Source organism: Sphingomonas sp. TZW2008 (assembly GCF_002117915.1).
Classification (GTDB): Bacteria; Pseudomonadota; Alphaproteobacteria; order Sphingomonadales; family Sphingomonadaceae; genus Sphingomonas.
In genome coordinates, this window is record NZ_BDJB01000004.1 from 53,939 (window position 1) to 110,909 (window position 56,971).

Here is a 56,971-nt window from a genome sequence, read left to right on the forward strand (position 1 = left end):
GACCGATATAAGGAATACGCCGCTGGCAATGTCGAAGCCTGCGAGTAGCGCTTTGTCGATACCGATGAACGGCTTCAGCGCGAACACGGCGACCGGGAGCAGCACACAGAACATTATGAAGCGTGGCGGCCCAAACCTGCGACCGAAGCCAAGCTTTTGACCGATCAGATCGGTAACCTCATACGCACTTTGTTCCATATAGGACTGCTGACCTTACTAGCCACTTGGCGCATACCGCATACGCAAATGGCCCGAGATGGCAGGACGAAAGAGTAAAACTTCTCCGTCCCTCCCTACACGCGGCCATGATACGCAAGCCGCAAGCTGCCTATATTGAGCCGCTACGTTCCGATGAATTGCTGATCCGCTTGCAACAGACAGCTTCACCTGATCCTTTGGCGCAGCTACAAAACGGAAGCGCAACCATTTGGTTTCGTGACTGGAACGGCTTCCGAACGTTGACAACGCAAATCGACCGGGGAGTGGAAATTTGACACTAAGGCGTCGGCGCAACCGGCACCGAGTGGCCAAGATCTGGGCGTACGCCGCAAGCGGCCTTCTCGGCAGCATACTAACCGGGGCGCTAATTGCTGAATACGCTGTCGGCCAGATCAGCCCGATTGCGCGGCCGGGCGATCGCCTGGCATCATTTCGCGTAAGCGGTGACTCAGAAAATTTCGGCATCCCGCCGATGCCCGAGGTGGACGTGCCAAGGGCTACTTGGACTGGAACTTTCTATGGCGCGGGTGACGCAGCTGAGCAGCTTGCAACTGACGCCGGAAAAGGTGACTGGCTCGACGATGTGGAAAAACTCGAGGCTCGATGGACGAGAGAAGATCGAGCCCGTGATGCAGCACTGGCGCAATCATTGGCAGAGGCCAGTCGAAGAATTGAAGCTGATGCCATGCGGGGAGAAGAACGCGCGCTTCCAGTAGAAGGTCTGCCTGCTTCTGCGGCTCCGTTCGAAGCACCAGCTGAAGCGCTAACCTCGGAACCCATCCAGCTGCCTCTCACGTTAGTAATCACGTGATCTTACTACGCCACGCGCATGCCTGACGACCACGGCGATAGGAAGCATTTCTGCAACATCTGAAACATGGAAAACTGCTTCCCACCGAAGTGAGGACAAAGCAGCGCCTCAAAACGCATTCGCGCGGGCTTTAACTACCTAACTTTTCTCTGTAGTGGCAAGGAAACGTCTAAGGTTAGCCCATAGCTCGCTATCTTGTGAGATTCCTCAAAGCCACCTGTAATCACCGCTTTGCAGATAACAGATAAGCCAGCGGCTTCGGCCTCGTTGATAGTAGCACAGAATGCGGCGACGTGCTGCTTAGGGATTTGACCCACCGGCACACCATGGATCGCGACAACGACCGCACTCTTCGCAGACGCATTGTCATTAGTCGCTGCCAGTTGAGCGACTACTTGCCAATAGACTCCTTCACGCCACCTGTGCCCGATAATCTCCCGTAACACGGCCTGGTGCGAGCGTTCGCCCACAACACTCATTCCGCCGCCCGTAGCTAATGGAAACGAGTCTTCAAGCTTCCACCAATCGCGTTCAAGAAGGCGACGGCCTTTGCCGGCCTTTACGCTTTCCCCACAAAAGAGCCTCGACAATGACGACCAGATAGTCATGGCCAAATGCTGACGTGGTAAGTCCGTTGTGTCAATTCCGTGCGCTGTCCCAAGACGAGATCCATACACAAGCGGCTTGTCTGTGCCTCAGACCTATAATGCACAGATAGATAAGAACAACATCTATTTACGCCGCTTAGAGCCTGTCCGCAAAGTACAAAGCTATGAGAGAAAGAAAAGCGCCCCGCCTTGATTGAAGAGGCGGGGCGCTGCGCGAGTGTTTGAAGCCCCTCTCGCTGAGAACTACCTACCTCAGAAACGTTTGAAGAATGGTTAACGATCCGGCCGGCTGCTCGCCGCGCGGACAAAGCTTGAACCAGCGTCGATCCGTATGATGCATGTAAGTGATGAGCCGGGATCCTAACTAACTGTATATTATGCCAGCTGCTACTTGGCCCTGCTCAGTTCGTCCTACAATAAAGCCGTTCATCCAAGCAGTGCGAAGAGTGCTTCGCTCCTTAGCATCGAAGGGACAGGAGCGCTGCCAGTCGGCTGTGCGCCACCCTGCCTTCCTGCCGAGATCGAACGCACTTTCAGCAGCCGCAATACCGAGCGTTTGCATTGATATCTGCATACACCTCTCCCGGACTGAGGCCAACCAATGCTGCTCCTGCAAGTGGGTCTAAGCAAGGGAATGTTCGACCCACACGAGCGATAGGTCAGTTCGTGACGCTGCCGCCCTCACTAGCGCGTTTGCGACGACCGCCTGCTTCCTGGCCGTAACCGCTCTGCACCTCCTGGCCCTGCGCTTCTGCGGCTTTATGCAGCAAGCGGTCGGACGTTTCGAGCGCGGCTTCAGGCGTGACCGCGACCGCTACGCCGTCGGGCCCGTCAAGCAGCACCTTTCCATCTTTTGCACTGACGTAAGACGGATCGTCGTACACCTTGGACATTGCCATTTCTCCACGTTTCGCTGGTTTGAAACGCGAGGCGGGCGAGTTGGTCCAAATCTGACTACCTAATGTGAGTTAGGTCTAAGGCCATTTATTGGCATTTACTTCAAGGAGCAGAGTAGGCTTTCTGAAATCCTGCGGACGGCAGCGGCGGACCGTCACGCCCGTTTGTCCCACAAGAGAGGAGGAACAAGGGTTGAAGCAGAACGTCGGTGACGAACCTCGTCTTCTTAGAGCTTTGGTCAAGATGGCTGAAGCGAAATGAACGCTCACGAACATGCCCTACATCCGATTGCACAGAGGCTTGCAGCGCGTTCGCGCCTCAGCACCGAGGAGAGAGACGCGATCTTGATGGTCCCTAGCAGGCTTGAACGTGTGGCGAAGAGCCGGGACATTTGGCGGCCGCAACTTTCCGAGAGTAACGTCCTTGTACTTGTATCGGGTTTGATAGGAGCTTTCAGGCAGGCGCGAAATGGAGCGCGGCAGATCACATCCATTCACGTCAGCGGCGACATCATGGGGCTCGAGCGGATTATGACTTCGCACCTGCCGCTTGGCCTACAGGCGTTAGGGGATGCCTCGTTCCTGATTTTGTCGCTTACCGATCTGCGCCGGCTTGCTGATCGCTATCCCGCAATCTCCATGGCCTTCTGGCGGGAATGTGTCAGCACCAGCGAGATTATTGCTGAGCGATTGTTCGCCATCAGGTCTCTAGACGCATATTCGCGCACAGCCCATCTTTTCTGCGAACTGGCAATCCGCTCCGACGCCATCCCTTCCAAGGGATCAAACTCGTTCAGCTTTTCCTTTGGCGCCACTCAACAACACTTATCCGACGTACTAGCCCTCACGCCGATTCACGTAAATCGCATGTTAAGAGAACTTCGGGAGCGAAGTGTCATGACCCTCCAAAACCGACTGGTCACGATCCATAACTGGGATTTGATACAAAGGATTGCGAACTTCGACCCAGCCTATCTTCAGCCGAGCTACAACAATGCAGGAGCTGATTGAGGTCGGCGTGTGACCGGTCTCCTAGCCTCGAGTGTTCAACTCATTGGACCACAAGCGGCGCATCCGGCGCTTTGATCGGCAAAACGGCGGCGCCGGGGAGCGGCACGAGGTTTGCGCTCATGCCGCTGCCTCTACCATGTTGCCGCTATTTGCTCGGAGGAGCCACACTAGAGCCTCGCCAGCGACGAGGCGATAGGATGAAGGCCTGAAGTGCGTCGAGGCGCTGTGTGGCCTCTGTATCGTGTCCTGAGAGGTGCGAGACATACAGGCGGTCGCCCGTCAGCATCGCTATACCATACTGTGCGACTATGCCTTGAGCCACGTTGGGCCGTCGAAGGTCCGTTTGGCGGCGGCGCCCAGAAGAAGGCCAGACAGAAAGCGACCGATGCGATGGTCGCCGCTATAAACTGCGGCGTCGGAACGCGTTCGACCAGCGGTTGCGGCAAGATTGAATGCAGTACACTGACGCGGACACGGCGGCGATCAAACAGCTTTCGGCGATCGTTAACGGCGACCCGACGCCTGAGCAGATCACCAGAATGATGAAGGGCAATCCCTTCTACGAGGCGACGTATCGGGCGGTTGAAGAAGCGCTGTTGCAGAACGCAACCACGACTGGCGGACAACGCGGCGGAAACACGGCTACCGGTCCGGCCGACTTCGGGTCGGACACGCTCGCCCGCGTCTAGCGGTAAGGCGCCGCCTGCCGTGCTGTTCCGCTATGCGCCCGACCGCAAGGCCGAGCGCCCCACCGAGCACCTCGCACAGTTCCGAGGCGATCTCCATGCTGACGACTATGCTGGGTCTGACCGGCTCTGCGAAGAGCAGATTGCCGCCGCCGCGTGCTGGGCACACGTCAGACGCAAGCTCTTCGACGTCCATGCCGCAACCGGCTCGACCACAGCCCGGGAGGCGCTCGACTACATCGCCGGGCTCTTCGCGGTCGAGCAAAACGCGCGCGGCCGATCACCTGACGAGCGGCGATGCGAGCGCCAAGCCAGGCCGGAACGCTGCTGAATGCGTTCCGGCAGTGGCGCCGTGACAGGCCCCAGGCGGTCGCGGCCCGCTACCCGATCACCCGCTGGGGGGCGCTGACCCGCGCAGATCCGCACCGTCTCGGAATCGACGGGAATGCCCAGGCGGAAGTCCTCGACGTCAACGGTCGGCCCAACGCGCGGCTGCTCGCGCTCGGTCCGATGACGAGGCAAACGTTCCGGGAACTCGTCGCGGTGCCTGAACTTCGACGGCGAAATTGTATTATCGCGCGCCGTTTGTCGAACGCGCAGCGGGTAGAGGGGGGAGGAGCTCTGAGTATCGCAGCCGGCTCATCTCTGGAGAGACCAGAGACGCCGAACAGGCTGGTCAGCACGAGCAGGCAGCCGGCCAGCCGCAGCAGCGTACGGGGTGTCGCCCGCTTCACGATAATCGCGCCAAACGGCGCAGCCTGCACGCCGCTCAACAGTAACCTGATCGTGGCGGTCTGAAGGCCGCCCAGCCGAGCGCACCGACGAAGGTGGCCGAGATGCTGGCGGCGAACAAGAACTCGCGAGACGTCGTGAGCATCGAACGGGTTCTTCTCCATTTACTAAGTGGGCCGTCGTGCGGCTGGGTACGTTTCTTTCTTCTAACGTCTGTCTGCTGCCTCCTGTGTTTTGCTCTGACGGTGGTGACCACCCAATAATGTGAGGTTTGTGACCTTAGTGCAGGTCTCTTGCCACCGAACCAACGGTATCGCAGCGGTATCGCAGGATAAGCATGTTCCCGCTGCGTTCCGCTCGGTATCGCAGGCGAAAAGCTAGGAAAATCAATAATCCGGCTTGCTCTTCGGGCAATGGCATTGCGAAGGTCAGGGGTTCGATCCCCCTCGGCTCCACCATTCCGCCCGTCCTGCCTCGCCATATTCAGCATCTGCACGACGATCGCGCTGGACGTCTCTTGAACATGCGCGCCGTGCGGCTGCCGGGGCATAGCGCTTCCTAACCACCAAGCGGTCGCAAGTCCTTACCGACAGGTTCAGGCACCGTAGCGCGGCATTGCCGGCAGATTAGCGCTTAGCGCTGTATCCATTTCCGCCTCGCACGGTTCGCCCGACGGGCGTTGCCGTCCGGCGAGCCCGCCGCGCCCCCACGAAGCCGCGCCGTTGCCACGAGAATCTACCATGCGCGGGGTATTTCCGTGCCATTTCGTGGCACTCCGCGCTTCGATACCGCCCGTGCAGCAGCAAGGTTCGGTGATCCCATGGTGAAGCATAGCGTCGCGGATGATCGGGAATATTTTCTTAAGCGCAGTCTAGACCACTGTAAGTTGGTGGAATTGTCGGATGATCCCGCGCGGCGAGCATTGCACCAGCGCTTCGCCGTTCTCTATTTCGCGCGGGCCGAGATGCTGATCGTGGTAGAAGACGACTAGGTACACCGCGCAAAGATACTAGGAACGACAAGCCGCAGCGCCAGTTTAAGCGTCCGGATCGGGCACATTTCGTCGCCGATCGTGGAGGCGATAGCGTGATCAAGCCACTTCTCTGCACCCTGGCGACCCTGGCAATCGTGGGGTGCGCCGCACCCTCGACGCGGATCTCGACCGGGCTGCAGCGCTACGGGCTCGACGCGCAGCGATCGACCTGCGTCGGCGATCGGCTGCAGGCGAACCTGTCTCTCGGCCAGTTGCAGCAGCTCGGCAAGGCGGCCGCCGCGTATCGTCGCGACGATAATGATCCGGCGCGGCTGACGGCGAGCGATCTGGTGCGCGTCGCGGGGGAGATCAGCGATCCCAAGATCGCGCTCGAAGTGGGCAAGGCCGCTGCCGGATGCGGCGTGCTGCTCTGATCCGCGACGCAATTCAAAAGGACAATCATCATGAACAAGGATGAAGTGCACGGCGGCGTGCGCTACGTCGGCGGCAAGGCCGAAAAGTTCGTCGGTGACGTGATCGACGATCGCGGCTGGCAGGTCGACGGCGTCGTAGATCAGGTCGCCGGTGCCGTGCAGCACAGCTACGGCCGCGCCGTCAGCGTCGCCGAAGACGCGATCGAAACCGCGCCCGGCGCGTTGCGCGACGCGATCGATGACGTGCAAGAGCGCGCCGCGCCGGCGATGGCGGCGGCAAAGCAGGGCGCTCGTTCGCTTGCTGACGAGATCCGCGACAATCCGGGGCTGTGGGCCGCCGGCGCGGCGCTGGGCGGCTATGCGCTCGGCTGGCTGATCCACCGGCCGCGCGACTGATCGCCCACGTGTCGCCGACGCTGAAGACGCTCCGCGAGACGGCGGATCTGCGCCACCTGCGCCAGATCATCGCCGGGCTCGACGAAGGCGTGATCCTGATCGATCCCGACCAGAGCCTGCTCTGGGCGAACGAGGCTGCGCTGCGCATGCACGGCGTCGACAGCCTCGATGCGCTCGGCACGACGGTCGACGACTATCGCGCGCGCTTCCAACTGCGCTACCGCAACAATCACCGCCTCGAGGCGGACGACTATCCGATCGAGCGCGTCGTTGCGGGCGATTCCTTCTCCGAAGTTGTCGTTGAGGTGAGCGTGGCGGGCGAGGACAAGCCGCGCTGGGTTCACCAGGTGCGAAGCCTCGTGCTCAACGACGCCGACGAAGACGATCCGTCGTGCGTCGTACTGGTGATCCAGGACGTGACCGCGCAATACGAGGCGGAGGACCGTTTCGAACAGTCGTTCAACGCCAATCCGGCGCCGGCGGTGATCTGCCGCCTCGCCGACCTGCGCTACGTCAAGGTCAACCAGGGGTTCCTGGACATGACCGGCTTCGCCAAGGACGAGGTGTTGTGCAAGACGGTGTATGACATCGACGTGCTGCGCGAGGCGACGCAGCGCGATCTTGCCAAGCAGCGGCTTACAGAGGGGCGCACGATCCCGCAGATGGAAGCCTCGCTTGATCTGCCGGCGGGGTCCAAGCTGGTCATCGTCGCAGGCCAGCCGATCGATCTCAACGATCAGCCGTGCATGCTGTTCACCTTCGCCGATCTGGAGCCGCGGCGGAAGGCCGAGTCGGCGTTGCGCCACAGCGAGGAGCGCTTCACCCGCACCTTCCAGATGGCGCCCGTGCCGATGGCGATCGGCTCGCGTGACGGACATCGCCTGTGCGAGGTCAACCACAGTTTCGCGGCGCTGACAGGCTATGCCGCGACCGAGATCATCGGCCGCGCGCTCGGCGACGTCGCCCTGTGGGCGACCGATGCGGTGCGGCAGGAGATCGAGGCCGCGATCGAGCGCGGCGAGGACCTGCGCGGGCACGAGGCGGCGATCGGCGCCAAGGAGGGCGGGCGGATCGACTGCCTCGTCTCGACCGAGGCGATCACGATCGGCGACGATGCATGCGTGCTGTGGGCGTTCCAGGACATCACGCAGCGCAAGGCGACCGAGCTCGAACTGGTCGAGGCGATCGAGGCGGTGATGAAGGACACCAGCTGGCTCAGCCGATCGATCATGGACAAGCTCGCCCGGCTGCGCGCCCCGGCCCCGGATGAGACGGGCGTCGGGCTCAAGGACCTCACCGTGCGCGAGCGCGAGGTGCTGGCGCTGATCTGCCGCGGGCTCGACGACAAGAGCATCGCGCGAACGCTCGACGTATCGGGCAACACCGTGCGCAATCACGTCGCGCGGATCTACGCCAAGATCGGCGTCAACCGCCGCACCGCCGCCGCCGCCTGGGCGCGCGCCCGCGGCTTCGAGAGCGAGATGGTCGCCGCCGGTCTTATTCGGGAGCATTCGGCATGACAGGCGATCGCACGGGCGAGGGCCCCAAGCGTGCGGCCGCGCGCCGCAAGGGCAAGGGTGCCGCACACGAGATCATCGGCAAGCTGATCGGTGACGACGCCGCCGTCCGCGACGGCCGCGCCGCACAGGATGACGTGCGCCCGACGAGCAACAAGACATCCGATCAACAGGAGTGACTATGGCAACTAATCTGAACTATGCCGACCTACCGCGCGAGCAGACCGCGGTAGTCGGCACCATCCGGCGCATCTCGTGGGGCGCGATCTTCGCCGGCGTCGTCATTGCAGTCGCCGTCCAGCTGCTGCTCGGCATTCTGGGAACGGGCATCGGGCTTTCGATGGTCGATCCGTCGGACGGGACGACGCCGGGCGCGGCGGGCTTCGGTATCGGCGCCGGGATCTACTGGCTGATCACCACGATCGTCGCGCTTGGCGCGGGCGGCTATGCGGCCGCGCGCGTCTCGGGTGTTACCGAGCGGTTCGACGCGATGGTTCACGGGCTCGTCGTCTGGGGCGTCACGCTGATCCTCACGCTGTACCTGCTCACCTCGGCAGTCGGCGGGATCATCGGCGGCGCGTTCCGTACGGTCGGCAGCGTTGCCGGTGCGGCGGGGGCGACGGTCGGCGCGGCGGCGCCGCAGGTGGCGCAGGTCGCCGGCGTCAGCGCGGCTGACGTGCGCGAACAGGCCTCGGCCTATCTGTCCGATGCGCCGTCCGATCCGGCGCAGATGACGCCAGAACAGGCGCAGACCGAGGTTGCCAAGCGGCTCCCCGCGCTCGCCCGCGGCGGCGCCGACGGCGCGCGTGCCGAGAATGAGATCGTCGACATCGTCGCGGCGCAGCGCAAGATCCCGCGCGATCAGGCGCAGGCGCAGGTGACGCGCGCCAAGGCGCAGTTCGTCCAAGCGAAGAACGAGACCGTCAAGGATGCCAAGGTCGCGACCGACAAGGTGGCGGGCGCCGCGGCCGGCACGTCGTTCGTGATCGTTCTGGCGCTGCTCGTCGGTGCGGTCGCCGCTGCCTTCGGCGCTGGCGCCGCAGCCCGCCGCCGCTTCTGATCGGCATCACGGCACGGGGGGCGGCGCAACGCCGCCCCCCACCAGAAATAAGGAAGCCCAATCGATGACAAAGAAGATCGGTCTCGCGCTCGGCCTCACCGCCGCGTTCATCCTCTCGGCCTGCAACACCGTCGACGGCGCCGGCCGCGACCTCAAATCCGCCGGCGAGGCGGTGTCCGACGCGTCGGGCAAGGACGGCAAGTAACATGATCCGGGGCGGCGGCGATGCGCCGTTGCCCCGGCATGCTTCAGAGCAGGAGGATTGCTCCCGCCAGCGACAGCGCCAGTGCCACCAGCGACGCGGTGACGATCACCAAGATCGGCTTGACCCCGGTCTCGAGCAGCGAACTCATCGGCGCGCGGATCCCCGTCGCCGCCACTGCGCAGGCGAGACACGCAGTTGCGACGTCCTGTGCGCCGCGGCTCGCCACCGCCGGGATGACGCCGAGCGAGTTGATCCCGGCGAAGACGAAGAAGCCGACGACGAACCAGGGCAGCGTAATGCCCGTCTTCTTACCGTCTTCGGGCCGGAAGAATGCGGCGACTAGCGCCAGCACCGGTGCAAGCAGCGCGACGCGCGTCAGCTTGACGATCGCGGCGATCTGCCCCGCACCATCCGAATAGCTGTAGCCGGCGCCCAGCGCCTGCGCGACGTCGTGGATCGACGCACCCAGCATGAAGCCCGCCTGCCGGTCGCTGAGCCCAAGCTGATGGGCCAGGGTAGGGTAGAGAAACATCGCGCTCGCGCTCGCTGCCGAAATCACGACGAGCACCAGCGCGAGCTGCGCCTGATTGGCGCGCTTCTCGCCCAGCGTCGTCGCCAGCGCCATCGCCGCGGACGCGCCGCAGATCGCCACCGCGCCGCCCGCCAGCGTGCCGAACGCGCTACCCAGCCCTAGCGCGCGCGCAATAAGCACGCCGCTGCCCAGCGTCACCAGCAGAATCACCATCACCGCCAGCAGCGTCATAGGCCCGAGCCCGACGATCTGCCCCATCGTGATCCGCGCGCCGACCAGCACGATGCCCCACCGCAGCAGCGTCTTGGACGCGAAGCCGAGCCCCGGTCCCATGCGCGGATCGGCGCCGAGGAAGTTGAGCGCGAGCCCGATCAGCAGCGCCATCAGCGTCAGCGGCGCGCTATAGTGATCGGCGACGAACGCCGCCGCCATCGTCGCCAGCACCGCGACCATCAGCCCGGGCACCAGATCGCGCCAGCTCGCTTTCGGGGACGGCTCGAGATCGTTGTAGAGATCCGCGGCGAGGGGGAGGGTGGGGTATCCGGTCACGTCATATCCATTGAAGCATCTGGCGCCGCCGTACGACCGGCGAAAGTCGTCGGCCCCGCTCGGCAGCGCGCGTGATCGTCACGCCATCGCAATCGCCGCGAACAGCGCGGCGAAGTCGCTGTCGGTCCGCCAGAACACGGGCGGCTGCCCGATCGGCGCCGCGACCTCGACGCTTTGCCCGCCGGCGTAGGTCTCGTCCGACCACAGATGCCGCCACTCGGCGCCCGCGGGAAGGTACGCCGACCAGCGCGCGGCGCCCGCCGCGATCACCGGTGCGACGATCAGGTCGCGCCCGTAAGCGAATTGCGTCTCGACGTCCCAGCTGGCTTCGTCGTCCTCGTAATCGAGGAACATCGCGCGTTGCAGCGGCAGTCCGGTCGCTGCCGCTTCGGCACACAAATGCGCGACATAGGGCGCGAGCGCCGCGTGGACCCGCGTCATCGCGACGAAATGCGCCAGCACTTGCCGATCGCCATCAAGCTGCAGGTTGCTGTCGGGCCGGTTTCCCTCATGGCTGCGCATGACCGGCGAGAATGCCGACAGCTCGCTCCACCGCATCAACAGTTCGGGCGTGCGGACATTGTCGTACAGGCTGGTGTAGCCGCCCAGATCGCTGTGGTGATACGCGTTGCCGACGAGGCCCGACGACAGCGCGCCGCGGACCACGGTGCCGATCCCGTCGTGGCGCGAGAAATCGACGCACTGGTCGCCCGCCCACAGCAGTGGACAGTACGCACCGACGCCGGTGAAGCCGGCGCGCATGAAGAACACCGCGTCGCCCGTCCGGCCGCGGCTGGCGACCGCACGCGCGTTCACCTCCGCCCAAATCGTCGGCCAGGCATTGTGCGCGAGCATCCCGTCGCTACCGTCGTAGAGCCGCACGTCGGTCGGCAGATACTCGCCGAAATCAGCCATCCAGCCCGACAGGCCGATGTCGAGCATTTCCTGCCCGATCACCCGCTCGGCGAACCACGCCGCCGCGGCCGGATTGGTGAAGTCCACAACGCCGCAGTCGAATTCACCGAAATCAACCAGATACGGCTCGTCCGCATCGAGTTTTAGCGCGAGGTAACCCACATCGCGCGCCTCGCCATATTGCGTCCCGTCGACCGCAAGATAAGGATTGACGTAGCCGAGGAAGCGGATGCCGCGATCGTTCAGCTCAGCGATCTTCTGCTTGAGATGCGGGTAGCGCGCGTCGTTCGCCTTCCAGTCCCAGAACAGCCGCTTGCCGAAACTGGTGACGCGCAGGCCGACCCAGTCCTCGCACCACAGACCGGTGACGATTGCGCCCGCGGCAAGCATCGCCTCCATCCGCTCGAAGCTGCGCGTGCCGTCCTTCAATCCCAGGATCGCGCCCGAATAGGCCCATTCGGGGAGCAGCGGCTGGCGGCCGAAGCGCGTCGACAATTGCTCGACGATCGCAGCGAAGCGGTTCGCGGCGAAAAGCTCGATCCGCGCCGGGACTTCCCACACCGCGATCTCGGGCGCCGCCGCGTCGCGGAAGTCGAAGCAGCTGTACGCCGTCGTGTCGACGTGCAGGGCGTAGCGGCGCGACGACAGATAGGTCGGCTGCGGATAATTGGTGTTCCAGTAATCGCCGCCCGAGCGGTGGTCGCGATCGCACTGGAACGTCATTAGCGTCGACTTGTCGCGGCCGACGCCGGGCTCCGACGTCCACATCGGGAAGCGCCGTCCCGCCATGTCAACGTAGGACAATTGCTCGCCGCCGCCCCAGAAGCGCTCGCCGGCGTCGCCGACGCACGTCAGCCAGAAGCGATTGAGCACCGCGTCGTGCGCATCGAGGTGCAGCGCGCCGTCGCGCAGCGTTACCGTCAGCAGCGTTGCGCTACCTTCGGCCGACAGCAGGATCGTATCACCGTCGATCGTCGCCCCGCGTAGCGCGATCCGCTCCGCCAGCCGGTCCTCGAGGAAGTAATTGCCGCGGTACATGTCGACCAGCGGCGTTCCCGTGCCGACGAACAGCGCGGGCGAATCGGGGCGATGGCGGATGACCAGCGCGACACCGGCGTAGATGTCGAAGCCGCCATCGACCGCGTCGAGCCGCAGCGTCATGCCGCGACGCCCGCTGCCGGGCTTGCCGCTTGGCGCACGGCAACGTCGCGCAGCGCTGCCGCGGCGACCTGTCGGCCGACCAGTCGCAGCTGCTCGGCAACCGCTTGATCGCTGCATCCGCCCTCCGCGTCGAGCTTCGCCTGCGCGCTGTTCACCGTCGCGGCGAACGGCGTTGGCCAGCCACGTAGTGCGTGCGCGATCGAGCGCAGCGCCGCCACCGTCGATCCGGTCGCCTGCCAGCCGTACGCGGTGGCGATCAGCCCGACCGGCACGTCGGCGAGATAGGGGCGCGGATCACGTGCGGTTTCCTCAAGCAGGTCGATCGCGTTCTTGACGAGCCCCGATACGCTGCCGTGATATCCGGGCGAGGCGATGATGACGCCCGACGCGGCGCGCACCGCGGCGACCAGCGCGGTCTCGTCCGCCGTGCGCTCGGCCAGGCCCGGGGTGTAGAGCGGCAGCTGGACGAGCGCGGCGCCGCCGAACAGCTGCGTCTCGGCGCCTGCCTCCGCCGCCGCGGCGAGCGCGATCTCGAGCGCCCGCTCGGTCGATGATCCGGCGACGGTCGTCCCACCGATGCCGACGATCAATGGTTTGTGGTGGGTCATCGTCCTCTCCCCGGTCGTCGCTATCGTTCTTCGGTGACCCGGCTCGTCAATGCGAGCGTAGCGAAGCAAGCCAGTGTCGAGCGCGGGGCTCTGCTATGCTTCGCTGCGCTCACAGCGACGGCAACGGATCGATGCAACGCGGTCACGCCTTAAAGGATGAGCGGCCCGTGGCTGAGCTTGGGCAGCACGTGCCGCGCGAACAGATCCGCTTCGGCGGCGTGCGGATAGCCCGACAGGATAAACGCCTCGATCCCCATGTCTTGGTACATCCGAAGCTTGGCGAGCACCTGATCGGGATCGCCGACAATCGCCGCGCCGCAGCCCGACCGTGCCCGGCCGACGCCGGTCCATAGATGCTCCTCGGCATAGCCGTCGTCCTTCGATCCCTCGCGCAGCGCGGCTTGCGCCGCGACGCCGGTCGACGTCGTGTCGAGCGACTTGTTGCGGATCGCCTCGCCTTCCTTGGCGTCGAGCTTCGACAGCAGCCGATCGGCAGCGGCGCGCGCCTCTGCCTCGGTATCGCGCACGATCACATGCGCACGATAGCCGAACTTGAGCGTGCGGCCGTGCTTCGCGGCGCGCGCCGTCATGTCGTCGATGATAGCCTGCACGGCCTCGCGCTTGTCGGGCCACATCAGATAGACGTCCGCCCCCTGCGCCGCGACCTCGCGCGCGTCGGGCGACAGGCCGCCGAAATACAGCGGCGGCGCCTTGCCTGACACCGTCGTCACCGCCGGCGGATCGAGCTTGAGCTGCCAGAACTCGCCCTGGTGATCGAGCGCTTCGCCGTTGAGCATCGTCTTGAGGATCTGCATCGCCTCGAGCGTGCGGGCGTAGCGCGGTGCGCTCGCCAGCGTCTCGCCCGGCAGGTCTGACGAGATGATGTTCACCGTCAGGCGTCCGCCCAGAATGCGATCAATCGTCGCGATCTGGCGTGCCAGCTGCGGCGGCCAGCTCTCGCCGATCCGTACCGCCATCAGCAGGCGAATACGCTCGACCATCGTCGCGATCGCCGCGGCGAAAGCGGTGGTGTCGATCCCCAGTGCATAGCCCGACGGCAGCAGGATGTTGTCGAACCCGCCGCTCTCGGCCTGCAGCACGATGTCGCGGCAATGCTCCCAGCTCGACTTCAGCTTCGGATCGGGAACGCCGAGGAATTCATAGTCGTCGTCGCACAGCGCCGAGAACCAGCTGACTTCACACGATTTGGCTTGCGTCTCGCTCACGGCAGCTGTTCCCCCATGCTCGCCTGCAGCACCGCATACCACTCCTGGCGCGTCCACTGCGGCTTGTAGGCGTCGGAGATCGTGGCGATCCGCGACGCATTCTGTGTTCCGACAATCGGGATCGGCCGCGCGGGATGCGCCATGATCCAGCTGTACGCCGCCGCCGCGCGATCGACGCCGGTCTCCTGTGCCTTGGCGTCGAGCAGCGTAGCCACCGCCTGCGCCTTGGCGTCCTGCGGATCGGCGAGCCGCCCGCCACCGAGCGGCGACCAGGCGAGCACCGCCATGCCGCGCTGCATCGCCTGGTCGAACAGACCATCGAACAGCGGCGTCGTCACCAGCGCCGAGAATTCCGGCTGGTGGCTGACGATCGGGACGGGGAGAAACTCGGCAAGCGCGGCGGTCTGCGTCGGCGTATGATTCGACACGCCGATCGCGGTGATCTTGCCGGCGGTCCGCGCATCGTCGAGCGCACGCGCGACTTCCTGCGGATGCGTCAGGAGGTCGGGGCGGTGGATCTGGTAGAGGTCGATCTTGTCGCAGCCGAGCCGTGCCAGCGACGCGTCGATCGCGCTGGCGAGATAGTCTGCGCTCGAATCGTACGGCACGCCCATGCTGATGCCGCCCTTCGACGCGAGCACCATCCGGTCGCGCAGTTCGGGTGCTTCGGCGAACACCCGCCCGAGCAGCGCCTCGGCCGCGCCGAATTCTTCGTTATTGTCGGGCCCGTAGATATCCGCCGTGTCGAACAGCGTGATGCCGGCCTCGAACGCTGCATCGACCAGCGCGCGCGCCTTGGCGACATCGGTGCCGCAGAAGCGCCACATGCCCCAGGCAATCGTGCTGACGGTTAAACCAGTGTCGCCGAGAGCGACGGAGCGAGCGGGGGCGGGTAAATAAGACACCGTTGTCTTATACGAAGAAATGCGCGATGGGGAAAGCAGTCAATTGATCGCGCCGCTGGCCTGCGCGCTGCTTTGGCCCGCTGATGCCGGTAACGGCACGGCGGGCGGGCGGCGCGTCGGGGCAGCGGTGTTCAGTGGTTTGTGTTGTTCGAAGATTGGTTCAGGGTTCGGGGTTAGGAGAGGGAAATGACGGGTTTCAAATCGAAGGCGGTCTTGTTGACCGCCACGTGCGGTCTCGCGCTGTTCGCGCAGGTCGCCAGCGCTCAGGCCATGTCGCCCGAGGGGCAGACGGTCGAACCGGTCACCGAGAAGCAGCAGGATGCGCCCGCGCCGGGCGTTGCGGCTGAAGCACCAACGACCGAGGATGTCGGCAGCGGCGACATCGTCGTTACCGCGCAGAAGCGCAGCGAGCGTCTGCAGGACGTGCCGCTCGCCGTGTCGGTGATCGGCGGCGACGCGCTCACCGCCACCGGCGCGCCGGGGCTCGACGGCGCGGTCGCGCTCGTGCCCTCGCTCAACTTCCAGAAGTCGGGCACCACGCTCAACCAATCGCTGTTCCTGCGCGGTGTCGGCACCACCACCTTCTCGATCGCGGGCGAGCCGTCGGTGTCGTCGGTCGTCGACGGCGTCGTCTTCGCGCGCACCGGCGAGGCGTTCAGCGACCTCGTCGATATCGAGCGGATGGAAGTGCTGCGCGGCCCGCAGGGCACGCTGTTCGGCCGCAACGCCTCGGCCGGCGTCGTCAACATCGTCACCAAGCAGCCGACGCGCGATTTCGGCGGCTACGTCGAGGGCAGCTACTTCACCGGCGGTGACGAGGCACGCATCCGCGGCGCGCTCAACGTGCCGCTCGGCGAGAACCTCCTCTCGCGCTTCACCGGCTTCTACAGCCGCTATGACGGCAATATCCGCAACGACGCCTTCGGCGGGCGCCGCGTCAACGGCTACGAGCATTTCGGCGGCCGCGTGCAGCTCAAGTGGACGCCGAGCGACACGACGACGATCGCGCTGATCGGCGATTATCACAAGAACGACGACGATTGCTGCGCCGAGGTGATCGGCACCGGTCCGCTGACCGGCGCGGGCGTCGCCTTCACCAGCCCGATCTCGGGTGTGCTGCCGACGCCGCGCGGTGACGAAACGCGTCGCATCAACCAGAACCTCATCACCCGCACGAAGGAGGAGGGCTACGGCGCATCGCTGCAGATCGATACGGAGCTCGGCACGCAGACCGTCACCAGCATCACCGCCTATCGCGAATATAAGAACACCGAGATCCGCGACGGCGATTTCCTCGCCGCGCCGTATGCCGGCTTTACCCAGCTGCACGATCTCGGGCCGCAGACGGGCGATACCTTCAGCCAGGAGCTGCGCCTGACGTCGCCTTCGCGCCAGTTCGTGTCCTACGTCCTCGGCCTCTATTACTCGCGCGCCGAATCGGAGCGGACCTTCTCGCGCTCGGTGCTTAGCTGCAACGCGATCGTCGCCACGCCCAACGCGCTCGTGCCGTGCGGCAGCGCCAACGCCACGCCGACGACCAACCCGTTCGGCACTGCCACCTTCGGCTCGGTGTTCACCAACATGGCGGCGTTCGGCCAGTTCACGGTGAACTTCACCGATCGCTTCCGCTTCATCGGCGGCGCGCGCTACACCGCCGATCAGCTCGAGGTGTCGCACATCCGCCGCACCACGCTGGCCGGTCCGGGCGTCAACGCGAACTTCGACCAGGGCGTGTTCGATCGCTACAATCAGCTGCTCGCCGCCGGCGTCGCGCCTGGTGCGGCACAGACGCAGGCGGTGCTCGCCTCGAACGGCGTCGCGTGGCGCGGCAAGACGACCAACGACAATTGGTCGGGCAAGGCCTCGCTGCAGTTCGACATCAGCCGCGACATCGTCGCCTACGGCGGCTGGACGCGCGGCTACAAGGGCCCGGCGTTCAACGTCTTCTACAATCTGAATTCGAACGGCACCAACGTGATCGCGCCGGAAACCTCGGACAGCTACGAGGTCGGCCTCAAGAACACGCTGTTCGACGGTATGCTGACGCTCAACCTCGCGGCCTTCTACGCCAAGTACGACAATTTCCAGGCCAACAACCCGGATCTCGTCGCCGGCGTGGTGGTGACGCGCTTTACCAACGCGGGTGAAGTGTCGACGCGCGGCGTCGAGGCGGATCTGGTGCTGCGTCCGATCGACGATCTGTCGATCTCGGGCGGCATCGCGTACACCGATGCCAAGGTCGACCAGTTCTTCGTTGCGCCCGGCGCGGCGGCGACGGCGGTGATCCCGTCGGGCACCTCCTTGCCCTTCGCACCGAAGTGGAAGGGCTCGCTCGGCGTCGACTATCGCGTGCGCACCGGCGGCGCGTTCGACATCTATCTCGGCGCCAACGGCAACTATCAGTCGAAGCAGCTCGCGCTGTTTTCGCCCGATGCGGTGCAGCGCCGGCTCGGCACGATCGACGGCTACGGCCTCGTCAACCTGTCCGCCGGTGTGGGTGACCAGGACGATCGCTTCCGCCTGACCTTCCAGGTGCGCAACCTGTTCGACCAGAGCTACGCCGCGGCGATCCAGAACGGCGGCCCGGCCGGCTCGTACCGCTATCAGATCCCGCGCGACGCCGATCGCTACTACGGCGTCACCGGTCGCGTGAACTTCTGATCCATTCCCGCTCGGATCGGAAGCAGGAGGCCCCCGGAGCGATCCGGGGGCCTCTTTGTTGGCCCTGTCCAGTCGTCGGGGTGCAACCGGCTCGGGGGAAGGCGCGTGCAGCTAGGGCCTAACGGCGGCAGGCAGCCCTTCATCGAGCAACGCATGCTGGTCGCTGACGAATGGGGCCGTAGCGGCTTCGTCGCCACGGCCCCATTCAAGGTTCGCCGGTCAAGCGTTGGCGGCGCTCGTCCGGATCGTGCCGTTCACCCCGTTGGGGAAGAACCCGCCCGCCGCCACCGCGGCGCGGTTCTGGTACACGACGTTGAGCACCTGTGGCGCGGTGCGGCCAAGCACCAGCCCGCCGCTATCGGTCGGCACGAGGTTCGCCGTCGCCGCGTTGCCGATGTCCTGATCGGTATCGCTCGTCCCGTCCAGTGCATCGCGCGCATTGGAGATCTGCGTGATGCGACTGTAGATGCTCGGCACCGTCAGCCCGCGCCGCCACAGTTCGGACCGGATGACGCCGTCGTGGTAGCATTCGGTCGCGAGGATCCCCGCAGACGCTTCTAGGAACACCTTGTTGGTGATGAGCCGCGCGGAACCCCGATAAGCCGTGACGCCGACGTCGGTCAGGAGGTACGATCCGATCAGGAAGTTCTCGTCATTGGCATAAGGGTCGAAGATCTCGTTCGCCCCGATCACTCCCGCCGCACGCGCCGCGGCGGTGAAGGCACCCACGGCGGTGGCACTGCCTACCGTCACGCTCGCGCTGCCCGAGATGTTGAGCGCCGCCTGCGCCGACGCCGCACTACCCAGCGTGGTCCGCAGGAAGCCGATATGGCCAAGCTCGTCGACCGCGATCTCGCGCGCATATTCGCGCACCACGTTGTCGGTGAAGTTCACCGCACGCGCGGCGCCGTCGCCGCTGCCGGTGATCGCCGGGCCTTGCGTGCCCTGTCCGGACTGCAGATTGTCCGAGATACCGCGGCCCGAGACGGCGTAGGAATAATAATTGCCCTCCAGATACTCGAGCTGAAGTGCGAAGTTCAGCACGTCCACCTCGGTCACGGCGGGGGCGGGCCCCAGGGTCGGAGTGGGGGAGGGCACCGGGTCGGGGATCAGCGTGCTGTCCTCGTCGCACCCCGCGAGGAGGGCGAGGCCGCCCGTCATCGCCGCGGCTCCGCCGCACAGCCGGATGAAGCTTCGGCGTGCGCGACGCTGATGCTCGGCACGTTCCATCAGGTCGAGAAATTCGATCGTATCGGTCATGTCCCGCCTCCTCAGTTCGCGCCGGAGCGACGAAGCGCCGGATTGGGATTGTTGGTGCCGTTGGGGAAGAAGCCGCCCGACGTGGCCTGTGCGCGCGTCAGATAGGCGATGTTGTGCACCTGCTCCGCGGTTCGGCTGAAGACGATGCCATTGCCGTCGGTCGGCACGAAATTGGATGTCGTGCCGAACTGCGTCTGCACCGGCGAGATGCCCTGATCGTCGTCCGCCACGCGCTGCGGCGGGCCGGAGGCGGTGACCGTTCCGTCCAGCGTGTCGCGCGCGTCGGAAATCTTGTCCGCGTTGGTGCGCAGCGCGGGTATCGCGACGCCGCGCCGATACAGTGCGCCGCGGATGATCCCGGCGTGGAACGCTTCCGCCGCGAGCAGGCCGGCCGCCGCATCGACGATGTCGGGGTTGCTGAGCAGCGGCGATCCGCCCTTGTACGCGGTCACGCCGACATCCTCGAAGATATAGGCCGCGATGAGAAAGCTATCGTCGTTAGCATAGGGATCGAACACGCCGCCCGTTGCCGACAGGTCGATGCCCGCCGCGGTCGCCGCTGCGGTGAACACTGCCGGCGATAGGTCGATCGCCGGCTGCGACACCGCTGCGGTCGACAGCACGCGGCGCAGCGAGCCGACGTGCGCAACCTCGTCGCCCGCGATCTCGCGGGCATATTGGATCACCGCGGGATCGGTGAGGTTCGCCTTGCGCGCGCCGGAAACGGCGCCCTGCGTCTGCGTGCCCGTCAGTTGATCGGCGGGGAGGCCGGTGCCGTTGGCAGCGAAGCTGTAGAATTGCGCCTCGAGATATTCGAGGTTGAGCGCGAAGTTGAGGACGTCCGATTCGCTCGGCGCCGACTGCGCCAGCGCGGGGCTGGTCAGCGCGAGCCCGCCAACGCCCACAGCCGCCCCGGCAAGCGCCATGCGGAAGAAGTCTCGCCTCGGGGATCGCCGGTGGACGCTCGCGTCGAGCGCGTCCAACATCTTGTCGGTAGCGGGCATGGCAATGCTCTCCTCCCCGTGTAGACGGGGGACGGGCCCGCTGATCCATAAGCGGCCAGAGCAGCTACGCGCGGCACCGTGAAAAGCTGCACGCGACGACGGGCTAACTGGTTGATTCGTCTCAAAATTGTTAATCGGCGAGATGCTACGGGGTGCGGTGCCGGGCAATCATGTGCGCTTCTACCACCACCTCCCTACGACATAACCGACCGGCGCGTATTGGCGGTGCAGCTATTTCGAGCGAACGTGTTGGCAGCGGCGGACTCGCCGGCGCGACGTCGATGCCTGGGGAGACGCCTCGCGTGCCGCCGCCGCGCCCCGATCGGCCGGCCAGCTCAATGCCCGACAGGTGCCGCCTTCGCCACGCCCGGCTCCGCCACCACCAGGCGCGGTACCAGCAGGTGGATCAGCAGCAACGCGACGAGATACGATCCGCCACAGATTAGCAGCATCGGCGTGTAGCCGTGGCCATTGTCGAGCGACCAGCCGGCGAGCTCGATCATCCCCATGCCCGACAGGTTGCCCGCAAACGCGCCGATTCCGATCGCCGTGCCGATCATTCGCGACGGAAAGATGTCCGCGGTCATCGCGAACACGTTGGTCGAGAAGCCCTGGTGCGCGAACAGGCCGAGCCCGAGCAGCCCCGCCGCGACCCACGGATCGCCCGTCAGCAGCACCAGCGGCACCGGCAGGATCAGGCAGGCGTAGAGCAGCATCGATCCCTTACGCGCCCGGTTCACGTCCACCCCGCGCCGCAGCAGATACGTCGGCAGGATCCCGCCACTCAGGCTGCCGAGCGCGGCGAGAAAATAGATCATCGCGATCGGCACGCCCAAGCTGCCCTGGCTCATCCCGAACATGCGGTGGAACAGGTCGGGCATGAAGAACAGGAGGAACCACCACACCTGGTCGCTGAGCGCCTTGGCCGCGATCACTGCCCATTGCCGCCGGTCGCGCAGCAGCGCCGACCACGGCACCGATGCGCCACGATCGCCGTCCGCAGCGCTTGCCTCGCCCGGCGTCGCCGACGAGCGCGGCGTCACCAAGAGCCACGCGACGACCCACACCAGCCCGAGCCCGCCGGCGATCAGGAACGCCGCGCGCCAGCCGAGCGCCAGCGCGAGTGCCGGGATCGTCAGCGGCGCCACCACCGCGCCGAAGTTCGACGCCATGTTGCCGACGCCGAGCATCAGCGAGCGCTGCTCGGGCGGGAAATAGGTCGCGGCGGTCTTCACTTGCGCCGGCGTTCCGATCGATTCGGCCGCGCCCAGCGCGGCGCGCACCCCGACAAATCCGCCGACACTGCCGACGAACGCGTGCGCCATGCCCGCGAGGCTCCACGCGCCGACGCCGATCGCGAACCCGCGGCGCAGGCCAATGCGGTCGATGAACCAGCCGGTGCCGAGAAACGCGACCGCAGCGGAGAATTGGAAGGCGGAGGCCATGTGGCTGTAGTCGCGGTCGCTCCAGCCGAACTCGGTCTGCAGCATCGGTTTCAAAAGCGCGATGATCTGCCGATCGACGTAATTGAGCATGATCGCGGTGAAGGCCAGCGCCACGATCAACAACCGGCGCGTATTGCCGATGCCCTGAACCATCACCCTCTCCACCTACCCGTAAGACAACGGTGTCATCATTCGACCGCTTGCGCAACAGGCGGTGCGGCGGATGACGCGCGCGGCACCACCTCGTGCGCCAGCCTGCGTTGCGACGGCGTCCCGTCCGCAGGCGGCGCGAGCAGCAGATCGGTCGCCGCATCGGCGAGTGCGCGCACAGGCTGACGCACTGTGGTCAACGCCGGCCACACGATCGTCGCGGTCGGCCCGTCGTCGAACCCGGCAACGGAGAGCGCGTCGGGCACGCGCACGCCGCGGCGATGCGCGGCGGCGAGGACGCCCGCCGCCATGTCGTCGCTCGACGCGAAGATCGCGGTCGGCGGCTGCGGCAGCGAGAGCAGAACGTCCGCCGCCGCCTCGCCCGAGGCGACGTCGAACTGCCCCTGCCGGATGAGATCGAGATCGACCGCGACCGCCTCCTCGCCGAGCGCACGGATGTACCCCGCCAGCCGCTGCGCCGACGCGGCGAAGCTGCGATCACCGACGACGAAGCCGATCCGGCGATGTCCCAGATCGAGGAGATGCGTCGTCATGTCGAACGCCGCGCGCTCGTTGTCGATCAGCACCGCCGGCGCCTCGTCGATCCGTACGCCGGGCTGCAGCCGCACGAAGGGGATGCCGCGCCGCGCGAGCTCGCCCAGCACGCGCGCGTCGTCGCATGCCGGCGGCGCGAGCACGAGCCCATCGGGATGCGCCTGATCGAGCAGCGCGACGATATCCTCGAGCAGCGTTGGCGACGCACGATCATATGGCTGTGCGATCATGCGGATCTTGTCGCGCGTGCAGCGTTCGCGCACGCCGAGCTGGATCTCGTAGACGTACCACGGATTGGGATTGTCGCAGATCAGCGCGATCTGGTGTGATCGATGCCCGGCCAGCGCGCGCGCCGCCTGGCTCGGTTGGAACCCGATCTCGCGCATCACCTCTCGCACACGCTCGCGCTTGTCCGCGCTGACATATTGCTGATCGTTGATGACGCGCGAGACGGTCTTGATCGAAACGCCCGCGATCCGCGCGACGTCGCGGATCGTCGGGCGGATAGGGTCGGGCGCCGTGATGCTCATCGTCTGTCCCATAGGACAGACGCGCGCTTTGTCACGCCGCCAATCGGCTCATTTCGCCGGCGGCGCCGCGCCGCCCTGCAGCGCGGTGAAATAATCGACGATCGCCGGCACGTCGCCCGGCGCGATCGGCGCCTTGTACGTGTCGCGCATCTTCTCCACCGTGGCCTGCCATTGCGCGGCAGTCAGCTTCGGCTGCGCCAGCCCCATGCTCGCCGAATGGCACGACAGGCAGCGCTGGTTGACGAGATCTGCGTGCGGCCCGGGCGGATAGGTCGCGGCATCGTCGGGCAGCTCGATCGGGGTCGAGGTGAGCTCGAAGCCGTTGGCCGATACGGCTGGGGCGGGGGGGGCGGCCGATGATGCAGGCACAGGCGCGGTGTGGCTACCCCCACCGATCGCGACCAGCACGAACAGGCTGCCGGCGATCAGCAGCACGACGATGGCGGCAAGCGATGGCGCGCGCATCACGTCAGCCTCACGACAACGGGCTCGACGCAATTGCGCATATAGCCGCCCGGGTTCCAGTTCGCCTCCATCGGCTGTGTCTCTCCGCGTGTGTTGGTGCATCGCGCCATCACCTTGACGCGGCCCGGGCGCGGCACGCCTACCCGCGCGGTAAAGCGGCGGAAGCCGTAGCGGTCGTCCTCGCGGCCGAGCGTCGCCGGCTCCCACGTCCGCCCGCCCGTCGCTGATATGTCGACGCGCGCGACGCCCACGTCGCCGCCCATTGCGATCCCCTCGATCGGCAGGACGGGATCGTAGCCATAGGTCGCGCCGTCGGCGACGCTGGTGATCCACGATCGCGGGATCATGCGGTTGATCGGCGTGGTCGGAAAGTCCTTCGATCCCGGCGCCACGTTGGCGCGCGGCGCGGTGGGGATCTTGTATGCCTTCGCCATCCAATATCGTTCATCAGGCGCAGGAAGCACCTCGATCGTGTCGAGCGTCTTCATCCAGTATGTCGAGAACCAGCCGGGCACGACGAGGCGCACGGGGAAGCCGTTGAGCAGCGGCAGCTGCTCGCCGTTCATCGCGAACGCCAGCATCACCTCGCCGTCGCGCGCGTGATCGATGGCGAGCGCTTTCTCGAAATCGGGGGCGCCCGCGACCAGCGGCTTGTCCATCCCGCCGACGCGTACCGCGACGGCGCCAGGGCGCACGCCGGCGAGGTCGAGCACGTGACGCAGCGGCACACCCATCCATTTGGCGTTGCCCATCGCGCCGTGGCCCCATTGCGCGCCGGGCACGCGCGGCTCGAACAGCCCGCGTGAATTGCCCGAACACTGGTTCACCGCCGCCAGCTCGATCCGCGGCATGCGCAGCAGCTGCGCGAGCGGGATCGACAGCGGCCGCGAGACATGCCCGCCGACGCGGATGCGGTACGTCTCCACGTCGATGCTGGTCGGCAGATCACCCCAGTGCCAGCGCACGAAAAAACGGTCGTTCGGCGTGTAGAGCGACTGCTGAAACACCTCTATCGGCGTCTCGAGCAGCGCGGGCCGCGCGCGCTGCAGGATCATCGCGCCCTTCTGCGGAAAGTCGCTCGTCATCGTGCGCTTGGACGGTCCGCCGGGCAGCCGGAGGTCGACGTCGGCGCCAATCGCGCGTGCCGCGAGCATCGCCCCGCCGCCGGCCACGCCAGCGGCGAGCAGCCGGCGCCGCGTCAGCGTGCGCGCTACCTCAAAATCAAGCCGATCCATCACTCACCGCTCTCTCGTCCACCCGTCATTTGCGCTGCCCGCGTCTGCCGTCGCGACGTTACCGCCACCGCCCGGCTCACTCTCCCGCGACGTGTACCATCGTCACCTTCGCCGCGTCGCACGCGGCGCGCAGGTCGTCGTTCATATCGTCGCTGACGAGATAGTCGATGTCGCCCAGCCCGCCGATTCGCACAGGTGCCGGCCGGCCGAGCTTCGACGAATCGAGCGTCAGGATCACCTTGCGCGCCTGCGCGATGATCGTCTGAGACACCCGCACCTCGTCGACGTCGAAATCGAGGAAGGTGCCGTCGCTCTCGATCGCCGACGCGCCGATCAGCGCATAATCGACGCGGAAGCTGCGGATGAAGTCCATCGCCAGCGCACCGATCACCGCCCGGTCACCCGGCCGCACGCGCCCGCCCGCCGCGATCACCTCGATTCCGGGGCAGTCGGCCAGGATCTCGACGACGTTGAGGTTGTTGGTAATGACCATCAGCTCGCGATGCCCGGTCAGATGCCGCGCGATCGCCTCGGTGGTCGATCCGATGGTGAGGAACAGGCTCGATCCGTCGGGCACCAGCGCGGCCGCCGCGGCGCCAATCGCGTCCTTGGTCTCGGCGGCGACGAGCCGGCGCTCGGCGTAGCGCAGATTGCCGACGCCCGACGTAACCACCGCGCCGCCGTGGACACGCGACAGCATCGATCGCCTGGCGAGCACGTTCAGATCCTTACGGATCGTCTGCGGCGTCACCCCCAGCGTCTCGGCGAGCGTATCGACCGAGACGCTGCCGGTATGCCGCGCCGCCTCCAGGATCATCCGGTGGCGCGTCGCCACGACGTCGGCGGCCTGCTGCATCAGCCGGCGACGGCGACCGGCACCGGCGGCGATACCGCGAGATATTCGTCGAGCGCCTCAGCGGTGCCGGCAGGCGTATGCAGCCCCAGCTTGCTGCGTCGGTACAGAATATCCTCGGCCGATCGCGCCCACTCGTGAGCGACGAGGTAATCGACCTCCGCCTGATACAGGTCGCCGCCGAAGTTCTGGCCCAAATCACTCACCGTCTGCGCCGCACCGAGCAAACGATCGGTACGCGTGCCATAGGCGCGCGCCAGCCGGCGCAACAGCGCGGGGGGCAGGGCGGGGCGCTTGGTGACCAAATCCGCAAGGAAGCGATCGAAATCGGCGTCGGGCATGTCGCCGCCGGGCAGCACCGCGCCCGCCGTCCACGCCCCGCTCGCCTGCGGGAAGAAACGCGCGAGTTCCTTCATCGCATGCTCGGCGAGCTTGCGATACGTCGTGATCTTGCCGCCGAAGATGCTCAGCATGGGCGCGCGATTGTCGCCTGCGTCGAGATCGAGCACATAGTCGCGCGTGACCGCGGATGCGTTGGACGATTTGTCGTCGTACAGCGGGCGGATCCCGGCATAGGTCCAGCGGATGTCGCGCTCCGCGACCTTCGTGTCGAAATAGCGCCCGATCGTCTCGAGCAGATACGCCGTCTCGCCCGCGCTGATCGCCGCCTTGCCCGGCTTCTCGCTCCAAACCTCGTCGGTTGTGCCGACCAGCGTATACTCGCCCTCATAGGGGATCGCGAAGACGATGCGGCGGTCGGGGTTCTGCAGCATAAAGGCGTGTGCGCCCTCGTACAGCTTAGGCACGACGATGTGGCTGCCCTTGACCAGCTTCACGCCGCGATCGGTCCGCGCGTCGGGCACGCGGCCGAGCACGTCGGCGACCCATGGCCCGGCGGCGTTGACGAGCACCTTTGCGTGCACCTCGCGCCGCCCCTCGGGCCCCTTCAGAGTCCCCTTCCAGCCCCCATCGATGCGCTGCGCATCCACCAGTCGCGTCCGCGTTTCGATCGCCGCGCCACGCGCTGCGGCATCGATCGCGTTGAGCACAACCAGCCGGCTGTCCTCCACCCAGCAGTCCGAATAGATGAACGCCTTGCCCGCACGCGGGTCGAGCCCCGCGCCGACCGGCGACTGCGCGAGGTCCACCGTACGCGTGCCGGGCAGCTTTTCGCGCCCGCCGAGGTGATCGTACAGGAACAGCCCGAGCCGCACCATCCACGCCGGGCGCGGCGACTGGTTCTGCGGCAGCACGAATTCGAGCGGCCAAATGATGTGCGGCGCCATATTCAGCAGCCGCTCGCGCTCGATCAGCGCCTCGCGCACCAGCCGGAACTCGCCATACTCAAGGTAGCGCAGCCCGCCGTGGATCAGCTTGGTCGATGCTGACGAGGTATGGCTGGCCAGATCGTCCTGCTCGACCAACAGGACGCTGAGCCCGCGCCCCGCTGCGTCGCGCGCGATCCCCGCCCCGTTGATCCCACCGCCGACGATCAAAAGGTCGACCGCGTCCGCCGCCGTGCCCGTCACCATGCCGATATCTCCACCATCCCCGCTCCATACCCCCGAAGCAGGCCAAACGAAAGGGTGTTGACGTTCGAGCGAAACAGGACAAGGCTCATTCGAACGTTCGTTTGGAGAGAGACGTGGGCGCGCATATTCTGGTGATCGATCAGGGGACCACCTCGACGCGCAGCGTGCTGTTCGACGATCAGGCGCGCCGCGTCGCCATCGGCCAAGTCGAATTTCCACAGCATTATCCGGCGCATGGCTGGGTCGAGCACGACGTCGAGGACATCTGGCGTGACACGCTGGCGACCGCGCGCGAGGCGATCGCGAAGAGCGGCGTCGCGGTGGCGGACGTGGGCGCGATCGGCATCACCAACCAGCGCGAGACGGCGGTGGTATGGGACCGCGAGACCGGCGAGGCGATTCACCGCGCGATCGTGTGGCAGGATCGACGCGGCGCAGCGCATTGCGCGCGGTTGCGCGCCGATGGGGCCGAGGCGCTGATCCGCGCGCGCACCGGGCTGCTGATTGATCCGTATTTCTCCGCGACCAAAATCGCCTGGATCCTCGACAATGTCGCCGGCGCCCGTGCGCGCGCCGAGCGCGGCGAGCTCGCCTTCGGGACGATCGACAGCTTCCTCCTATGGCGCCTAACCGGCGGCAAGGTCCATGCGACCGACGTCACCAACGCCAGCCGGACGATGCTGTTCGACATCCATCGCGGCACGTGGGACGAGGAACTGTGCCGGCTGATCGGCGTCCCCTCCGCAATGCTGCCGGCGGTGCACGACAATGCCCACGTCTACGGCACTACCGACTCCGCGCTGTTCGGCGCGGCAATCCCGATTGCGGGGATTGCGGGCGATCAGCAGGCCGCACTGTTCGGCCAAGCCTGCTTCGAGCGGGGCAGTGCCAAGTCGACCTACGGAACCGGCTGCTTCATGCTGCTCAACACCGGCGCGCACGCGGTCGAATCGAAGCACCGCCTGCTCACCACCCCGGCGTACCGGCTCGGCGGTGAGACGACCTACGCGCTCGAGGGATCGATCTTCGTCGCGGGCGCGGCGGTGAAGTGGCTGCGCGACGGGATCGGCATCATCACTCATGCCAGCCAGACCAACGACATGGCGACCAAGGTCGAGAACAGCCACGGCGTCTACATGGTGCCCGCGTTCGTCGGGCTTGGCGCGCCGCATTGGGACCCGGACGCGCGCGGCTCGATCCACGGACTGACGCTCGATACCACGGCCGCGCATCTCGCGCGCGCCGCGCTCGAGGCGGTTGCCTATCAGACGCTCGATCTCGCCGAGGCGATGGCCGCGGACGGCGGCAGCCGGCCAAAGATCCTGCGCGTCGACGGCGGGATGGCGGCGAACGACTGGCTCTGCCAGTTTCTCGCCGATCTCACCGATACCGCAGTAGAGCGCCCGCTCGATCTCGAGACGACGGCGCGCGGCGCGGCGTTCCATGCGGGGCTGGCCACCGGCTTGTGGTCGGGGCTCGACGCGCTGGCTGGGCTATGGGCACGCGAGCAGTGTTTTGAGCCGGTGATGACCGCCGAGGCCCGCGCACCGCTCGTCGCCGGATGGCACGACGCGGTGCGACGGACGCTCAGCGATCGGGCGGCCGGCTAGCGTGCGTCAGGCGTGCCCGGCCGACGGGTAGAACATCGCGCGTACCAGCCCGTGGCGGTTGAACGGCTTCCAATCGTCCTCGGGCTGTGCGAGCCGATCGGCGACGGCGTAGAGCACCGCCGGGTTGACGCCGAGGCCGCAGTGGCTGCCGTGCACCTCGATATTGTCACTGTTGCTGGCGAACGGCTCGACGCAATTCTGCCACGCGACGATGCCGTCCTCGCGGCTCCAGATCGCGGTCGACGGAACGGGGGGCGGCGTCGCGCTTTCGCGCAGTTGCTCGCGCGTGTGATTGTCGTCGATCCGCTGACCGGTGAGCAGTTCATACGCGCGCCACACATTGGTCGCGCGCGGCGTGCCGGTGAACGGTGAGCCGAGCGAGATCACCTGCCGCACCGCTTCGGGTACGCGGCGGCTGATCATGCGCGCCATGACGCCGCCGAGGCTCCAGCCGACGAGGCTGACCTTCTTGCCGGTAAGTTCGTGCACGGCGTTGAGGCGATCGACCAGCTTCTCGCCCTGCAACCCAACCGCGCGGGGCCCGAGATTGCGGCCGAGGTCCCAGGTATGCGCGTCATAACCCATGCGCGTCAGGTAGCGGCGCAGGACAGCGGTCGAGCGGTCGGTGGTGGTAAAGCCAGGCAGGACAAGCACCGGATGGCCGTCGCCACGCGGCGCGGTGGCGAGAAGCGGTGCAGCCCACGGCAGCGAGCCGAACTCGGCCAGCGCGCGCGGCAATTCGGTGAGGGCGAGGACCGCCGACGGCGGTTTGACGTCGGTCGAGGTCGATGCGGCAGCAGATGCCAAATATATTCTCCCGGGATTTCCCACGTCGAACGCGCGGGCGCTTATTAAGTTCGATCATGCCGCCGATCAGGAATCGAAACCATAGGCACGATGCTGTGCGGCGCTGCGTGAAAGATCATAGGACAGGATCACGAGATCATGAGGCTGACCGGCACGATCGCGCACCTGATCCTTCAACAATGCTTCGCCGCGGAAGCCGAGGCTTTCGAAGAGTGCGATCGCGCCGGTCTGGTCGGGCGTCATCGCCGCCGTCAGTTTTGCGAGACCTCGCTCGGCGGCGATGCGTAATATCGCTTCGAGCAGATCACGCCCCAAACCCTGGCCGCGGCGCTGCGCGGAGACGAGCAGGCGAACCTCGCCGACGTGCGCGGACCAGCCGAGCGGATCGCGGACCAGCGCGGCGGAGCCGATGATCGCGCCGTCATCCTCCGCAACGAGGCTGTCGATCCACTCCTCCGCGATCGCGCCGAGCCACGCAGCGATGACGCGCGGGTGCTTCAGGTCACGCCCCAGGAAAAGGAGGTCGTGATCTGGTAGCGCGTCGGCGAAGCCGAGCATCGCCTCGCGATCGGCGATGCGGAAACGGCGAATACGATGCGTCATGTCGATCTTTCGGCAAGCCATGCGGCGAGCGCGGGCCACATGCGCTTGACCGCATTGGGGCCGGCGACGAGGCTGACGTGCCCGCCCTTGAGGACGATCTCGCTCTTGTCCGTGGCGCCGATCATGCCGAGTAGCGGCTGAGATGCGGCGCGCGGCACGATATGATCGTGCTCGGCGGCGAGGTGGAGGAACGGTACGTCAATCCGCGACAGATTGACGCGGCGCCCGCCGACGTCAAGCGTGCCGTGCATCAGCGCATTATCCCACATCAGCCGCTTGGTCGTCTGGCGGAAATACTCGCCGGCCAACGGCAACGTATCGGTGTTCCAGCGTTCGAACATGCGGAACGACTTGACGTATTCGTCGTCCCACAGATTGTCGAACAGCCGCACGTTGCCCGCCGCGCGCGCGCCGGGGCGCAGCATGTCGAACGACGAATAGAGCATCTCGCCCGGCACGTTGCCGAACGTATCGACCAGGCGATCGACATCGAAGAAGCGCCGATCGGACCACGCCTGGAACATCTCCATCTGCGTGAAGTCGACGGGCGTGGTGAACGTGGCGAGGTTGGCGAGCGGCCCATCTGCGTTGAGCGCGGCGTAGATCAGCGACAGGACGCCGCCGAAGCAATAGCCCACGACGCTGACGTCGGGTTCGCCCGTCTCCTCGGTGATCCGCTCGATCGCGCGGGGCAGGAAGCCGAGCGTATAGCTCTCCAGCGTCAGTGATTTCTCGTGCGGGCGCGGCGGCTCCCACTCGAGCATGAAGACGTCGAACCCGGCGCGCAGCAGGAATTCGACCATGCTCTGCCCGGGCACCATATCGAAGATGAAGCCGCGATTGGTCGTCGCCATCACCAGCAGCACGGGCACGCGATAGACGTCGTCGACGAGCGGGCGATAGTGGTTCAGCCGCATCGTGCCGTGCTCGATCAGCACGTCCTTCGGCGTGGCGCCGACGACGGGGGCGGGCGAGGTGAAGTATTCGAGCCCCTTGATGTTGCGCGCCATCAGCCGCTCGAATTCGCGGGCGGCGATGCCGATCGGATCCTCAGCGGTGTCGGGCAAGGGCGCGCGCGATCATTTCTGCGGCGCGACGGGCGGCTTGCGCCCGCGGGTCGGCCGTGGCTTGTCGGGATCGGACCGGGAAGTGCCGAGCTGGGCCTCGATCCGCGCGAGCGACGCCTCGATCGCCGCGATCCGCCCCGCCATTGCGTCGAAATCGCTGCGCGTCGGCAGATTGGCCGCGGCTAGCGCCTTCTCGGTCATTTGCTGCATGTTGGCCTGCATCGTCGCGGTGGCGGCGGTGGCAGCGCCCATCGAGCGGCTGAATTCCTCCGATCGCATCGCCTCGCCGCCGAGGCTGTTCACTGTCTTTTCCCACTGGCCCAGCATGTCGCGGAAAAAGGCTGCCGGATCGGGCGGGGTTCTCTCCATGACGGGCAAGCTTTCACGCCCGCCCGCGCCCGTCAAGTCATTGCTGCGGCGATTGCTGCGCGGAAAGCGCGGGCGCGCCGGCGGCGGTGTCTATCTGCGAATCGCCACCGAGGGTGCGGTACAGTGTGACGAGATTGGTCGCGCGGATCAGCCGCGTCTGCACCACCTGCTGCTGCGCGGCGTAGAGCGAGCGCTGCGCGTCGAGGCTGGATAGGAAGGTGTCGATCCCGCCACGATAGCGCGCCTCCGTCAGCCGGTAGGTATCGGCGGCGGCGGCGGCGAAGCGTTCGTTCGCGGCGAGTTCGTCCGTGATCGTGCCGCGCCGGGCGAGCGCGTCCGCCACCTCGCGGAACGCGGTCTGGATCGTGCCTTCATATTGCGCCAGCGCCGCGCGCTGCAGCGCATTGGCCTGCTCGACCCCCGCGCGGCCGGCGCCGGCACGGAAGATCGGGTAGTTGGCAGTCGCCGACGCGGATTTGGTCAGCGCATCGCCCGAGATCAGCGAGCCGAGCGCCTGGCTGGCGAAGCTGAACAACCCCGTGAGCGAGATCGTCGGGAAGAGCGCCGCGCGCGCGGCGCCGATCTCGGCGTTGGTCGCGCGCAGTTCGTATTCGGATTGCACCACGTCGGGGCGGCGCAGGAGGATGCGGCTGTCGAGCCCGGCGGGCAGTTCGGCAACTGTCCGCGATGCTTCCTCGATCGAGGCGGGGAGCAGCGCGGGATCGACCGGGGCGCCGACGAGCAGTTGCAGCGCGTTGACGTCCTGCGCCAGCGCGGTGCGCTGGCTGGCGATATTGCCCTCGGCGGTGGCGAGGATCTGTTCGGCCTGCCGCAGATCGGTGCGCGGCGCGACGCCGCCAGTCACGCGCGCGCGGGTGAGCGTGACCGAGCGACGTGCGATTGCGGCGGTATCCTCGGCAAGCTTCAACAGCGTACGGTCGGCGGCGTAGGTGAGCCACGCGCCCGCGACGTCGCCGGTCAGCGTCAGCCGCGTCGCGCGGGCGGCGGCCTCCTGCGAGAAATAGCGGTTGAGCGCGGCGTCGCTGAGCGAACGGACGCGGCCGAACAGGTCGAGCTCGAATGCGTTCACGCCGACGCTGGCGGAATAGGTCGTGCCGCCGACCGCGAAATTGCCGCCCGCCGCGCCGCGTCCGATGTCGCGCCGGTTGACCCCGCCGCTGGCGTCGATCTGCGGGAACAATTCGGCGCGCTGGATGCGATATTGCGCACGCGCGGCGGCGATGTTGGCGACGCTGGCGCGCAGATCGCGATTGTTGGCGAGCGCCTGGTCGATGATCCGTTGCAACCGCGTGTCGCGAAATACGTCGCGATAGCTGACGCTGGGCAGTGCGGCTTCACTCTGCCGTAGATAGGCATCGCCGACCGGCCAGGAGGGCGGGACGGGGAAGGCGGGCTGGACGTATTTCGGCGCCATGCTGCACGCGCCGAGCGCCAGCGTGCCGGCAAGCAGGATCGGGCGAAGCGCACGCATCACGATTGCTCCAGCGTCGGGGGTGCGTTGGGCGGCTCACGATTCTCGACCGGCGGGTGGTGACCCGGCTCGCGCCCGCGCAGCTTCGCCATGCCGTCGCGGAAGCCGCGGCGGACGAGGACGAAGAACAGCGGGATGTAGAAGACCGCCAGTACCGTCGCGGTCAGCATCCCGCCGATCACCGCGGTGCCGATCGCGATGCGGCTGTTCGCGCCCGCGCCGGTCGAGATCGCGAGTGGCAGCACGCCGAAGATGAAGGCGAGGCTGGTCATCAAAATCGGGCGGAGCCGGATGCGCGCGGCGGTAAGCGCGGCATCGATGACGCGCGCGCCCTTCTTCTCCTCCTGCTCGGCGAACTCGATCATTAGGATCGCGTTCTTCGCCGCGAGGCCCATCGTCGTCAGCAGACCGATCTGAAGATAGACGTCGTTGGTCAGCCCGCGCAGCGTGACGAACAGGATCGCCCCGATCAGCCCGGTCGGGATGACGAGCAGCACCGCGAGCGGGATCGACCAGCTCTCGTAAAGCGCGGCGAGGCACAGGAAGACGACGATGATCGACAGGCCGTAGAGCAGCGGCGCCTGCCCCGACGACAGCCGTTCCTGATAGGAGATGCCGGCCCAGGCGATGCTTGTGCCTGGGATCTGCCGGGCAAGCTCCTCGATCCGATCCATCGCATCGCCCGAGCTGCCGCCCGCGCTCTGCCCCTGGAATTCGAACGATTCGATGCCGTTGAAGCGCGACACGGTGGTCGGTGCCTGCGACCAGGCGGTCGTGGCGAAGCTCGAGAAGGGCGCCATCTGGCCATTCGAGCCCCGGACGAACCATTGGTAGAGATCGTCCGGCTCGGCACGATACGGCGCGTCGCCCTGGACGTAGACGCGCTTCACGCGGCCGCGATCGACGAAGTCGTTGACGTAGCGCCCGCCCCAGGCGGTCGAAAGCGTCGAGTTGACATCGGTCTGCGAGACGCCGAGCGCCGCGATCCGTTGCGGATCGGTCTTCACCTGCAGCGTTCCGATGTCGGGCAGTTCGGACAGGCGCACCCCGGTCAGCTGCGCATCGCCGTTGGCCAGCCCGAGCAGCTTGTCGCGTGCGGCGGCGAACTCCTGCTTGCTGAGGCCGCCGGTGTTCTGCAGCTCCATCGTGAAGCCTTCCGACTGGCCGAGCCCGCGGATCGCCGGCGGAACGAGTGCGAACACCTGCCCGTCGCGGAGCGCGCGAAAGGCGCCGGCGGCACGCGCGACGATCGCGTCGGCGGTATTTTCCTTGCCCTTGCGCTCCGCCCAGTCGGTCAGCGCGATGAAGCCCTGGCCGGTGTTCTGTCCCGACGCACCGCCGCCGCCGCCGCCCGCGACGGTGAACATCACCTTGACGTTCTTATTCTCGTACTTGCGGAAATATTCCTCGATCTGGCGCTGGACCTGCGTCGTGCGCCCTTGCGTCGCGCCGGCCGGCAGGCGGAACTGGACGATTGCGCCGCCCTGATCCTCGGTCGGCAGGAAGCCCGTCGGCAGGCGGAGGAACAGCACCGCGAGCAGGCCGACGACGCCGAGATAGATGACCAGGAACAGCCACTTGCGATCGATCACGCGCTTCACGGCGTTGACGTAGCGCTCGGTACCGCGTTCGAAGCTGGTGTTGAACCAGTCGCGCGTACCGTGCACCTTCTGCGCCACGCGCGGGAAGCGGCGCTCGGCCCAGCCGCCCTGCTGTTGCTCCTTGTCGTGCCGCTGCTTGAGCAGATGCGCGGTGAGCGCGGGCGAGAGGATGATGGCGACGGCGACCGAAAGGATCATTGCCGAGATGATCGTCAGCGAGAACTGGCGATAGATGACGCCCGTTGAGCCGCCGAAGAACGCCATTGGCAGGAACACCGCCGACAGGACCAGCGCGATCGCGACGAGCGCGACGGTGATCTCGTTCATCGATTCGATCGTCGCCTCGCGCGGCGTCATGTCCGGATTCTCTTCGAGCAGGCGCTCGACGTTCTCGACCACGACGATCGCATCGTCGACGAGCAGGCCGATCGCGAGCACCAGGCCGAACAGCGTCAGCGTGTTGATCGAGAAGCCGGCGACGTAGAACACGGCAAAGGTGCCGAGCAGTACGACCGGGACTGCGATCGTCGGGATCAGCGTCGCGCGCCAGCTCTGCAGGAAGACGAACATGACGATGACGACGAGGATCACCGCTTCGATCAGCGTCTTCACCACTTCTTCGATCGACAGCTTGATGAAGTCGGTCGAGTCGCTCGAATAGGCGACCTTCATGTTGGGCGGATAGGTCTTGGCGACCCGCGCGATCTCGGCCTTGACGAGTTCGGCTGTCTCAAGCGCGTCGGCGCCGGGAGCCAACAATACTGCGATGCCAGCGCCGGGGTGGCCATTGATCCGGCTCACCGCATTGTAATTTTCCGAGCCGAGCTCGACCCGCCCGACGTCACCGACCCGCACCGTCGCGCCCGACGGCAACGTCTTGAGGATGATCTCGCGGAACTGCTGCGGTGTCGCGAGGCGCGATTGCGCAGTGACCGTGGCGTTGAGCATCTGTTCAGACGGCATTGGCTGGCCGCCGAGCTCGCCCGCAGCGACTTCGGTATTCTGCGTCTGAATTGCGGTGATGACGTCGTTCGGGATCAGCTGAAAGCTCGCGAGCTTGGCCGGATCGAGCCAGATCCGCATGGCATATTGCGAACCGAAGACGTTGGTATCGCCGACGCCTTTGGTGCGGCCGAGCGGATCCTGCAGCGTCGAGACCATCAGGTCGGACACGTCGCGGTTCGTCATCTTGTCGGTCGTGTCGTACACGCCGGCGATCAGCAGGAAGTCCGGGTTTGACTTGCGGACGACGACGCCTTGCTGCTGCACCTGCGTCGGCAGGCGGGTGAGCGCCTGCTGAATCTGGTTCTGCACTTGGACCTGCGCGATGTCGGGATCGGTGCCCTTCTCGAACGTCGCGGTGATCGAGACCGATCCGCGCGAGGTGGATGAGGACGCGAAGTAGAGCAGCCCGTCGATCCCGGTCAGCTGCTGTTCCAAAATTTGGGTGACCGAATTCTCGATCGTCTCGGCGTTCGCGCCGGGATAGGTTGCGCGGATCGATACCTGCGGCGGGGCGACGTCGGGATATTGCGCGATCGGCAGCGCGAGGATCGCGCCGACGCCCGCCATCATCACGATGATCGCGAGCACCCAGGCGAAGATGGGCCGGTCGATGAAAATGCGTGACACGTCAGCCCTTGCCCTTGGCCTTCTGCTGCTGCTCGAGCTGTTCGGGCGACGGCGGTTTGGGTTGTTGCGGCGTGCCGGCGGGCACCGCCTTGATCTCGGCGCCCGGCCGCAGCGTGCCGATGCCCTGCGTAATCACCTTCTCGCCGGCGCGCAGCCCACCGGTGACGACCCAGTTCTGCCGTTCGGCGCGATCGGCCTTCACCGTGCGCTGCACGGCCTTGTTGCCGCTGACGATCCACACGGTGGCATTGCCCTGCGGATCGCGCGATACGGCGGCTTGGGGGACGAGGATGGCGTTGGCGGTGATCGCCTGCGCGAAGACCGCGCGCACGAACATGCCGGGTAGCAGCAGCCCCTGCGGATTGGGGAAGCGGGCGCGCAGCGTGACCGTGCCCGTCTGCTGATCAACGACGACTTCCGCGAATTCGACCGTGCCGGTCTGGCCATAATCGCTGCCGTCCTCCAGCTTCAGCCGCACCGTGGCGTTGGCGGGAAGGACGCCGCCCGTCGCCAGCGCGCGGCGCAGCTGCAGGATCGAGGCGGCGGACTGCTGGATGTCGACGTAGATCGGATCAAGCTGCTGGATCGTCGTCAGCGGATCGGTCTGGCTGGTGGTGACCAGCGCGCCGACGGTGAATAGCGATCGGCCGATCCGGCCGGTGATCGGCGCGGGCACGGTGGTGAAGCGCAGGTTGATCTGCGCGGTTTCAAGCTGCGCGCGGTTCTGCGCGATCGTCGCCTCGGCCTGCCGCTGCGTCGCGACGGCATCGGTATAGTCCTGCTTGCTCACTGCCTCGATCGCAGCGAGCGGGCGGAAGCGGTCCGCCCGAATGCGCGCGGCCTCCGCGGTGGCGCGCGCACTTGCGACGTTGGCGGACGCCTCGTTGGCGGCGGCGCGATAGAGGCTGGGATCGATCTGGTAGAGCGGCTGGCCCTGGCGGACGATCGTGCCTTCGGTGAAGAAGCGCCGCTGGATCACGCCCGTGACCTGCGGGCGGACCTCCGAGCTACGATAGGCAAAGGTACGACCGGCAAGTTCGGTGATGAGCGGCACCTGCGTGGGCCGCGTCACAACATAACCGACCTGCACCGGCCCGCCGCCGCGGCCCTTCTCCTGCGCCTTCTCCGACCCGCCGCTGCACGCCGCGAGCGCCAGCGCGCCGAGCGCGGCCAGCTTCCGTCCGTCGATCACCTGCATCAGTCTGCTATGCGTCCGCGAGCCGCTTTGCCGCAACCGATCTTCATCGAAGGAAAACCAAAGGGACGCATCGATGATCGGTCTCCGAACGGGAGGGTAAGCGCATCGGGGCCGCAAGACCGCGAAATACGTTGAAGCGTAACCACATTCGTGCGGCACGGCCACCCCGCATGCGGCAGGACGACTGCCCCAAGCAAACAAGCCCAAGCGAGCGAAACCCTTTCGACATCCATACGTTGCATAGTTTGCGCGTAGATCAGTAATTTGACGACGCGCGGGTCAAAAGGGGCATTTGGTGGGGTTTGATTCGGGGTGTCATCGCTGGTTGGCGGTCGCGTTGCTCGCGACGGCAGCGCCGGCGACTGCGCAAATGGCGAGACCGGGAACAGCGCCGGCGCGGGGGCCGGATGCGCCGAAGGCCGGCTCTACCACCGACGTGGAGGCGGATGAGGCCGCGCGAGGCGATGTGCCCGTCGATAATGCCCCCAGCGGCGCGATCGTTCCCGATGCCGAATTCAACGCCGCGCTGCCCCCGCTGTCGAACGATCTGAACGCGCCGCTCGAGCCGATGCCCTCCGCCGAGCCCGCGGCGCCGATCGCGGGAGCGCCTGCCGTCACGCCGGCGCCGATCGTGCCCGCCGGCACGCTGCCGCCGCCCGCACCCGCCGATACCGAACTCGCCCAGCCGCTCACGCCCTTGTCGGCGGCCGATACCGTGCCGCTGCAGACGGCGGCGGACGTCAAGGACGCCGACGCGCCCGAGATCCGCTACGAGACGGTGGTGCGCGGTCTCGAGCCGCTCGGGCTCGACGACGAGTTCAAGTCGCTCTCGGCACTGCGCGAAGGCGACGGCAAGGCGGGTAATGCGACGCAAGTGAACGCGCGCGCGAAGGAGGATGAGGGGCTCGCCGTGCGGCTGATGAAGTCGCTCGGCTATTATGACGGCGTCGCCGTCTCGACGCTGGAAACGGTGCCTGGCGAGCCGGCGAAGCTGCGCGCGATCGTCACCGCGACGCCGGGCCGGCTCTACAAGCTCGGCCAGATTACCGTGAACGCCGGCCCTACCGTGCCGCCCAACCTTGTGCGTGAGCAGCTGCCGCTGAAGACCGGCGATCCGATCGAAGCGGCGCGAATCCAGGGCGCGGAGGCGAATGTCAGCCTCATCCTGCCGCAGCGCGGCTACCCTTTCGTTAAGGTGGGGGAGCGCGACATCCTGCTCGACGACGAGACGGTGACGGGCGACTATACGCTGCCGGTCGACACCGGCCCGCGCTCGTCGTTCGGCGTGCTTCGGCCGGAGGGCGACTCGGTGTTCTACGTCGAGCACCTCAACGTTTTCCCGCGGTTCAAGCAAGGCGACCTGTTCGACAATCGCAAGCGCGACGATCTGCGTGAAGCGCTGGTCGCTACCGGGCTGTTCGACACACTCGCGGTCGAGCCGGTGCGCACTGGGCAGCCCGGGCCAGACGGCACCGAGCAGGTCGACCTCGTCGTCCGCCAGAGCAAGGGGCCGTGGCGCAGCCTCGCCGGCAGCGCGGGCTATGGGACAGGCGAGGGCGTCAAGGTCGAGGGCAGCTGGACGCACCGCAACCTCTTCCCGCCTGAGGGCGCGCTGATCCTGACCGCCATTGGCGGCACGCAGCAGCAGGGCGCCTCGGCCACCTTCCGCCGGCAGAACGCGGGCAAACGCGACCGGTCCTTCTCCGCAGGCGTCGCGGCCAACCATTCGAACTACGACGCGTTCGACGCCTTCACCGGTACCGCCTTCGTGCGCTGGGCGTATGACTCGACCCCGATTTGGCAGAAGCGCTTCACCTATGCCTTTGGCGCCGAGCTGACCGGCACCAACGAGAGCGTGTTCGATTTCGCGCGCAACGAGCGTGTGCGCCGGACCTACGGCATCGCCGCCATCCCGGCGCAGGCGGTGTGGGACACGTCGGACGACCTGCTCAACCCGACCAAGGGCTATCGCCTAAAGCTAAACCTCAGCCCTGAAACATCGGTGCAGGGTGCGGTTCGCCCTTATGCGCGCACGATGATCGAGGGCACGGTCTATTATCCTATCAGCGACAGCCTGGTGATCGCTGGCCGCGCGCGGGCGGGTTCGATCTTCGGCATCGACCGCGACGATATCGCTCCATCGCGCCGCTACTATGGCGGCGGCGGCGGATCGGTGCGCGGCTACGGCTTCCAGCGCCTCGGGCCGTTCGAGCCGGTATCGTCACTGGTGCCCGACGAGGACGGCGAGATCGACATTGGCGACCTGCGCCCCGTCGGTGGGCGAAGCATCAACGAATTCGCGATCGAGGCACGCTACCGTTTCGGCAATTTCGGCATCGTGCCGTTCATTGATGCCGGCAATGCCTATGAGAGCACCTTCCCCAAGGCATCTGACCTACGCTTTGGCGCGGGCGTCGGCGGTCGCTTCTACACCAACTTCGGGCCAATGCGCGTCGACCTGGCGACGCCACTGAACCCGCGCCCGGGAGACGGCAAGATCGCGCTCTACGTCTCAATCGGGCAGGCATTCTGATGGCCGAGGACAGCGTCGCGACCGAAACCGTCGCCGTGCACCGCCCGCTGTGGCTACGCATCCTGAAGTGGATCGGCGTGGCAATCGCCGCGCTGCTCGTGCTGCTGCTCGTGATCGTGTTCGGCATCAACACCGATCCCGGCCGGCGCTTGGTCGCCGACCAGCTCGGCGGATATACCACCGCGGGCGGGCTCAACATCAAGGTCGGTCGGATAGACGGGTCGCTCTACGGCCGCATGGTGCTAAGCGACGTGCGCGTCAGCGATCCCAAGGGTGTATTCATCTCCTCGCCGCGGCTCGACGTCGATTGGCGGCCGTTCGCCTTCGTCAACAATCACGTCAACGTGCGGAGCTTGGAAAGCCAGCTCGTCACGATGACGCGCAACCCCGAATTCATCCCGCAGCCGAGCGATCCTAACGCGCCGCTGCTGCCCGATCTCGACATCGATATCGACCGGCTGCGCGTCGCGCGCTTCGTGATGGAGGCGCCGGTCGCGGGCCAACGGCATATCGCGCGGCTCGACGGCGCGGCGCATATCGCCGACCGCCGCGCACAGCTGACGGTCGACGCCGCCGCCCTGCGCGCGCCCGGCGTCGCCGGCGGCGACACGCTCCGGCTGAAGCTCGACGCCGTACCCGACGACAACAAGCTCGATCTCGACGCGCGGCTGTTCGTGCCGGCGGGCGGCCTCGTCGCGTCGATCGCGGGCACCAAGGCGCCACTGACGGCGACGATCGGGGGGCAGGGGAGCTGGGCCGCATGGCGCGGCAAGGCGATGGCGACGCTCGGCGGCGGGCAATTCGCCGATCTCGACCTGTCGGCGCGCGACGGACATATCGAAATCCGTGGGACGACGCAGCCCGGCCTCTATCTCGAAGGGCCGGTCGAACGGCTTACCGCGCCGCGGCTCGACGTCGCGATCGACACGACGCTCGCCGAGCGCCGCGCCGACACGCGGATCAAGCTCGCCTCGAGCGCGCTGGCGGTCGACGCCGGCGGGATCATCGATCTGGCGAATAGCCGCTTCGGCAATTTCGCGGTCGACGCGAAGCTGCTGACGCCTGGCGCGATCGCGCCCAGCCTGCGCGGGCGCGACGTGCTCGCGCGGATGGTGCTGAACGGCGCCTTCGCGACGCCGACGGTGGATTACAAGGTGCGCGCGACGACGCTCGGCTTCGCCGAAACGACGGTCGAAAACCTCTACGCCGAGGGGCTCGCGCGGATCGACAGCGCGCGTATTCTCGTGCCGGTGCAAGCCCGCGCCCGGCGCATCAGCGGGCTCAATCCCGCACTCGGCGGTCTCACGACCAACGTACGGATCGACGGCGATCTGGCGATCGATATGCCGACGATCCTGTCGGACAATCTGCGCATCCGATCGGACACGATCGATGCAACCGCGATCATCGCCGCCAATATGGAGACGGGGCGCTACACCGGCGCGCTGAAGGGCCGCGTCAACAACTTCCGCGTCGAGAGCGTCGGCATCGTCAACCTGACGACCGACGCGAAGCTCGTCAGCACCCCCAACGGCGGCTTCGGTATCGTTGGCCGCGTCGCGGTGCAGACGCGCGAGATCTTCAACGACGGCGTGCGCAGCTTTCTCGGCGGCAATGCGGTGGCGGCGGCGAACCTTGGCTACGACACCAACGGCATCGTCACCTTCCGCGACGTGCGGCTCAACGCGCCGGCCTTCCGCGTGACGCGGGGCAGCGGGCGCTACGATCTAAACACCGGTGCCGTGCTGGTCGACGCCGATGCCTATTCGGCGCAATACGGTCCATTGTTCGCACGGGTGACGGGCAGCGCCGCCGCTCCGGTGGTGACGGTGCGCGCACCGCGGCCGGGCGTCGGCGTGGGGCTCGCCGATCTCAACGCACGGATCGTCGGGCGCGGCGGCGCTTATGCCGTGACGGCCACGGGGAACACGACCTACGGCCCGTTCAACGCCGACGTGCTCGTCCGGCCGGGCGCTCAGCTTGCGGTTGACCTCAACCGCGTGATCTTTGCCGGCGTCAACTTCACCGGGCGCGTCGTGCAGACCGCCGCAGGGCCGTTCGCCGGCCGGGTGCAATTCGCCGGATCGGGTCTATCGGGCGCGATGCGGCTCGCCGCGCAGGGCCGCTACCAACGCGCCGATGTCGATGCGCGTGCCTATGCCGCACAGATCCCGGGGCAGGTCGATTTCGTCATTGGCCGCGCGATCGTGAAGGCTAGCGTCGTGCTCTACGATACGCCGCAGGTGATCGCCGACGCGCAGGTCGCCGACCTACGCTACGGCCCGACGGTGATCCAGACAGGGCGGGTCAAGGTGAACTATGCCGGCGGCCGCGGCACCGCGCAGGCGCTGTTCACCGGATCGAACAGCGTGCCGTTCCGGCTGGCGGCGAACGCGCGCCTGTCGCCGAACGACTATCTCGTCGCGCTGCAGGGCCAGGCGAACGGAATTAATTTCCGCACCGGCAATCCGGCGCGGATCATCGCCACTGGCGGCACGTACCGCCTGTCGCCGACGCAAATCGTCTTCGATCAGGGCCGCGCGCGTGTCGCCGGCAGCTACGGCAACGGCATCAACGCGCAGCTGCGGCTCGACCGCCTCGATCTGTCGATCGCCAACGCGCTGGTGCCCAACCTCGGGCTTGGCGGCCGCGCGACGGGCAGCCTCGATTTCGTTCAGGCGAACGCAAACGCCTTCCCGCAGGCGGACGCGCGCGTCGCGATCAGCAACTTCACGCGATCAAGCCTAGCTGCCGTATCAGAGCCGGTCGACGTGGTGCTCGCCGGGCGGCTGGTGGCGAGCGGCGCGGAGGCGCGTGCGCTCGTCAAGCGCGGGCCGACGACGGTGGGCCGGATGCAGGCGTTCCTGCGCCCGCTCGGCAGCGGCGGATCATGGGCCTCACGGTTGATGGCGGCACCGCTGAGCGGCGGCATCCGCTACAACGGTCCGTCAGGCGTGCTGTTCAGCTTCGCCGGCCTTGCCGAGCAGCAATTGTCCGGGCCGATCGCGGTCGCGGCCGATTTCGGCGGACGGGTGACCGATCCACGGCTTAACGGCGTGATCCGCGCCGATGCGCTGACCTACGACAACGAGACCTACGGCACGCGCCTATCGCAGATGGCGATCCGCGCGCGCTTCACCAACGATCGCCTGCAGATCGACAGCGTGCGCGCCCGTGCCGGCCGCGGCACCGTGCAGGCGCAGGGTTATGTCAGCCTCGCCGCCGATCAGGGCTATCCGCTACAGATCGACGCGCGGCTCGACGACGCGCAGCTCGCCAAGTCCGACGCGCTCGGCGCGACGGCGAGCGGCACCGTGTCGATCACCAACGGCCGCAATGGCGGGCTGATCAAGGCCGACATCACCGTGCCCGAGGCGCGCTACGAGATCATCCGCCAGGGATCAGCCGAGGTGCCCGAACTGACCGGCGTTCGCCGCAAGCGCGACATCCGCCCGGCGCGGATTACCGACCGGCCCGTGCCTGCTTCGCCGCCGGGGCTGTTCCGCCTCGACATGCGCGTGCGTGCCGACAATCGCCTGTTCGTCTCCGGCATGGGGTTGGAGAGCGAATGGGAGATGGATCTGCGCGTCGGCGGCACGTCCGCGGCGCCGGTCATCACTGGCGGGCTCGATCTGGTGCGCGGTACCTATTCGTTCGCCGGCAAGCGCTTCGAGGTCGAGCGTGGCCGCGTGCGCTTCCGCGGCGGTGCGATGACCGATCCCGATATCGATATCCGCGCGACGACGACGAACGACAACGTCACCTTCGTCATCGCCATCACGGGGACGGGGCAGCGGCCGCAGATCGCCTTCACCTCCACCCCGGCACTGCCGCAGGACGAGGTGCTGAGCCGGCTGCTGTTCGGCACCAATCCAGAAAATCTGTCGGCGACCGAGGCGATCCAGCTGGCGGCGGCGCTCAACTCGCTGCGCGGTTCGGGGGGCGGGCTCAATCCGCTCGGCAAGCTGCGCTCGGCCACCGGCTTCGACCGGCTCAGGATCCTCGGTGCGGACGAGGCGAGCGGGCGCGGCAGCGCGTTGGCGGCAGGCAAGTATCTGACCGACGACATCTACGTCGAGATCGTCACCGATGCGCGCGGCTTCACCGCGACGCAGCTGACGATCGCGCTGACCAAGTCGCTCAGCCTGTTGACGCAGGCCGGCTCGTTCGGCGGCTCGAATGCGCAGCTGCGTTATTCGAAGGACTATTGATCGCGTGCCGCACCGCCCCCTGGCAGGGGCGGGCGGCACCGGACAGGCAATTTACATCGCGGTAAGTTAGGTCCTTTTCCGCAACGGGTCGTTGGGCTAGGGTTGCGACGAGGAAGAGGATCCCGCGCATGAACGAGCACGTCGACGTCATCATCGTAGGCGCCGGGCTGTCCGGCATCGGCGCTGCGCATCATCTGCAGCAGCGCTGCCCCGATCGCAGCTACCTGATCCTCGAGGCTCGGCAGGCGATGGGCGGGACGTGGGACCTGTTCCGCTATCCGGGGATCCGATCGGATAGCGACATGCACACGCTGGGCTACAATTTCCGCCCGTGGACCAAGGCGAAGTCGATCGCCGACGGCCCATCGATCCGCGAGTATATCGAGGATACCGCGCGCGACGGCGGGATCGATCGCCACATCCGCTTCGGCCACAAGGTGACGGCGATCGAATGGTCGACCCCCGATGCGCGCTGGACGGTGACGACGCAGGGATCCGACGGCACGGCAACTTTCACGTGCAACTTCCTGCACATGTGTTCGGGCTATTACGATTACGATCGCGGGCACACGCCGCATTTCGCGGGGCAGGAGAGCTTTGCCGGCCGCATCGTCCATCCGCAGCACTGGCCTCACGACCTCGACTATGCCGGCAAGCGCGTGGTGGTGATCGGCAGCGGCGCGACGGCGGTGACGCTGGTTCCCGAAATGGCGAAGCAGGCGGCGACCGTCACGATGCTGCAGCGCTCACCGACCTATGTCGTCTCACGCCCCGGTGAGGACGCTCTGGCGAACTGGCTGCGCCGCAAGCTGCCAGGCAAGACCGCCTATGGCATGACGCGGTGGAAGAACGTGCTGATGGGCATGGTTTTCTACCGCATGACGCGCAAGCAGCCGGAGAAGGTGAAGCAGAAGCTGCTTGACCAGGTGCGCGAGCACCTCGGCCCCGATTACGACGTCGCCACGCACTTCACGCCGCGCTACAATCCGTGGGATCAGCGGCTGTGCCTGGTGCCGGATGCCGACCTGTTCGACACGATCAAGGCGGGGCGTGCCGACGTCGTCACCGACACGATCGAGCGCTTCACCCCGACCGGCATCCTGCTCACGTCTGGGCGCGAGCTTCCAGCCGACTTCATCGTCACCGCGACGGGGCTTGAGGTGAAGCTGCTCAGCGGTATCACGCCGGTGGTCGACGGCGTTCCCAAGGAGCTCGGCAAGGCGCTGCAATATAAGGGGATGATGTTCTCCGACGTGCCCAACCTCGCCTTCACCTTCGGCTACACCAATGCGTCGTGGACGCTGAAGGCGGATCTGGTGGCGATGTACCTGTGCCGCATCCTCAACGTGATGAAGAAGCGCGGGCTGCGGCAGGCGACGCCGCGCATTGGCGCCGACGCAATCACGCCCGAGCCATTCGTTGATTTCAGCTCGGGCTATATCCAGCGCGTCGCGGATCAGCTGCCCAAGCAAGGCAACCGCAAGCCGTGGAAGCTCAACCAGAATTACGCGCTGGACGTGATGGCGCTGCGCTTCGGATCGGTCGAGGACAGTATGGAATTCTCGAACCCAGCGCCAAAGCCGGCGACGCAGCGCGTCGCCGCCTAGCTGGCGAGCGTCGGCGGCGGGAGCAGCGCAAGAGCGAGTGTGCAGAGCCCGAGGCCGGCGGAGAGAATCAGTCTGAGCCGCAGCCAGCCCGGGACACCGGGCGCGGCACCGCTGCGTATTAGTGTGCGATCGGCCGCCGGGCTAAGCAGCAAAGATACGCCCAGCAGGATGAGCGATGGGCCCGGCCAGGCGAGCCCCTGGAACCACGGCAGCAGCGCGCCCCAGGCAATGAGGCTGGGCGCGACGGCGAGCAGATAGGGCCACCATCGCCGATCGTCGGCACGCAGCGCGTCCGCCCACCAGATGCCGCCGAGGAACGACAGGATCGTCGCGGCGTAGAAGCATCCGGCTGCATTTGCCGCCCAGCGTGCCGAAGGATCAACGACACCCGACGCGACGCACGCCGCCTGCGGCAGGATGCCGGCAAGCCCGAGGATGACGACGGGGCGGGGCAGTGAGCGAAGCGACATGATCGATCCTGACGAATGCACGTCACCCCCGAACGCGGGCTGCGCCGGCGGGTTGCCGGGCGAGGGCATCGGATCGTACCGGTCAAACCGCCGCTTTCCGCTGCACTTTCGCGCGCGTGGCGCTATGGCGCGTCGCTCGCCAGCCGAAGGAGCGCGACACGTGAACCAGATCCTGATCCTCACCACCGGCGGGACGATCGACAAACTCTATTTCGATGCGCTGAGTACCTATCAGATCGGCGAGAGCGTGGTTGATCGGATGCTTGCGACGGCGCGGGTGACGCTGCCGTACCGTCGCGTCGAACTGATGCGCAAGGATAGCCTCGAGCTGACCGACGCAGATCGCGCGACGATCGCGGCTGCGATCGCCGATGCTCCCGAACAGCGCATCGTCGTCACGCATGGCACCGATACGATGGCGCATACGGCGCAGGCGCTGCGCGGCATCGCGGGCAAGACGGTGGTGCTGGTCGGCGCGCTTTCGCCGGCGCGGTTTGCCGAGAGCGACGCGACGTTCAACCTGGGGATGGCGTTCGCCGCAGCGCAGGTGGCACCGGCCGGCGTGTGGATCGCGATGAACGGCACGCTGTTCGACGGCCAGCATGTGCGCAAGGATCGCACGATCAACGCCTTCGTCGTAGATTGATCAGCCTCCGCAGGCGCCGGCGGCGAACCGCCGGCGGACCGTGTCAGCGCTGCGCGACGGTGACCGAAGCCACAGGTGGCGGGAAGTCGAGCGCGCCGCACTTCTTCACCTGCCACTCGCCCTTGCCCGACCAGCACGCCTTGTCGAGCCGCGGCACGCGCGCGCTGGCGTGGAACGAGCGCGGGAATTGCTGCTCGCCCCAAGGCGTCAGGCTGTTGCGCAGCTGGCGCATCCGCTCCTGCGCGATCACGCCGAAGCTGCCGCGTGGCGCATAGAGCGCGAGCCGGCCGATCTCGCCGGCGGACTGGCAGAAATTATACTGCGACGCGACGGCGTTGAAGCTCGAATAGGTCTTTGTGCCGAACTGGTCGAGCGCGCCCTGGCCGGCCTTGGGGGCCTTGTTGGTGCGCAGGAAATATTTGGTCAGCGTGTCGTAGCTGTCCTTCAGCTCGGCACGGTGATCGGTGAGGATCGCGTTGTAATTGTCGACCGTCAGCAGGGTCGGTTCGAACTGGCATTGCAGCGCCGCGACGTTGAGCGCGGCGCGCAGCGTCCACGTCAGCCCGGCACGCAGCTCGGCATCGGTGGCACCCGGCAGTGTCATCGCAATACCCGGTTCGTCGCCGCGCACGACCGTGCCGGTCAAATCCTTGGACTTCATGAAGAACTGCGCCGATGCGGGCATCGACGATACAAGCGCCACGGCGGCAACAGCCACCCCCGCGATCCGCAACCCACCCATTTTCTCTGAACTCCCCGACCCGAACGCGGGGGATTCATACGCATTTCCGGGCCGTTATCCAAGTCTCTTCATCATGTTCGTCGATCGGTCGGTCGCCTCGGCGCAAACGCAGCGCAAAGGGCCATTGACGCAGAAAGGCCGCCCGGTCGCCCGGACGGCCCCCAACATAACGCCAATGGCGCGATGATTACATCGCGTTGGTGGTGGTCATGCTGTTGGTCATCATCATGTCGTTCGACATCATGGTGTCGTTCGCCATCATGCCGCCGTTCATGGCGCCGTCAACGGCGGTCATGTTGTCGGTCATGGTGTCCATGCCCTCGGTGGCGTTCATGTCGGTGACGGTGGTGTTGTCGACGGTGGTCTCCGTCTTCGAACCGCAGGCCGACACGGCGAGCGCGGCTGCCGCGATTGCCGAACCGGTCAGGATCTTCGAAAGTGCACGCATGGATAGCTCCCTAGATAATGGATTTGGACGGCGGACGTATCCATAATACCCAAATCGAGGTGGATATTAGTCACAGAACGCCGCCCCCTCAAGCCTCGATTTGTTGCACACAAGTCAAGCTTTCGAGGAAAGCGTCGGCGGTCAACGCCAAAGCAGCGTCGAAGGTTGCAAAATCCCCCCCGATGCCGAGCGCTTGGGCGCTGGTGACGGGATAGTCGGCGATGCCGCACGGCACGATGCCGCCGAAGTGCGCGAGATCGGGCGTGAGGTTCACCGAGAAGCCGTGCATCGTGACCCATTTGCGCACGCGCACGCCGATCGCACCGATCTTCGCTTCGCATCCGCCGCGGTCGATCGTCCAGATCCCGATCCGCCCGGGTGCGCGAAACGCGTTGATGCCGATGTGGTCAAGTGCTGCGATCAACCATCCTTCTAGCCCGTGGACGAAGCAGCGCACGTCGCGCCCCCGCTTCGCCAGATCGAGCATGAGATAGCCGATCCGCTGCCCCGGCCCGTGATAGGTATAGCGGCCGCCGCGGCCCGCCTTTACCACCGGAAAGCGCGGATCGATCAGTTCGGCGGCGTCTGCGCTGGTGCCCGCCGTATAGACCGGCGGATGCTCGAGCAGCCAGACGAGCTCTCGTGCCTCTTGTCGCGCGACTGCGGCGTTGCGCGCCTCCATGTCGGCCAGCGCCGCGGCATAGTCCGTCAGCCCTGGCGAGATGCGCCACTCGATGTCGCCGATCGTCACGGCGGCTCAGATGCGCATCCCGACGACGATTGGCAAGCGTCACGGCGATCGGGTAGGCGGCGGCAATGGATCGCACCAAGGGACGCTGCGCATGATCAGCATGAGCGAGATATGGGATCGGACGGTCGCGGTGTTCGCCGGCCGGTTCGCCATGCTAGCGTCGATCGCGACGCTCCTGCTGCTCGCTCCGCCGATCGCGCAGGCGGCGATCGATGCGATTTCGGGCACCTCGCCGGCGCTGCGCTTCGTCGGTGGCCTTGTCGCACTGCTGGTGTTCGTCGCGGCGATGCTCGGCGCGCTGGCGGTAACGGCAGTGGCGACCGACCCGTCGCTCGACCAGCGTGGCGCGCTCGAAGCCGCGGGTCTGCGGGTCGGCCCGCTGCTCGCGGTATCAATCGTGCTCGGTATTGTCCTCTTCGCGAGCTTCCTTCCAGCCATCCTCCTGATCGGCACGTCCGGCTTCGACATCGTGCGCGCACAGGCGGGTGCGCCGCAGCAGGCGCTCGACACCGGCCGCTTCGCGCTTGGCGGGCTGTTCATGCTCGTCACGCTGTTCGCCTGGCTGTGGGTGTTCGCCAAACTCGTGCCGCTGCCGGCGGTGGTGATGAACGAGCGCCGCGGGCTGGGTGCGATCGCGCGCTCGTTCGCCTTGACGCGCGAATCGACGGCGAAGTTGTTCGGGGTGCTGATCCTCTACGCGATCGTCATGGCGGTCGCACTCCTCGCGGTCACGTCGGTGATCGGGCTAGTGACGCGGCTGATCGCGGGGGCCGATGCACCGGGCGCGGTGGCGTTCGCCGTCGCCGTGGGCACGGCGATCGTCACGTGCGTTTTCAGCGTGGTGCAAAACGTGTTCGGCGGGCAATATTATCTGAAGGCGCGCGCGGTGCGCGACGCGGCGTGAACCCCAATCTCATCGCCCTCCTGATCGATGCGTGGCGTACCTTCCGCCGCGAAGCGGATCTTCTGCTGCGGATCGCCGGCGCGCTGGTGTTCCTGCCGGCCTTCGCGGTGCAACTGCTGTGCGATCCGTTACCCGCGCTACCCACCGAGCGCGACGAGCGCGCTATGCAGGTGTGGCTCGACGCGGTGTCCGCGTGGGGGCAGGGGAACGCCTTCTGGTACGTTGCCGCCGACCTCCTCGGCATGATCGGGCTGGCGGCCGTCGCGCTGATGCTGCTCGACCGGCGTGGACCGTCGGTGCGCGACGCGCTGGCCGACGTCGGGCGGCGCTTGCCGCGCTTCATCCTCGCCAATCTGCTCGTCGCGATTCCCGTCGGGCTTGGCCTGTGGGTCTTCATTTTGCCCGGGCTGTACCTGCAGGCGCGGCTGATCGCGGCGATCCCGGCGCTGGCGGCCGAACCCGGGCTGAGCGCCGCGCGCGCGGTGCGGCGGAGCTGGGGGATGACCGCGACGCACGGCTGGGCGATCCTCGGCGCAATCGTCGCGCTGTTCCTGCTGCAATGGCTGATCGTCAGCCCGCTGTTACCCGCCGAGACGTGGCTGCGCACGCCGGGCCACGAGAATCCGTTCGTCATTGCATTGGTCGCCGCGCTGCTCGCCGCGGCGTCGACCGTCTACAATCTGGCGCTGCTGTTGCTCGGCGTCGTCGCCTATCGCCGCTGGGCCAGCATCGGCACGTGAGGGGCGAGGCTCTCGTCCAGCAACCCGGCGAGCCGCGGGTCGGCGAACGTCTCCACCGTACGCCGCACCGCGACGAAGCCCTGCGCGCGATAGAAACCGAGCGCGCGGGGATGGTCGAGTGTGCAAGTGTTGACCGTCACCCGGCTGACACCGCCACGCCACGCGCGGGCCAGCGCTTCGGCCATCAGCCAGCGCCCGTGGCCATGGCCGGCAAGTTCGGGAACGAAGCCGAAATAGGATAGCTCGCCGATGCCCGCGCGGCGGAAATCGAGCTCGAGCATTCCTACCTCGATGCCTGCGCGATCGACCGCGGCATAGACCTCCACTGCGGGATCATTGATGATCGCGTGTAGCGCGGCGTCGTCGATCGCCAGGCGCGAGAACCAAAGCCACGGCCCGCCGATACGGCGGAACAGCGTGCGATACGTCTCGGCGCGCGGCCGCTCCCATCGCAGGAGGCGAAAGCGCGTTTCGGGGATCGGACGGAGAGGCGGTCTCCGCCTCATCTCCAGCGTGGTGACGATCGTTGCCACCTGATCGTCGGGAACCGCGATCAGCCCCACGTGGCGACCGGCGGCAGGCTCATCAGGATCGCATCGATGTTGCCGCCCGTCTTAAGGCCGAACAAGGTGCCGCGATCGTAAACGAGGTTGAATTCAGCGTAGCGGCCGCGCCACTCGTTCCGCTGCGCGATGTCGGCCTCGCCGAATGGCATGTTCATCCGCCGCCGCACAATCCGCGGGTAAACGTCGAGAAAGCCACGGCCCACGTCCTGCGTGAAGGCGAAGTTCGCGGCGAAGTTGCCTTCAAGGTGATCGTAGAAGATGCCGCCCACGCCGCGGTGGACGCGCCGGTGCGGGATGTAGAAATAGTCGTCCGCCCATTGCTTGAAGCGCGGGTAATGTGCCGTGTCGTGCGCGTCGCAGGCGGCCTTGAGCGTAGAATGGAAGTCGTCGGTGTCCTCGTCGATCGGAAGCGGCGGATTGAGATCGGCACCGCCGCCGAACCAGCGCTTGGTGGTGACGAGGAAGCGCGTGTTCATGTGGACGGCGGGGACGTGCGGGTTCGCCATGTGCGCGACGAGGCTGATGCCGGTCGCGAAGAAGCTCGGATCCTCCGCCGCGCCGTGGATCGTCTTGGCGAAATCGCCCTCGAAACTGCCGCCGACGGTGGAGACGTTGACGCCGACTTTCTCGAATACGCGCCCCTTCATCACCCCGCGCACGCCGCCGCCGCCCGGTGCGCCCGCCGGATCGACCCGGTCCCACGGCGTGTAGACGAAATCAGCGTCGGACCCCGCCTCGCGCTCGATCGCCGTGAACTCGGCGCAGATCAGGTCGCGTAAGGTCTCGAACCACTGGCGGGCGGCGGCTTGTTCGGTGTCGAGCGTCAGCATGGCGGGTCCTTACCGGCGCGACGCGCGCACTGTCGAGGTGACAGAATGTCCCATCAGGTGCTTGATTCGCGGGTCTGGCGCAGCGCCTCGGCCAGGATGATGCCGGCGCTTATCGCAACGTTAAGCGAGCGGAAACCCGGCCGTATCGGAATGCGCACGCGCAGATCGGCAGCCTCATGTACGTGATCGGGTACGCCTGCGCCCTCGCTGCCGAACACCAGCACGTCGTCAGGCTCAAAGCGTGCGTCCCACAGGTCCACCGCTCCGCGCGTCGTCGCGAGCACCAGCCGCGCCGACGGCGGCGCGCGGCGCGCCGTGAAGGCCGCCCAGTCGACGTGCCGCGTTACGTCGCCCGCGGCGGTATAATCCATCCCCGCGCGGCGCAGCGCGCGATCGCCCCACGGGAAGCCCATCGGTTCGATCAGGTCGACCGGCACGCCGAAACATGCTGCCGTGCGCAGGATCGTGCCGACGTTGCCGGCGATATCGGGCTCGAACAGGGTGATGCGCATGATGCTGGTTAGCGGCGGGAGCCGCCGTCCGCAAAATGCAGTTGGCAGGGGAGGGGGGCGAAGCTATCAGGCCGCGAACTCTCGTGGGGACGAGGGATTCCATGGGCGGGCGCAACGGGCATTCCCCGATCGATGCGCCTCTCCAAGGCAGGAAGGACAAGGGTTAGCGAATGGCGACGGTCGACAGCACGATTCCTCCGGGCGAGAACCCCGCCCCCTATCACGAGGAAGGCCACGACCCCCGCCGGCGCGACTTCATCAACATCGCGGCGGTCGCCTGGGCCGGCGTCGGCGCGGGCGTGATCGTCCTGCCGCTGATCAATCAGATGAACCCGTCGGCCGACGTGCTCGCGCTGTCGACCACCGAGGTCGACATCAGCAAGATCGAGCCCGGCCAGGCGATCAAGACGACGTTCCGCAAGCAGCCGCTGTTCGTGCGCAACCTGACGCCGAAGGAGATCGCCGAGGCGGACGCGGTGTCGCCAAGCTCGCTACGCGATCCGCAGACGCTGGAAGAGCGCACCAAAGCGGGCAAGAAGAACTGGCTGATCACGCTGGGCGTCTGCACCCACCTCGGCTGCGTGCCGCTGGGCGCGGGCGAGGGCGAGAACAAGGGGCCGTTCGGCGGCTATTTCTGCCCGTGCCACGGTTCGGCGTACGACACTGCTGGGCGCATCCGCCAGGGTCCGGCGCCGACCAATCTTCACGTCCCCGAATATGCATTCACGTCCGACACTGTCGTGACGGTCGGTTGAGGTAGCGCACCATGAGCTTTCCCTGGGCCCATCATTACGAGCCGAAGCAGCCGCTGATGCGGTGGCTGGACGAGAAGCTGCCGCTGCCGCGCCTCGTCTACAACGCTGTCGGCGCGGGCTATCCCGTGCCGCGCAACCTCAACTATTTTTGGAACTTCGGCGTGCTCGCCGGGCTCGCGCTGGTGGTGCAGATTGTCACCGGCATCGTGCTGGCGATGCACTATGCCGCCAATGGCCTGGTCGCGTTCGGCTCGGTAGAAAGCATCATGCGTGACGTCAACGCCGGCTGGTTCCTGCGCTATGCGCACGCCAACGGCGCGTCGATGTTCCTGCTCGTCGTCTACATCCACATCGCCCGCGGCCTCTATTACGGCTCGTACAAGGCGCCGCGCGAGATGGTGTGGCTGCTCGGCGTCGTCATCTTCCTGCTGATGATGGCAACCGCGTTCATGGGCTACGTGCTGCCGTGGGGCCAGATGAGCTTCTGGGGTGCACAGGTGATCACCGGCTTCTTCTCAGCCATCCCGCTGGTCGGTGAGCCGATCCGCATCTGGCTGCTGGGCGGCTTCGCGCCGGACAATGCCGCGCTCAACCGCTTCTTCTCGCTCCATTATCTGCTGCCGTTCGTCACCGCGGGCGTCATCATCATGCACATCTGGGCGCTGCACATCCCGGGTTCGAACAACCCGACCGGCGTCGACGTGAAGGGCGAGCAGGACACGGTGCCGTTCCACCCGTATTACACGGCCAAGGACGGCGTCGGCGTCGCGGTGTTCTTCCTGATCTTCGCCTCGCTGATCTTCTTCTCGCCCAATCTGCTGGGCCACCCGGACAATTACATCGAGGCGAACCCGCTCTCGACCCCGGCGCACATCGTTCCCGAATGGTACTTCCTTCCGTTCTACGCGATCCTGAAGAGCTTCACCGCGGACTTCATCCTGACGGGCAAGCTGTGGGGCGTGCTGGCGATGTTCGGCTCGATCCTGCTGCTGTTCTTCCTGCCGTGGCTCGACAGCTCGCCGGTCCGGTCGGCGAACTATCGCCCGACGTACCGCTGGTTCCTCGTCGTGTTGCTCGTCGACGTGCTGATCCTCGGCTATATCGGCGGGGCCGAAGCGACGGCGCGCAACGTCATCATCGGTCAGCTCGCGACGGCTTATTACTTCGCGCATTTCCTGATCATCCTGCCGGTCGTGTCGCGCTCGGAGCGTCCGCGCCCGCTGCCCAACTCGATCACCGAAGCGGTGCTTGCCAAGCATGGCGGCACCTCGCCCGCCAAGACCGCGATGGCGCACTGAGCCGATACGGGGGAATAACAGAACAATGGTTCGTACCATCGCACTCCTGATCGGCGCGGGTTTCGTGTTCGTGCTCGGCATCGCGCTGTTCGGCACGATCTCCACCGCGATCAGCAATCCGGCGCCCGAAACGGCGGAACACGAGTTTCACCTGCATCCCAACAACATCGGGCTGCCGTCCGAGGGTCTGTTCGGCAAGTTCGATCGCCAGCAGCTGCAGCGCGGGCTCAAGGTCTATCAGGAGGTTTGCGCCGCCTGCCACAGCCTGAAATACGTCTCGTTCCGCGATTTCGAGGAGCTCGGCTACAGCGAAGGCCAGGTGAAGGCGATCGCGCAGGGCTGGCCGATCGAGCAGCCGAGCGTGAACCCCGACACGGGCGAGGCGGCGACGCGCAAGAATGTCGCCTCCGACCGCGTGCCGAGCCCGTATCCCAACGAGGTTGCGGCGCGCGCGGCGAACAACAATGCGCTGCCGCCCGATCTGTCGCTGATCACCAAGGCGCGACATGACGGCGCGAACTATGTTGGCTCGCTGCTGACCGGGTATCGCAACCAGCCGGCCGAGTTGCTGCGCAAGTTCCCCGACGCCAAGACGCCGCAGGGGCTGCACTACAACCCGTATTTCGCGAACCTCAACATCGCGATGCCGCCGCCGCTGACCTCCGACGGCCAGGTGACGTACGAGGACGGCACGAAGCCTACCAAGCAGCAGATGGCGAACGACGTCGCGGCCTTCCTCACCTGGACGGCGGAGCCGAACCTCGAGACGCGTCATGCCGCCGGGTTCGCGACGATCATCTTCCTGCTGATCTTCTGCTTCCTGACGTGGGGCACGTACCAGAACGTCTGGCGCAACATTAAGCATTGATCGCGCCGGACGGTCGACGGGGCGGGGGGCTACGGCCCCCCGTTTCGTTTTCGTCGCCGGCGATAGGAAGGATTTCGGCCAATGGTAGCGAACGACGATCTCAAGGCGCTGATCCGGACGATCCCCGACTTCCCAAAGCCCGGCATCCAATTCCGCGACATCACGACGCTGCTGCTCGACCCGAAGGGTCTGGCGACGTGCGTCGAGCGCATGGTTGCCGCGACGGCCGGGCCAGTCGATCTGGTCGCGGGGATCGAGGCACGCGGCTTCCTGTTTGCCGCCGCGCTCGCGGTGCCGCTAGGCGCGGGCGTGCTGCTGATCCGCAAGGACGGCAAGCTCCCCGGCGCGACGATCGCGGAGGATTATGCGCTCGAATACGGGCAGGATCGCATCGCGATGCATGCCGATGCGTGCGCGCCGGGAGCGCGCGTGCTGCTGATCGACGATCTGATCGCCACCGGCGGCACTGCGCGCGCAGCGGTCCGCCTGCTGCGCAAGGCCGGCGCACGCGTGGCGCAGGCACAGTTCCTCGTCGATCTGCCCGACCTAGGCGGCGCCAATTTGCTGCGCGCCGATGGGATCGCGGTCGATGCGCTTGTGTCCTTCCCCGGCCACTAGGGAACCGCGCCGACCCGCTCTCGTTACGAATTGATCGGCGGCGCGTATTCCGGCTGCCCTCCGCTGTACGGGAGACGATGATGTTCAACTGGAAACGCTTCGGAATCGTTGCGCTGCTCGGCGGGCTTGGGCTCGGCACGGCTGCCTGCACCGACGGTTACGGCTATGGCGGCGCCTCGCTCGGCTATGGCTCGGGCTATTACGCCGATCCGTATTACGGCGGTGGCTATTACGGCGATAACTTCTACGGCGGCGGGTTCGGTGGCGTAGGCGCCGGGCTCGGCTACGGTTGGTACAACGACTTCTACTATCCCGGCACGGGCGTGTACGTGTACGATCGCAATCGCCGGCCGTTCCGGTGGAACGACGGCCAGCGCCGCTATTGGCAGGGCCGGCCGGGATGGAACCAGCCCGGTGCACGCGCCAACTGGAACGACTTCCGCCGCGACTACCGCGCCGAGCGCCGTGACTATCGCGGCGACCTTCGCGACAATCGGCAGGCCTATCGCAACGGTACGATCGATCGCGGCGAGTTTCGGCAGGGCCGGCGCGATGCGCGCCGCGAATTCCGCAACGACGTGCGGCAGGATTATCGCCAGTATCGTCGCGAGAACCGCGCCGATGGCTATCGTACGCCGCGCTCCAATCGCGGTGGCGTCGGGCGCGCGCTGCCCAATCCCAACGTCCGGCCACGCTGACTTGGTTCGCCCGGCGGTATAGTCCCGCCGCCGGGCACGCCGCGCTCAGCCGGCCGGCCGCGTCGCGATCAAGCCGTTCGACACCATCGACATGACGGCGACGTCGTCCTGATTGAACACCGTCATGCGGCTCTTGAAGATTCCCATTTCGGGCCGCGATTGCGATTGGCGCCTTTCGATTACCTCGGTCTCGCAGCGCAGCGTGTCGCCCGGATAGACCGGCTTCAGCCATCGTAGCTCATCGACACCGGGCGAGCCGAG

The 56,971-nt window shown here is 66.5% G+C and carries 53 protein-coding genes and 1 pseudogene (1 of these 54 only partly in view); 24 read left to right on the plus strand and 30 right to left on the minus strand.

Annotated features, from left to right (window positions below; translation table 11 throughout):
- Positions 1–198, minus strand: a pseudogene (locus B7L05_RS17350) (hypothetical protein); the annotation flags it as partial.
- A 325-nt stretch (positions 199–523) separates the two neighbouring features.
- Between B7L05_RS17350 and B7L05_RS16875 the strand changes: the two are divergent.
- Complete coding sequence (locus tag B7L05_RS16875; protein ID WP_144037144.1) at positions 524–1,030, plus strand: hypothetical protein; 507 nt, start codon at positions 524–526, stop codon at positions 1,028–1,030.
- 1,267 nt (positions 1,031–2,297) lie between these two features.
- Here B7L05_RS16875 and B7L05_RS05045 read toward each other — a convergent pair.
- Entirely contained in the window at positions 2,298–2,531 is a 234-nt protein-coding gene (locus B7L05_RS05045) for a hypothetical protein (RefSeq protein ID WP_179187124.1), read from the minus strand.
- 261 nt (positions 2,532–2,792) lie between these two features.
- On the opposite strand from B7L05_RS05045, the gene B7L05_RS05050 reads away from it, so the two are divergent.
- The 10 genes from B7L05_RS05050 (at position 2,793) to B7L05_RS05085 (ending at position 9,548) form a co-directional block, all read left to right on the plus strand.
- The gene (locus tag B7L05_RS05050; RefSeq protein WP_085809164.1) at positions 2,793–3,545 is read left to right on the plus strand and encodes a Crp/Fnr family transcriptional regulator; all 753 of its coding nucleotides are present in this window, start codon (positions 2,793–2,795) and stop codon (positions 3,543–3,545) included.
- Between the two features lie 452 nt (positions 3,546–3,997).
- Positions 3,998–4,234, plus strand: a complete 237-nt coding sequence (locus B7L05_RS17355; RefSeq protein ID WP_179187128.1) for a hypothetical protein — start codon at positions 3,998–4,000, stop codon at positions 4,232–4,234.
- Positions 4,235–4,253: 19 nt separating this feature from the next.
- On the plus strand, positions 4,254–4,562 hold the full coding sequence (locus B7L05_RS05055) for a transposase (protein WP_179187129.1): 309 nt from the start codon (positions 4,254–4,256) through the stop codon (positions 4,560–4,562).
- A complete protein-coding gene (locus B7L05_RS16880; protein ID WP_144037145.1) occupies positions 4,529–5,029 on the plus strand; it encodes a hypothetical protein in 501 nt (166 codons plus the stop codon). Before B7L05_RS05055 ends, B7L05_RS16880 begins: the two co-directional genes overlap by 34 nt.
- 1,020 nt (positions 5,030–6,049) lie before the next feature.
- Positions 6,050–6,370 (plus strand): hypothetical protein, encoded by a 321-nt coding sequence (locus tag B7L05_RS05060; protein WP_085809166.1) that lies wholly within the window; start codon positions 6,050–6,052, stop codon positions 6,368–6,370.
- 30 nt (positions 6,371–6,400) lie between these two features.
- Positions 6,401–6,766 (plus strand): CsbD family protein, encoded by a 366-nt coding sequence (locus B7L05_RS05065; RefSeq protein ID WP_085809168.1) that lies wholly within the window; start codon positions 6,401–6,403, stop codon positions 6,764–6,766.
- Positions 6,767–6,774: 8 nt separating this feature from the next.
- Positions 6,775–8,286 (plus strand): PAS domain S-box protein, encoded by a 1,512-nt coding sequence (locus B7L05_RS05070; RefSeq protein ID WP_085809169.1) that lies wholly within the window; start codon positions 6,775–6,777, stop codon positions 8,284–8,286.
- Positions 8,283–8,462, plus strand: coding sequence for a hypothetical protein (locus B7L05_RS05075; RefSeq protein WP_085809171.1), 180 nt, complete (start codon positions 8,283–8,285; stop codon positions 8,460–8,462). Before B7L05_RS05070 ends, B7L05_RS05075 begins: the two co-directional genes overlap by 4 nt.
- Before the next feature lie 2 nt (positions 8,463–8,464).
- Positions 8,465–9,343, plus strand: coding sequence for a hypothetical protein (locus B7L05_RS05080; protein WP_085809172.1), 879 nt, complete (start codon positions 8,465–8,467; stop codon positions 9,341–9,343).
- 64 nt (positions 9,344–9,407) lie between these two features.
- Positions 9,408–9,548: an entericidin A/B family lipoprotein gene (locus tag B7L05_RS05085; protein WP_085809173.1), complete on the plus strand. Its 141-nt coding sequence runs from the start codon at positions 9,408–9,410 to the stop codon at positions 9,546–9,548.
- Positions 9,549–9,591: 43 nt separating this feature from the next.
- On the opposite strand, the gene B7L05_RS05090 is transcribed toward B7L05_RS05085, so the two are convergent.
- The 5 genes from B7L05_RS05090 to B7L05_RS05110 all read right to left on the minus strand — a co-directional run bounded on the left by B7L05_RS05090 (position 9,592) and on the right by B7L05_RS05110 (position 15,444).
- Positions 9,592–10,629, minus strand: a complete 1,038-nt coding sequence (locus B7L05_RS05090; RefSeq protein WP_256926619.1) for a YeiH family protein — start codon at positions 10,627–10,629, stop codon at positions 9,592–9,594.
- Positions 10,630–10,707: 78 nt separating this feature from the next.
- On the minus strand, positions 10,708–12,705 hold the full coding sequence (locus tag B7L05_RS05095; protein WP_085809175.1) for an alpha-glucosidase: 1,998 nt from the start codon (positions 12,703–12,705) through the stop codon (positions 10,708–10,710).
- Positions 12,702–13,313: an NADPH-dependent FMN reductase gene (locus B7L05_RS05100; RefSeq protein WP_085809176.1), complete on the minus strand. Its 612-nt coding sequence runs from the start codon at positions 13,311–13,313 to the stop codon at positions 12,702–12,704. The genes B7L05_RS05095 and B7L05_RS05100 overlap by 4 nt, the downstream gene beginning before the upstream one ends.
- A 149-nt stretch (positions 13,314–13,462) precedes the next feature.
- The gene (locus B7L05_RS05105) at positions 13,463–14,539 is read right to left on the minus strand and encodes an LLM class flavin-dependent oxidoreductase (RefSeq protein WP_085809178.1); all 1,077 of its coding nucleotides are present in this window, start codon (positions 14,537–14,539) and stop codon (positions 13,463–13,465) included.
- Positions 14,536–15,444: an aldo/keto reductase family oxidoreductase gene (locus B7L05_RS05110; RefSeq protein WP_375601246.1), complete on the minus strand. Its 909-nt coding sequence runs from the start codon at positions 15,442–15,444 to the stop codon at positions 14,536–14,538. The genes B7L05_RS05105 and B7L05_RS05110 overlap by 4 nt, the downstream gene beginning before the upstream one ends.
- A gap of 186 nt (positions 15,445–15,630) precedes the next feature.
- Between B7L05_RS05110 and B7L05_RS05115 the strand changes: the two genes are divergently transcribed.
- Positions 15,631–18,105 (plus strand): TonB-dependent receptor, encoded by a 2,475-nt coding sequence (locus B7L05_RS05115; RefSeq protein WP_085809181.1) that lies wholly within the window; start codon positions 15,631–15,633, stop codon positions 18,103–18,105.
- A gap of 219 nt (positions 18,106–18,324) precedes the next feature.
- On the opposite strand, the gene B7L05_RS05120 is transcribed toward B7L05_RS05115, so the two are convergent.
- The 8 genes from B7L05_RS05120 to B7L05_RS05155 all read right to left on the minus strand — a co-directional run bounded on the left by B7L05_RS05120 (position 18,325) and on the right by B7L05_RS05155 (position 27,134).
- Complete coding sequence (locus B7L05_RS05120) at positions 18,325–19,365, minus strand: ferritin-like domain-containing protein (RefSeq protein ID WP_085809182.1); 1,041 nt, start codon at positions 19,363–19,365, stop codon at positions 18,325–18,327.
- 11 nt (positions 19,366–19,376) lie between these two features.
- Positions 19,377–20,369 (minus strand): ferritin-like domain-containing protein, encoded by a 993-nt coding sequence (locus B7L05_RS05125; RefSeq protein WP_085809183.1) that lies wholly within the window; start codon positions 20,367–20,369, stop codon positions 19,377–19,379.
- Positions 20,370–20,704: 335 nt separating this feature from the next.
- A complete protein-coding gene (locus tag B7L05_RS05130; RefSeq protein ID WP_085809185.1) occupies positions 20,705–21,967 on the minus strand; it encodes an MFS transporter in 1,263 nt (420 codons plus the stop codon).
- Positions 21,968–22,002: 35 nt separating this feature from the next.
- Positions 22,003–23,049, minus strand: coding sequence for a LacI family DNA-binding transcriptional regulator (locus B7L05_RS05135; protein ID WP_085809354.1), 1,047 nt, complete (start codon positions 23,047–23,049; stop codon positions 22,003–22,005).
- A gap of 48 nt (positions 23,050–23,097) precedes the next feature.
- Positions 23,098–23,514, minus strand: a complete 417-nt coding sequence (locus B7L05_RS05140) for a hypothetical protein (protein WP_085809187.1) — start codon at positions 23,512–23,514, stop codon at positions 23,098–23,100.
- Positions 23,514–24,749 (minus strand): molybdopterin-dependent oxidoreductase, encoded by a 1,236-nt coding sequence (locus tag B7L05_RS05145; RefSeq protein ID WP_085809190.1) that lies wholly within the window; start codon positions 24,747–24,749, stop codon positions 23,514–23,516. The genes B7L05_RS05140 and B7L05_RS05145 overlap by 1 nt, the downstream gene beginning before the upstream one ends.
- A gap of 76 nt (positions 24,750–24,825) precedes the next feature.
- Complete coding sequence (locus tag B7L05_RS05150; protein WP_085809191.1) at positions 24,826–25,605, minus strand: DeoR/GlpR family DNA-binding transcription regulator; 780 nt, start codon at positions 25,603–25,605, stop codon at positions 24,826–24,828.
- A complete protein-coding gene (locus tag B7L05_RS05155) occupies positions 25,605–27,134 on the minus strand; it encodes a glycerol-3-phosphate dehydrogenase (RefSeq protein ID WP_085809192.1) in 1,530 nt (509 codons plus the stop codon). The genes B7L05_RS05150 and B7L05_RS05155 overlap by 1 nt, the downstream gene beginning before the upstream one ends.
- 113 nt (positions 27,135–27,247) lie before the next feature.
- Between B7L05_RS05155 and glpK the strand changes: the two genes are divergently transcribed.
- Positions 27,248–28,744, plus strand: a complete 1,497-nt coding sequence (gene glpK / locus B7L05_RS05160) for a glycerol kinase GlpK (protein ID WP_144037146.1) — start codon at positions 27,248–27,250, stop codon at positions 28,742–28,744.
- A gap of 6 nt (positions 28,745–28,750) precedes the next feature.
- Here glpK and B7L05_RS05165 read toward each other — a convergent pair whose 3' ends face one another.
- From B7L05_RS05165 to B7L05_RS05195, 7 genes are all read right to left on the minus strand, one after another.
- Positions 28,751–29,551, minus strand: coding sequence for a triacylglycerol lipase (locus tag B7L05_RS05165; RefSeq protein WP_085809194.1), 801 nt, complete (start codon positions 29,549–29,551; stop codon positions 28,751–28,753).
- Between the two features lie 66 nt (positions 29,552–29,617).
- Positions 29,618–30,154, minus strand: coding sequence for a GNAT family N-acetyltransferase (locus tag B7L05_RS05170; protein WP_085809195.1), 537 nt, complete (start codon positions 30,152–30,154; stop codon positions 29,618–29,620).
- Positions 30,151–31,221: an alpha/beta fold hydrolase gene (locus B7L05_RS05175; RefSeq protein ID WP_256926621.1), complete on the minus strand. Its 1,071-nt coding sequence runs from the start codon at positions 31,219–31,221 to the stop codon at positions 30,151–30,153. Before B7L05_RS05175 ends, B7L05_RS05170 begins: the two co-directional genes overlap by 4 nt.
- Before the next feature lie 12 nt (positions 31,222–31,233).
- Positions 31,234–31,590: a poly(R)-hydroxyalkanoic acid synthase subunit PhaE gene (locus tag B7L05_RS05180; RefSeq protein ID WP_144037147.1), complete on the minus strand. Its 357-nt coding sequence runs from the start codon at positions 31,588–31,590 to the stop codon at positions 31,234–31,236.
- A 37-nt stretch (positions 31,591–31,627) separates the two neighbouring features.
- Positions 31,628–33,082: an efflux transporter outer membrane subunit gene (locus B7L05_RS05185; RefSeq protein WP_085809197.1), complete on the minus strand. Its 1,455-nt coding sequence runs from the start codon at positions 33,080–33,082 to the stop codon at positions 31,628–31,630.
- Positions 33,082–36,258, minus strand: a complete 3,177-nt coding sequence (locus B7L05_RS05190; protein ID WP_375601247.1) for an efflux RND transporter permease subunit — start codon at positions 36,256–36,258, stop codon at positions 33,082–33,084. The genes B7L05_RS05185 and B7L05_RS05190 overlap by 1 nt, the downstream gene beginning before the upstream one ends.
- Positions 36,259–36,316: 58 nt before the next feature.
- Positions 36,317–37,513: an efflux RND transporter periplasmic adaptor subunit gene (locus B7L05_RS05195; protein ID WP_085809199.1), complete on the minus strand. Its 1,197-nt coding sequence runs from the start codon at positions 37,511–37,513 to the stop codon at positions 36,317–36,319.
- Positions 37,514–37,883: 370 nt separating this feature from the next.
- On the opposite strand from B7L05_RS05195, the gene B7L05_RS05200 reads away from it, so the two are divergent.
- From B7L05_RS05200 to B7L05_RS05210, 3 genes are all read left to right on the plus strand, one after another.
- Complete coding sequence (locus B7L05_RS05200) at positions 37,884–40,046, plus strand: autotransporter assembly complex family protein (RefSeq protein ID WP_085809358.1); 2,163 nt, start codon at positions 37,884–37,886, stop codon at positions 40,044–40,046.
- Positions 40,046–44,257: a translocation/assembly module TamB domain-containing protein gene (locus tag B7L05_RS05205; RefSeq protein WP_085809200.1), complete on the plus strand. Its 4,212-nt coding sequence runs from the start codon at positions 40,046–40,048 to the stop codon at positions 44,255–44,257. The genes B7L05_RS05200 and B7L05_RS05205 overlap by 1 nt, the downstream gene beginning before the upstream one ends.
- A 128-nt stretch (positions 44,258–44,385) precedes the next feature.
- Positions 44,386–45,864, plus strand: coding sequence for an NAD(P)/FAD-dependent oxidoreductase (locus B7L05_RS05210; RefSeq protein WP_085809201.1), 1,479 nt, complete (start codon positions 44,386–44,388; stop codon positions 45,862–45,864).
- On the opposite strand, the gene B7L05_RS05215 is transcribed toward B7L05_RS05210, so the two are convergent.
- Positions 45,861–46,334, minus strand: a complete 474-nt coding sequence (locus B7L05_RS05215) for a DUF3429 domain-containing protein (protein WP_085809359.1) — start codon at positions 46,332–46,334, stop codon at positions 45,861–45,863. The genes B7L05_RS05210 and B7L05_RS05215 overlap by 4 nt on opposite strands.
- Before the next feature lie 124 nt (positions 46,335–46,458).
- On the opposite strand from B7L05_RS05215, the gene B7L05_RS05220 reads away from it, so the two are divergent.
- Complete coding sequence (locus B7L05_RS05220; RefSeq protein ID WP_085809202.1) at positions 46,459–46,980, plus strand: asparaginase domain-containing protein; 522 nt, start codon at positions 46,459–46,461, stop codon at positions 46,978–46,980.
- Positions 46,981–47,023: 43 nt separating this feature from the next.
- Here B7L05_RS05220 and B7L05_RS05225 read toward each other — a convergent pair whose 3' ends face one another.
- The 3 genes from B7L05_RS05225 to lipB all read right to left on the minus strand — a co-directional run bounded on the left by B7L05_RS05225 (position 47,024) and on the right by lipB (position 48,921).
- Complete coding sequence (locus B7L05_RS05225; protein ID WP_307718251.1) at positions 47,024–47,698, minus strand: hypothetical protein; 675 nt, start codon at positions 47,696–47,698, stop codon at positions 47,024–47,026.
- A 211-nt stretch (positions 47,699–47,909) separates the two neighbouring features.
- Positions 47,910–48,170 carry a hypothetical protein gene (locus tag B7L05_RS05230; RefSeq protein WP_085809204.1) on the minus strand — a complete coding sequence of 87 codons (261 nt, stop codon included), beginning with the start codon at positions 48,168–48,170 and terminating at the stop codon, positions 47,910–47,912.
- 88 nt (positions 48,171–48,258) lie between these two features.
- Positions 48,259–48,921, minus strand: a complete 663-nt coding sequence (lipB, locus tag B7L05_RS05235; RefSeq protein ID WP_085809205.1) for a lipoyl(octanoyl) transferase LipB — start codon at positions 48,919–48,921, stop codon at positions 48,259–48,261.
- On the opposite strand from lipB, the gene B7L05_RS17360 reads away from it, so the two are divergent.
- Together B7L05_RS17360 and B7L05_RS17365 are read left to right on the plus strand one after the other, a co-directional pair.
- Positions 48,905–49,825: a hypothetical protein gene (locus tag B7L05_RS17360; protein ID WP_179187130.1), complete on the plus strand. Its 921-nt coding sequence runs from the start codon at positions 48,905–48,907 to the stop codon at positions 49,823–49,825. The genes lipB and B7L05_RS17360 overlap by 17 nt on opposite strands.
- Entirely contained in the window at positions 49,822–50,565 is a 744-nt protein-coding gene (locus tag B7L05_RS17365) for a glycerophosphoryl diester phosphodiesterase membrane domain-containing protein (protein WP_085809207.1), read from the plus strand. Before B7L05_RS17360 ends, B7L05_RS17365 begins: the two co-directional genes overlap by 4 nt.
- Here B7L05_RS17365 and B7L05_RS05250 read toward each other — a convergent pair.
- The 3 genes from B7L05_RS05250 to B7L05_RS05260 are packed head-to-tail and all read right to left on the minus strand — an operon-like array spanning position 50,535 to position 52,473.
- The gene (locus tag B7L05_RS05250; protein ID WP_085809208.1) at positions 50,535–51,128 is read right to left on the minus strand and encodes a GNAT family N-acetyltransferase; all 594 of its coding nucleotides are present in this window, start codon (positions 51,126–51,128) and stop codon (positions 50,535–50,537) included. The two genes, B7L05_RS17365 and B7L05_RS05250, sit on opposite strands and share 31 nt — an antisense overlap.
- On the minus strand, positions 51,119–51,961 hold the full coding sequence (gene hemF, locus B7L05_RS05255) for an oxygen-dependent coproporphyrinogen oxidase (RefSeq protein ID WP_085809209.1): 843 nt from the start codon (positions 51,959–51,961) through the stop codon (positions 51,119–51,121). The genes B7L05_RS05250 and hemF overlap by 10 nt, the downstream gene beginning before the upstream one ends.
- Before the next feature lie 53 nt (positions 51,962–52,014).
- The gene (locus tag B7L05_RS05260; RefSeq protein WP_085809210.1) at positions 52,015–52,473 is read right to left on the minus strand and encodes a tRNA (cytidine(34)-2'-O)-methyltransferase; all 459 of its coding nucleotides are present in this window, start codon (positions 52,471–52,473) and stop codon (positions 52,015–52,017) included.
- Between the two features lie 170 nt (positions 52,474–52,643).
- On the opposite strand from B7L05_RS05260, the gene petA reads away from it, so the two are divergent.
- From petA to B7L05_RS17370, 5 genes are all read left to right on the plus strand, one after another.
- Positions 52,644–53,228, plus strand: coding sequence for a ubiquinol-cytochrome c reductase iron-sulfur subunit (petA, locus tag B7L05_RS05265; protein ID WP_085809211.1), 585 nt, complete (start codon positions 52,644–52,646; stop codon positions 53,226–53,228).
- An 11-nt stretch (positions 53,229–53,239) separates the two neighbouring features.
- Complete coding sequence (locus B7L05_RS05270; protein WP_085809212.1) at positions 53,240–54,526, plus strand: cytochrome b/b6; 1,287 nt, start codon at positions 53,240–53,242, stop codon at positions 54,524–54,526.
- Positions 54,527–54,551: 25 nt separating this feature from the next.
- Positions 54,552–55,394, plus strand: a complete 843-nt coding sequence (locus tag B7L05_RS05275; RefSeq protein ID WP_085809213.1) for a cytochrome c1 — start codon at positions 54,552–54,554, stop codon at positions 55,392–55,394.
- A gap of 81 nt (positions 55,395–55,475) precedes the next feature.
- Positions 55,476–56,012 (plus strand): adenine phosphoribosyltransferase, encoded by a 537-nt coding sequence (locus B7L05_RS05280; RefSeq protein WP_085809214.1) that lies wholly within the window; start codon positions 55,476–55,478, stop codon positions 56,010–56,012.
- 77 nt (positions 56,013–56,089) lie between these two features.
- Complete coding sequence (locus B7L05_RS17370; protein WP_085809215.1) at positions 56,090–56,710, plus strand: hypothetical protein; 621 nt, start codon at positions 56,090–56,092, stop codon at positions 56,708–56,710.
- A gap of 45 nt (positions 56,711–56,755) precedes the next feature.
- Here the strand turns inward: B7L05_RS17370 and B7L05_RS05290 are convergent, their stop codons facing one another.
- Positions 56,756–56,971: the final stretch of a MaoC family dehydratase gene (locus B7L05_RS05290; RefSeq protein ID WP_085809216.1), read on the minus strand. It continues 234 nt past the right edge of the window; the window shows 216 of its 450 coding nt (coding positions 235–450); its start codon lies beyond the right edge, outside the window — the gene reads right to left on this strand; its stop codon occupies positions 56,756–56,758.

Coding starts and splice junctions, on each gene's coding strand:
- B7L05_RS05045 (WP_179187124.1), bottom strand. CDS start 2,531: ATGTCCAAGGTGTACGACGATCCGTCTTACGTCAGTGCAAAAGATGGA.
- B7L05_RS05050 (WP_085809164.1), top strand. CDS start 2,793: ATGAACGCTCACGAACATGCCCTACATCCGATTGCACAGAGGCTTGCA.
- B7L05_RS17355 (WP_179187128.1), top strand. CDS start 3,998: ATGCAGTACACTGACGCGGACACGGCGGCGATCAAACAGCTTTCGGCG.
- B7L05_RS16880 (WP_144037145.1), top strand. CDS start 4,529: ATGCGAGCGCCAAGCCAGGCCGGAACGCTGCTGAATGCGTTCCGGCAG.
- B7L05_RS05065 (WP_085809168.1), top strand. CDS start 6,401: ATGAACAAGGATGAAGTGCACGGCGGCGTGCGCTACGTCGGCGGCAAG.
- B7L05_RS05075 (WP_085809171.1), top strand. CDS start 8,283: ATGACAGGCGATCGCACGGGCGAGGGCCCCAAGCGTGCGGCCGCGCGC.
- B7L05_RS05080 (WP_085809172.1), top strand. CDS start 8,465: ATGGCAACTAATCTGAACTATGCCGACCTACCGCGCGAGCAGACCGCG.
- B7L05_RS05085 (WP_085809173.1), top strand. CDS start 9,408: ATGACAAAGAAGATCGGTCTCGCGCTCGGCCTCACCGCCGCGTTCATC.
- B7L05_RS05095 (WP_085809175.1), bottom strand. CDS start 12,705: ATGACGCTGCGGCTCGACGCGGTCGATGGCGGCTTCGACATCTACGCC.
- B7L05_RS05100 (WP_085809176.1), bottom strand. CDS start 13,313: ATGACCCACCACAAACCATTGATCGTCGGCATCGGTGGGACGACCGTC.
- B7L05_RS05115 (WP_085809181.1), top strand. CDS start 15,631: ATGACGGGTTTCAAATCGAAGGCGGTCTTGTTGACCGCCACGTGCGGT.
- B7L05_RS05120 (WP_085809182.1), bottom strand. CDS start 19,365: ATGACCGATACGATCGAATTTCTCGACCTGATGGAACGTGCCGAGCAT.
- B7L05_RS05125 (WP_085809183.1), bottom strand. CDS start 20,369: ATGCCCGCTACCGACAAGATGTTGGACGCGCTCGACGCGAGCGTCCAC.
- B7L05_RS05130 (WP_085809185.1), bottom strand. CDS start 21,967: ATGGTTCAGGGCATCGGCAATACGCGCCGGTTGTTGATCGTGGCGCTG.
- B7L05_RS05135 (WP_085809354.1), bottom strand. CDS start 23,049: ATGAGCATCACGGCGCCCGACCCTATCCGCCCGACGATCCGCGACGTC.
- B7L05_RS05140 (WP_085809187.1), bottom strand. CDS start 23,514: ATGCGCGCGCCATCGCTTGCCGCCATCGTCGTGCTGCTGATCGCCGGC.
- B7L05_RS05145 (WP_085809190.1), bottom strand. CDS start 24,749: ATGGATCGGCTTGATTTTGAGGTAGCGCGCACGCTGACGCGGCGCCGG.
- B7L05_RS05150 (WP_085809191.1), bottom strand. CDS start 25,605: ATGCAGCAGGCCGCCGACGTCGTGGCGACGCGCCACCGGATGATCCTG.
- B7L05_RS05155 (WP_085809192.1), bottom strand. CDS start 27,134: ATGGTGACGGGCACGGCGGCGGACGCGGTCGACCTTTTGATCGTCGGC.
- B7L05_RS05170 (WP_085809195.1), bottom strand. CDS start 30,154: ATGACGCATCGTATTCGCCGTTTCCGCATCGCCGATCGCGAGGCGATG.
- B7L05_RS05180 (WP_144037147.1), bottom strand. CDS start 31,590: ATGGAGAGAACCCCGCCCGATCCGGCAGCCTTTTTCCGCGACATGCTG.
- B7L05_RS05185 (WP_085809197.1), bottom strand. CDS start 33,082: ATGCGTGCGCTTCGCCCGATCCTGCTTGCCGGCACGCTGGCGCTCGGC.
- B7L05_RS05190 (WP_375601247.1), bottom strand. CDS start 36,258: ATGATGGCGGGCGTCGGCGCGATCCTCGCGCTGCCGATCGCGCAATAT.
- B7L05_RS05195 (WP_085809199.1), bottom strand. CDS start 37,513: ATGCAGGTGATCGACGGACGGAAGCTGGCCGCGCTCGGCGCGCTGGCG.
- B7L05_RS05200 (WP_085809358.1), top strand. CDS start 37,884: ATGGCGAGACCGGGAACAGCGCCGGCGCGGGGGCCGGATGCGCCGAAG.
- B7L05_RS05205 (WP_085809200.1), top strand. CDS start 40,046: ATGGCCGAGGACAGCGTCGCGACCGAAACCGTCGCCGTGCACCGCCCG.
- B7L05_RS05210 (WP_085809201.1), top strand. CDS start 44,386: ATGAACGAGCACGTCGACGTCATCATCGTAGGCGCCGGGCTGTCCGGC.
- B7L05_RS05215 (WP_085809359.1), bottom strand. CDS start 46,334: ATGTCGCTTCGCTCACTGCCCCGCCCCGTCGTCATCCTCGGGCTTGCC.
- B7L05_RS05220 (WP_085809202.1), top strand. CDS start 46,459: ATGGCGCGTCGCTCGCCAGCCGAAGGAGCGCGACACGTGAACCAGATC.
- B7L05_RS05230 (WP_085809204.1), bottom strand. CDS start 48,170: ATGCGTGCACTTTCGAAGATCCTGACCGGTTCGGCAATCGCGGCAGCC.
- B7L05_RS17360 (WP_179187130.1), top strand. CDS start 48,905: ATGTCGCCGATCGTCACGGCGGCTCAGATGCGCATCCCGACGACGATT.
- hemF (WP_085809209.1), bottom strand. CDS start 51,961: ATGCTGACGCTCGACACCGAACAAGCCGCCGCCCGCCAGTGGTTCGAG.
- B7L05_RS05260 (WP_085809210.1), bottom strand. CDS start 52,473: ATGCGCATCACCCTGTTCGAGCCCGATATCGCCGGCAACGTCGGCACG.
- petA (WP_085809211.1), top strand. CDS start 52,644: ATGGCGACGGTCGACAGCACGATTCCTCCGGGCGAGAACCCCGCCCCC.
- B7L05_RS05270 (WP_085809212.1), top strand. CDS start 53,240: ATGAGCTTTCCCTGGGCCCATCATTACGAGCCGAAGCAGCCGCTGATG.
- B7L05_RS05275 (WP_085809213.1), top strand. CDS start 54,552: ATGGTTCGTACCATCGCACTCCTGATCGGCGCGGGTTTCGTGTTCGTG.
- B7L05_RS05280 (WP_085809214.1), top strand. CDS start 55,476: ATGGTAGCGAACGACGATCTCAAGGCGCTGATCCGGACGATCCCCGAC.
- B7L05_RS17370 (WP_085809215.1), top strand. CDS start 56,090: ATGATGTTCAACTGGAAACGCTTCGGAATCGTTGCGCTGCTCGGCGGG.